The following is a 57,671-nucleotide window of genomic DNA, read 5'->3' as shown; positions in this document are numbered from 1 at the left end:
CGCGTAGGCGGTGTGGCCGGTCAGCGCATCGACGACTTTTGCATCAAGCGGCGCGCCATTGGGCGACACCAGCGTCGGCCGCTTGTCGCCGTGGAAGTAGTTCGGCACCACCACGCGATGCAGCTCGTCGGTGATGACGAGATCGTTGCCGGATTTGTGGAAGTTGCCGGAGAACAGAAGATGCGCGTCGGGGACAGTAAAACTGTCCGCGTGGCCAGCGCGGAACGCAAACGAATCAAGATCGATATGCGCGTTGGAAAGAGACCCCAGCCCACTCGACGCAACTTTGTCGGCGTACTTCAATGCCCCCACCAGAAATAGTTAATAAAAATGCAAATTTCGTCAGACAAACCTACATAGCATTAGCAGAAACCATGTGAAAGCACGCACCGGGTGCGAGGCCAATTGGCAGCATGGTCGGGAAATCTTCGTCCAGCCTGGCGCGAAGCAGATTTCATCTGACGCAAGTCGTTGCCCGAAGAGCGCATGCCGCCCCCTTTAATTCGTGGAAAGTTGAAGGGAATTCAATTACTTATTGATGTGGAAGGATATTTTGACTGCCGGCCAGCCGGTCGAAGCTACACCGCCGTTCGGGCGACCGATGTGATGTAGATTACGGATCGACTGAAGAGCTGCCCTCGTTAGCCATACGCGCAGAAAGGTCGTCTGCCTGTTAAGCAGACATCAAGGATAAGACATCGCCACCCCCAAGAAGGTTCGACTCTGGGGATTAGCGAGGTCGATAAAATTTTCGAAGGTTTGGCGAGACCGGCTTCAGCGTCTTCCGCATTTCTACGGGCCCAGTCGTCCCTCCTTAAACAGATCGCAAGCGCGCTCGCGCAATCCTCTCCCCACGAAACGATCCGGTCACGCGCTGGCGAACGCCGCCGATGCCCGGACAGGGGGTGTCAAATGGGAATATTCGGTTGTTCGGGCGCGCTACGCGCGCTCATGCTGGCCTTTGGCCTGCTTTGGCTTGCACCGGCGGCACAGGTCAGCGCGGGGACGCTGCTGTCGCCTGGGGGCGCGGTCCTGATCAAGAAATCGATCGAGCCGTTCGGGCGCGCGACCGCCATCCTCTCAGAAGGCGGATTGCGCGACAAATGGCTCGGCCTGCAGCGGCGGCTCGCCGATGATCTGGTGCAGCTTGCGCTATGCGAGGGCGACCGCGACGGCTGCGTCTCGCCCGCCGCGCTGAAATTTCTTGCCGTCGTCGACGACGCGAAGGTTCGCGACGGCCGCGGCCGGCTCGGCGAAGTCAACCGCGCTGTCAATCTCGCGATCAGGCCCGCGGACGACCTCGTGCAATATGGCGCAATCGACGTCTGGGCTTCGCCGCTGATGACCTTTGCGAACGGCGCCGGTGATTGCGAGGACTACGCCATCGCCAAATTCGTCGCGCTGCGTCTGGCCGGCATGGCGGCGGAGGACCTGCGGATCGTGATCATGCATGACACGTTGCGTGGCGAGGATCATGCGGTGACGGCTGCCCGGCTCGACGACCAGTGGCTGACGCTGGACAACCGCCGCATGATGATGGTCGCCGATAGCGACGTCAGGAACTACCGCTCGACCTTCGTGATCGATGAGGCCGGTGTGCGACGTTACACCGACATGCCGTTAGTGGCCGAGGCCGCGCTGCACTAACCACTGTCATTGCGAGGAGCGCAGCGACGAAGCAATCCATCTCTCCGCCCGTGGCGGCATGGATTGCTTCGCTTCGCTTACGCCCCCCTCAGAACGACAGGCTGTCCTTCGTCAGCACCCAGCGGCCGTTCTTGATCTGCTGCACCTGGGTAATGGTGTTGGCGAGGTGGTCGGTCTTGGAGAACTTGGTCGGCGGCGAACTGAAGATGTCGAGGAACTTTTCGCCTGACTCGAGCGAATCCAGCATCTTCTGGCCGGTCAACTCCTTGCCCGCCTGCTGCGCATAGAAGGCAAACGTCATCACCGCGTTGTAGCCGATGATCGCCTGCGTGTTGGCATCGGTCCCGAACATTTTCTTGTAGTTGACGAGCCAGTCCTTCACCTTGCCCTTGGCGGTGTCCTCATAAGGAATCTCGAATCCGGACGCCGCATAGAGGCCCTCCACCGCTTCCTTGCCGAGCGCCGGCACTTCGAGCACGTTGGTCGGTGTCGCGCCGAGGAAGGTCACGTCCCAGCCGAGCTTCTTGGCTTCGCTCATTGCGCCGATGGTCTCACGGATCACGGTGCCGAGCACGACGAGATCGCAGCCGTCCGATTTCATCTTGGCGACCTGGGCGCTGAAGTCGGAGGCGCCGCGCTTGTAGCTCGTGATCGAGGCCGGCTGCAGCTTCATCGCGGTAAGCTGCTGGGTGAAGCCGTCGAGCACGTTTTTGCCGTACTCGTCATCCTGATGCATGATGCAGGGCTTCTTCGGGTTCTTCAGCTCGACCATATATTTGAGCGCGGCGCGCGTGCTTTCCACATAAGGCAGCAGGTTGTTGAACTTCAGCCGCTCCTGCGGCTTGCTCGGATCGAACTTGAAGGTGAATTCGGCCGCCGTCAGCGGGAACAGCTGGAGCACGCCGGCGTCGAACAGCACGTCCTGCGCGGCCAGCACGGTCGGCGAGCCCATCGGGCCGATCATCGCGAAGATCTTGTCGCGCTCGACCATCTTCTGCGAGGCCAGCACCGCCTTCTTCGGATCGTAGCCATTATCCTCGAGGATCATCTTGATCTTGCGGCCGTTGATGCCGCCGGCGGCGTTGATCTCCTCCACCGCCATCTTCATGCCGTTGGAGACCGGCACGCCCCAGACCTTGATCGGACCGGACAGGTCCTGATGGGTGCCGATGACGATCTCGTTCGCCGAGATGCCTTCATTGGTGACTTTGGTTTGCGCTGACGCCGGCAGGTGGGTCAGTGCCAGCGCACCCACCGCAAGGCTCAATGCCCTGAATGCTTTCGACATAAATGATCCTCCTCTCCGTGGCCCATATCGAGCGAAGGACCGGGCCTTTGGGCTCCCTTCGCGTTCTTATGACTTCGCCTAGGCAACCGCGCGTTCGCCGTACATCGCTTCGATCTCGACGGCGTAACGCTTGTTCACGAAGCTGCGCTTCAGCTTCATGGTCGGCGTCAACTCCTCATCCTCGGGCGTGAGCTGGCGCTCGATCAGATAGAATTTCTTGATGGTCTCGACGCGCGCGAAATTGACATTTACGGCCTCGATCTCGCGGTGGATCAGATCCTGGATCTCCGCCGCTCGGCACAGGCTCGCGTAATTGGTGAAGGGGATGTCATGATCCTGGGCGTATTTCTCGACATTCTCCTGGTCGATCATCACGAGGCAGGTCAGGTAAGGCCGCTTGTCGCCGATCACCACCGCATCCGAAACATAGGGCGAGAATTTGAGCTGGTTCTCGATTTCCGAGGGCGTGATGTTCTTGCCGCCGGACGTGATGATGATGTCCTTCATCCGGTCGGTGATCTTGACGTAGCCCTCATTGTCGATCGTGCCGACATCGCCGGTATGCAACCAACCCCTGGCGTCGATGGTCTCGAGCGTCTTTTCAGGTTGGTTGAGATAGCCCATGAACAGGAAGTCGCCGCGGATCAGGATCTCGCCCTTGGGGCAGGTCATCACCTCGCCCCAGGGCGCGGCCTTGCCGACTGAGCCGAGCTTGATGCGCTCGGTCGGCATGATGGTGGCGACGCCGCAATTCTCGGTCTGGCCATAGACCTCGCACATGTCGATGCCGAGCGCGAGATACCAGCGGATCAAGTCAGGTGCGATCGGCGCGGCGCCAGTTAACGCGATCCGGCAACGGTCGAGCCCGAGCATGCGGCGGATGTTGCGGAACACCAGCCAATAGGCCAGTTGGTTGGCAAAGCGTAGTGGCAGCGGCGGTTGCTCGCCTTCCAGCCGGTAGTCCGTCATGCGATAGCCGATCGCCATCGCGCGGCGGTAGACCCAGTTCTGGAACGGGGTCGCATCCTTCAGCGCGATCGTGATACCGGAGTAGAATTTCTCCCACACCCTTGGCACGGCGAGGAAGGCGGTCGGCTGCACTTCGCGCAGATTGTCCGGCACGGTCTCGGGGCTTTCGGCAAAATTCATCACTGATCCGAGTGCGACCGAGGTGTAATAGCCGCCGACGCGCTCGGCGACGTGACAGAGCGGCAGGAACACCAGCCGCTCCTCGTGATCAGTCGATGGGTAGAGGTCGTTGGCGTGGCGCATCTGATGCGTCACGCTGCGGTTGGCATGCATCGCGCCTTTCGGCGGGCCCGTAGTGCCCGAGGTATAGACGAGGATCGCAAGATCGCCGCTGCTCCGGCTTCCGATCATCTCGTCCCACAGCGCCTCATTGTCCTGCGCATGATTGCGGCCCAGCGCGGTGAATTCGGCAAGCGACATCACCATGGGATCGGAGAAGCCGCTCAAGCCCTCCATGTCGAAGACGATGATCCGCTCCAGTGTCGGGCAGCGCGAGCGACAGGCGAGCAGCTTGTCGAGCTGCTCCTCGTCTTCCGCGAAGACGACGCGGGTGCGGGAATCATTGATGAGATATTCGACCTGGGCCGGTGAGTCCGTCGGGTAGATGCCGGACGAGACGCCCCCGGCGCAGAGGATGCCCATATCGGCATAGACCCATTCCGGCACTGCGTTGGCGATGATGGAGGCGACATCACCGGGGCGGAAACCGACGGCATGCAGGCCGTAGGCGATGTCCTTGGAAATCTGCAGCCACTCGCGCCAGCTCGTCGGCTGCCAGATGCCGAACTTCTTCTCGCGGATCGCAGGCTTGTCGCCACGCGTCTCCACCGCCAGCAGAAAACTCCTCGCGATCGTGTCGGCGACCGTCAGCACCGCCGGTCCGGCCATGCCCGTTCCCTCCTCTCCTCGCCCGTCGCGACCGCCGGCTTTGCGCCGATCTTTCCGCGACAGGCCTTCAATCTATCGCCAAGTCCCTCTCAACGCCATGTTTTCTTCTTTTTCCAACGTCGCTCCCCCCGCGCACCCGCCTCCTTGGCGCCGAGATAGAATTCCTGGATATCCTTGGAATGCATCAGCCGTTCGCAGGTGTCGTTCATCACGATGCGGCCGATCTCCAGCACATAGCCGTAGTGCGCCGTCTCCAGCGCGACCTTGGCGTTCTGCTCGACCAGCAGGATCGACATGCCCTGCTCTTCATTGACCCGGCGGATGATGGTGAAGATCTCCTTCACCAGGATCGGTGACAGCCCGAGCGATGGTTCGTCCAGGAGAAGCAGCGTCGGCCGGTTCATCAGCGCCCGCCCGATCGCGAGCATCTGCTGCTCGCCGCCGGAGAGCTGGCCGGCCGGCTGATCGATCCGCTCCTTCAGCCGCGGGAAATAGCCGTAGACGCGGTTCAAATCCTCGGCGACGCCGTCGCGGTCCTTTCGCGGATAAGCGCCCATCATCAGGTTCTCGCGCACCGACAGGAACGGAAACACCTCGCGCCCTTCCGGCACATGGCTCAAGCCCAGCCGCACGATCTTGTCCGCCTCCATGCGCTGGATCGGCTTGCCCAGAAATTCGATCGAGCCCTTCTGCGGATCGAGGATGCCGGAGATCGTCTTCAGCACCGTGGTCTTGCCGGCGCCGTTGGCGCCCAGCAGCGTGACGATCCTGCCGCGCGGCACTTCCAGGCTGATGCCGCGGATCGCCATGATCGGCCCGTAATAGCTCTCGATGTTGCTGAGCTTCAGGATGGTCTCGGGCACGACGGTGGCGATCATGGCATCACGCTCCGAGATAGGCCGCGACGACGTCGGGATGCTGCTGCACGTCCGCAGGCGAGCCCATCGCCAGCACCCGGCCATAGTTCAGCGCGATGACGCGATCGGAGACGCGGTTCACCAATGTCATATCGTGCTCGACCATCAGGACGGTAATGCCGAGCTCGGATTTCATGTCGCGGATCCAGAACGACATGTCGTCGGTCTCTTCCACATTCAGCCCCGACGACGGCTCGTCGAGCAGGATCAGCTTCGGCTCCGAGCACAGCGCACGGGCCAGTTCGATCACCTTGCGCACACCGTAAGGAAGCCCGGAGATCAGCTTGTCGCGGTAAGGCTCGAGATCGAGGAATTCGATCACCTGTTCGACGCGGCGGCGATGCACCTTCTCTGTCGCGCGCACGCTCGGCAGGAACAATAGTTCCTGCCAGAGCTGCGTGGTGGAATGGCGATGACGGCCGACCAGGAGATTGTTCAGCACCGTCGCATTCTCGAACAGTTCGATGTTCTGAAAGGTGCGGGCAATGCCGAGCTTGGCGATGTCGTAGGCCGGCTGCTCGGTGATGTCCTGGTCCTCGAAGAAGATCTTTCCCGAGGTCGGCGGATAGATGCGCGAGATCAGGTTGAAGATCGAGCTTTTTCCCGCGCCGTTCGGCCCGATGATCGAGAGAATCTCGCCCTTCTCGACCGCGAAGCTCACGGCATCGACTGCCTTGAGGCCGCCGAAATGAAGCGAGAGATTGTCGGCGCGGAAATAGCTCATCGGTTCCGCTCCGATTTCACGTAGATCTTCTGCCGCTTGAAGGTGGCGCGCTTGTAGAGCGGAAAGAGCTGGAAGAAGAGCTTTATCTTCAGCCAGCGGCCGTAAAGGCCGAGCGGCTCGAACAGCACGAACAGCACGATGATGATGCCGTAGATCGCCCCCTTGAGGCCGTTGGCGGAGGCAAAGGCCGCGACTGCATCCTGGATATGCGCGGCGCGCTCGGTGCCGGCGCCCAGGGTCGCGGCGAGGCCTGCGATCACGCCGGGCATGTCGTCCTTTAAGTAAGTCAGGAACGGATCGATCATCACCAGGAAGATCGCCCCTAGCACCGCACCATGCAGGCTGAAGGTGCCGCCGATCAGGATCACGATGATGAACTCGATCGAGAGCTGCAGCGTGAACATTTCCGGGCTGATGAAGGAAAGCTTGTGCGCGAACAAGACGCCGGCAAAGCCGGTGATGGCGGCGCTGATCGCAAACGACTTCACCTTGTAGAGCGAGACGTTGATGCCCATGCTGCGGGCCGCCGTCTCGCTGTCGCGGATCGCAACGAAGGCGCGGCCGGTCGGCGAGCGCAGCAGATTCAGCGAACCGACGATGGTCAGCACCAGCACCGCGAGGCAGAGATAGTAGAAGGTCGGCCCGTCGCGCGGCACCGCGGTGCCGAGGAAATAGAGCGTCTTGACCCGCATGCCCTCATTGCCATGGGTCACGCTCTCCCAGCGCGCCAGGATCTCCTCGACGATGAAGGCAAAGGAGATGGTGGCGATGACGAGATAGATGCCCTGCAGCCGCAGCGCCGGAAATCCGACGAGCGCGCCGACCACGCCGGTCAACAGCCCTGCGGCCAGGAAATAGACCGGAAATGGCACGTTGAACTGCTGCAGATAGGCAGCTGTGTAGGCGCCGATGGCGAGAAACGCCGCGTGCCCCAGCGACGCCTGCCCCGTGAAGCCGGTGAGGATCAAGAGGCCCACGCCGACTGTCGCATAGATGCAGACGAAGACGAGCTGGCTCATCAGATAGCTCGACAGCACGTGGGGCGCGATCAGGAGCAGCGCCAGCAACAGGCCGTAGGAGAAGACGTAACCCGAATGCGGGAACAGCTTGATGTCGTCTTCGTAGTCGGTCTTGAACAGGAACCGCATGCCGCTCAAACCTTCTTGCGCACATGAAGGCCGAACAGGCCTTCGGGCTTCAGCAAGAGCACCGCGAGCAGCACGATGTAGGGCGCGACGTCCTTCCACCCCTGCGGCAGGTAGAAGCCCGCCATGCTCTCGATCACCCCGATCAGCACGCCACCGACCACCGCGCCGGGGATCGATCCGAAGCCGCCGAGGACGGCGGCCGGAAACGCCTTCAATCCCAGCACCAGGCCGACATTGGAATGGATGAAGGTGATCGGCGCCAGCAGCACGCCGGCGCAGGTGGCGACAGCCGCCGAGATCGCCCACACGATCGAGACCACGCGCTTGACGGGAATGCCCATGTAATAGGCCGCCAGCATGTTCTCCGAGCTCGCCCGCATCGCGGTGCCGAGCGTGGTGCGGTTGAAGAACAGATAGAGCAGCGCGCACAGGATGATCGTCGCCGCGATCACCGACAGCTTGTCGTAGGCGAGCACGAGGCTGCCGATGCGCAGGACGCCCTGGCTGAACGGCGTCTCGATCTTGAAATCGTCGGTGCCCCAGATGATGCCGGCGACCGAGCGCAGGAAATAACCGAGCCCGATGGTCGCCATGATGATGGAGAACTGGGGATAGCCGAGGATCGGCCGCACCACCAGCCGCTCCGCCAGCATACCGAACAGCGCCATCGCAGCCACCGCGCCGGCGAAGCCGATCCAGTAATTGAGGCCGAGCATGCCGATGAAGGTGAAGGCGAAGAAGCCGCCCAGCATCATCAGATCGCCCTGGGCGAAATTGACGACCTCGGTTGCCTTGTAAACCAGCACGAAGCCAAGCGCGATCAGGCCGTAGACGCAGCCGAGCGCAATGCCGCTGACGAGCTGCTGAACGAAGTCCAGCATCGCTTTCCCTCCCCGATGCACGGCGATTCTTGGCGATCGCTCGTCGCATCCCGCGTCCGCCCTCCTCTTTTCGGGAGCGCTGGAAGCTGCCTGTGTCCGGCGGCGATTTGAGCGCAAAGCATGAACCAAAGTCAACCAAGCGCTGTGCCCGCCGCCTGGCATAATTGCGCAGAAATGCCGCAGCCCGCCGTTCTCCGGCATTGCCCGCGATTTGCGGCTTGCGATTCACCGCGCCGAAACGCTTTTCGGCCCATGGTCCGCAACCAGACATCAACCTGGACCGTCCCCGCATCATGACGCCCGTTTCGCCAGCACTCGGAGTGCGAGGGTTAACCAAGCGTTTCGACCGGCCGGCGGTCGACGCGCTCGATCTCACCGTGCGGGCCGGCGAGTTCTACGCGCTGCTCGGACCGAACGGCGCCGGCAAGACCACAACGCTGCGGATGGTCGCCGGCCTGCTCAGGCCCGACGCCGGCGCGGTGTCGATCTTCGGCATCGATGCCCTCGCCGATCCGATCGCCGCCAAGCAGATCATGGCCTGGGTATCGGATGAGCCGATGATCTACGACAAGCTCACCCCCCTCGAATATCTCGAATTCGTCGCCGGCCTCTGGGGCATCGATCCCCAGCATTCCGAACGGTCAGCCCAGGACCTCCTCGTCTCGCTCGGGCTCGAACCGCATCTGCACGAACGCTGCGAGGGATTTTCCAAGGGCATGCGCCAGAAGGTGGCGCTGGCCGGCGCGCTGGTCCACGACCCCAGCCTGATCATCCTCGACGAGCCCTTGACCGGCCTCGACGCACTCTCCGCCCGCCACGTCAAGGGGCTGTTGCAGGAACGCGTGCGCGCCGGCTCAACCGTGATCATGACCACGCACATCCTTGAAGTCGCCGAGCGGATGGCCGACCGCATCGGCGTCATCGCCAAGGGCAGGCTCGTGGCCGAAGGCACGCTTGCGGAACTGCGCCAGCGGAATGGCCGAGGCGACACCAGTCTCGAAGATGTCTTCATCGCCCTCGTCGACACAGAGGCAGCCGCTGCATGAGTTCGGCCGCCGATCTCACCTGGTTCGCCCGGCACGAGATCCGGCTCGCCTGGCGCGAATGGCTGGAGATGATGACGGGCGGACGGCGCCGGCACAAACGCGCGGTGATCGGCCTCGTCGTTTTCGCCGCCATCCTGCATCTGCCGGCCTATGCGGTGGTCGGCCGTTTTGCCAACCTGACGCTGCCGCTCGACAAGTCGGCGCTGATCGTGTTGTCGTCGACGATCTTCCTCGCATGGGCGCTGATGCTCTCGCAGGCGGTCGAATCGGTGACGCGGGTGTTTTACGCCCGCGCCGACCTCGATTTGATCATGTCGTCGCCGGTCCGGCTCACCAACATCTTCTCGGTCCGCATTGCCGCGATCGCGCTGCAGGTCACCGGCATGGCGCTGTTGTTCGCGACGCCCTTCATCGACGTGCTGGTGATCGGCGGCGGACCGCGCTGGCTTGCCGCCTTTGGCGTCGTCATCGCGATTGGCCTTTCGGCCGCGGCGGTTGCCACCGCCCTCACCGTGGCGCTGTTCCGCCTGATCGGCCCGCGCCGCACCCGGCTGGTGGCGCAGGTGTTGGCCGCGATCATCGGGGCCGGCTTCGTGATCGCGCTGCAGATCGCCGCGATCCTCTCTTACGGCACCCTGTCCCGCTTCGCCGTGCTGACCTCCGATACGGTGGCCAGTTTCGCGCCTGACACCAGCAGCCTGCTGTGGTGGCCGGCCCGCGCCACGCTCGGCGACGGCGCGCCGCTGCTGCTCCTGCTCGCCTTCAGCCTGGTGCTGCTCGGGATAGTGGTGACGATCTTCTCGCCGCGCTTTGCTGATACGATCATCAGCATCTCGGCGAACCCGGCGATGGCCAGCCGAAAGGCGAAGGTCCAGACATTCCAGCGCGGCTCGCGCCAGCAGGCGCTGCGCTGGAAAGAATTCGTGCTGCTGCGGCGCGATCCCTGGCTGCTGTCGCAAAGCCTGATGCAATTGCTCTACCTCGCACCGCCGGCGCTGATGCTGTGGCGGAGCTTTTCCGATGGCTCGGCCGGCCTGATGCTGATCACGCCTGTCATCGTGATGGCGGCGGGCCAGCTTGCCGGCGGCCTCGCCTGGCTGACGATATCGGGCGAAGACGCTGCCGATCTGGTCGCGACCGCGCCGCTGTCGCCATCCCAGGTGATCCGCGCCAAGATCGAAGTGGTGCTGCTTTCGATCGCACTCGTGGTCGCACCGTTCGTCATCGCGCTGGCCTTTGCCTCGATGCTGCAGGCAGTCGTCACCGCGCTCGGCGTGATTACCGCCACGATCTCGGCGGCCGCGATCCAGCTCTGGTTCCGCGTGCAGGCCAAGCGCAGCCAGTTCCGCCGCCGCCAGACCTCCTCGCGCGTCGCCACTTTCGCGGAAGCCTTCTGCTCGATCGGCTGGGCGGCGACATCGGCGCTCGCGCTCGCGATGCCGATTGCGGCCATCATCACCGGCGCGATGACACTGATGGTGCTCGCCACGACCTGGAAGATCAGCCCGCGGCGCGAGTGACGTACTGACCTCATTGCGAGCGAAGTGAAGCAATCCATCGCGTCGCGCGTGGAGGTATGGATTGCTTCGCTCCGCTCGCAATGACGGACATAGGCTGCGCCAGCAAGTCCGATGACGGCTGCGGGATTTGGCGATAGAGTGGTGCGACGTCACCGTCGACGGACCCTGCCCATGTTGCGATCGATCTTCGCCGCCTTTGCCCTGCTCGGCTTCCTCAGCATCGCGGCCCATGGGCAGGACGCCCAGCGCAGCGAATGCCTGGCGATGGCCAACGCGCCGCCGCGCGCCACGCCGGTCAGCCTGCGCCGCGTCGCCAAGGCCGACGAGGTCGCGATCACCTATGCCGGGCATTCCACCTACTACATCGATACCCCCGGCGGCATCCGGATCGCGACCGATTACAATGGCGCTTACCGCACCGGCCGCCTGCCCGATGTCGTCACCATGAACCGGGCCCACAGCACGCATTACACGCTGTTTCCCGACCCGAAGATCCCGCATGTGCTGCAAGGCTGGGGCGAGAACGGACAGCCCGCGCACTACGCGATGCGGATCGGCGACGTCTTCATCCGCAATGTCACTACCGACATCCGCCGCTACTATGGCGACGATTCCGGTGGCGACATGATCAAGGACGGCAACTCGATCTTCATCTTCGAGGTCGCCGGTCTCTGCATCGGCCATCTCGGCCATTTGCATCACAAGCTCGACGAGAGCCATTTCGCGGCGATCGGCCGGCTCGACATCGTGATGGTGCCGATCGACGGCACCTTCACCATGTCGCTTTCCGGCGTCTCCGAAATCACCAAGCGGTTGCGCGCCGCCGTGATCCTGCCGATGCACCGCTTCGCGACCCCGCTCGACGAATTCATGCGCCTGATCGGCCAGCAGTTCGAGATCGACCAGCGCAGCGGACGGACGCTCCGGATTTCGCGCGACACGCTGCCCTCGACGCCGACCGTGATCATCCTCGACGGCGTGTAGTCGGAGTTCACCTCGCCCCGCTTGCGGGGAGAGGTCGAAATTCAAGCTCCGCTTGAATTTCGGGTGAGGGGGAGCCTCCGCGAGGATCGCTGTCATTGTGTCTGCGGAGAGAGCCCCTCACCCCGACCCTCTCCCCGTAAGGACGGGGAGAGGGAGAGTGCTCGGCTAGGCCCACTCGCCCTTGCGGAAGACCGGCACGCGGCTGCCGTCGGTCCTGACGCCGTCGATATCGGTCTGGCCTGAGCCGATCATCCAGTCGATATGGATCAGGCTCTGGTTGCCGCCTTGCGCCGCGATCTGCTGCGGCGTCAGCTTGTCGCCGTCGATGAAGCATTTCGAGTAGCACTGGCCGAGCGCGATGTGCGAGGCGGCGTTCTCGTCGAACAGCGTGTTGAAGAACAGCAAGCCGCTCTTCGAGATCGGTGAGGAGTGCGGCACCAGCGCGACCTCGCCGAGGCGGCGCGCGCCCTCGTCGGTGTCGAGCACCTTCCTCAGCACCTCTTCGCCGCACGACGCCCTGGCTTCGACGATCCGCCCTTCCTCGAACCTGACCTGGATGTTGTCGATCAAGGTGCCCTGGTAGGACAGCGGCTTCGAGCTCACGACGTGACCGCTGACGCGGCGGCAATGCGGGGTGGTGAAAACCTCTTCCGTCGGGATGTTGGCGTTGCAGGTGACGCCGTTCTTGGCCGTCGAGGCGCCGCCTTCCCATTCATGACCGTCGGCGAGCCCGATCGTGAGATCGGTGCCGGGTCCGGTATAGTGCAGCGCATGGAAGCGCTGGCCGTTCAGCCATTGGGTCCGCTCGCGCAACACCGCGTTATGCTTCTCCCATGCGGCGACCGCGCCGTCCTGGTCGACGCGGGATGCGGCAAAGATCGCATCCGCGAGTTTCGCCACCGCGGTCTCGAGCGGATCGTCAGGAAAAACCTGCTTGGCCCAGGACGCGCTAGGATAGGCGATAATGTTCCAGTTGACGTCGAAATTGACGATCTTCTCCAGCGCCGGCTGGTAGGCGACCGAATTGGCCTTGCTGGCGCGCGCGACCTTGGTCGGATCCTCGCCCGACAACAGCATCGGGTTGTCGCCGACCACCGCTAGCCGCGCGGTGTTGGCGGAGAACGCCTTGGCCATGCCCTGATAGAGCCAGTTCGCCGCGCGATCGAAGCTTTCGCTGTGGCCATGGCGATAGCGCGCCAGCGTGACCTCTTCGTCGGAGAGGATCGGCGTAACCAGGCCGGCACCGGCCTTGTAGGCATGCACCGCGAGCCGCCGCACCAGCGGCAGCGCCGACGACGGCGCGGTCAGGAGCAGATCCTGTCCCGGCTGCAATCCGAGCCCGATCCTGATGGCGACTTCGGCGAGGCGGTCGAGCTTGTCGGGATCGATTGCGGCGGAAAGGTTGCGTTGCGATGCGGTCATTCGGGATCCTTGGAATTAGTGCCTGGAATAGAGATAGGCGACCGGCGCAGGCGCTTCAACGTTTCACCGAGGACAGCACCCGGTCCACCATGTCGGGTGCAAGCCCGAGATAATTTTTCGGTGATGTCAGCCGCTCGATCGTCCCCCGGTCGATGCGGGTCGAGACCCGCGGATCGGCCGAGAGCGCATCCGCCAGCGTCATGCTTTTATCGTTGGCGACGCGGCAGGCATCATAGACGACGTCGTGCGCTTCCTGGCGGCCGATTTCGGGCGCGAGCCCCATCATCACGGCCTCCGCGACGATCAGCCCGCGGCTGATGTCGAGATTGTCTGCCATTTTCTTCTCATCGACGATTAGTCCGCCGAGCGCGAATTTTGCCTGGTGCAGGCTGCCCGCGGTCAGCACGAAACTTTCGGGAATCGCCATCCATTCGGCATGCCAGGGGCCGGTGGCGCGCTCGAAATCCTGCACCATTGCGTCCAGCATCAGCCCTGCGTGCTGGCGTACCGCCTTCGCTACCGCCAGCATCAGTTCCGAGGAGATCGGGTTGCGCTTCTGCGGCATGGTCGAAGAGGCGCCGCGGCCCTTCACGAAGGGCTCGTAGACCTCGGCGAATTCGGTCGAGGCCATGATCATGATGTCGAGCGCGATCTTGCCGAGGGAACCAGTGACGAGCGCCAGGAAGTTCACGGCCTCCGCAAATCCGTCGCGCGCGACATGCCAGGTGGCAACGGGAACGCCGAGGCCGAGTTCCTTGCACAGCGCCTGCTGCACCTCGAATCCCTTGCCGCCGAGCGAGGCGAGCGTGCCGGCGGCGCCGGCGAACTGACCCACCAGCACCCGCGGCTTAAGCTGCGCCAGCCGTTCGGCGTGGCGGTCGAACGCCGCAAGCCAGATCGCGGCCTTGTAGCCGAAGGTGACGGGAAGCGCCTGCTGCAGATGAGTGCGGCCCGCCATCGGCGTATCGCGATAGCGGCGGGAGAGATCGGCGAGGATGCCGCGCAAGGCGGTGATGTCGTCTTCGATGATATCAAGGCCGTCGCGCAATTGCAGGACCACGGCGGTGTCCATGATGTCCTGCGTGGTTGCGCCCCAATGCACGTAACGGCCGGCTTCGCCGCATTGCTTCGCGAGCTGATGCACCAGCGGCAGGATCGGATAGCCGACGATGTCGGTCTCCTCTCGCAGCACGTCGAAATCGAGCGCCGCGACATCGGTACGCTTCGCGATCTCGTCCGCGGCCTGCTGCGGAATGACGCCGCAGCGCGCCTCGGCTTTTGCCAGTGCAACCTCGACCTCGGCATAGCGCGCGATCAGACGCAGGTCAGAAAAGACCTCGCGCATCGCCGACGTGCCGAAGGCGTCGCGGAACAGGACGGAATCGAGGACGGTGGTCGCAGCGGGAAAGACAGGCATGACGGGCGTTTCGCTTTTTTGTTGTGGTTGGCAAGGGTAGCGTAGCGCAATATCGGTGCCAGTGGTTAGGTAGATTGGCGCAAGGTGGCTCGGCGCAACCGCCATTGCGAGCGGAGCAATAACGCGCTTAGTCTCGCTGCTAGACCCTCATGGTGAGGAGCGCGCAGCGCGTCTCCGGACGATGCTTCACATCGCTCGGAGAGCCATGAGGCCCCGCCGGTGGCCTCGCCCTTCGAGACGGTCGCTACGCGACCTCTTCAGGGTGAGGGGATAGGTTGGAGTGTGCTACTCGATCCACGTCATTGCGACGGGGTCGATGCTGATTCAAATTTCAAACAGCACGTCCGTAGGATGGGTAGAGCGCAGCGAAACCCATCGCGATGGAGCGGGCGGCGCCAATGATGGGTTTCGCTTCGCTCTACCCATCCTACGTCTGATTCAAACAGCGGATATGAGTTTGCGTTCTCGCGACGCTTTGCGTCCGAGGTTTGCGTCTCGTTTCACCCTCGTCGATATCAGAGGGCGCAGGGAAAGCCGGGTGCTGGTTGCACCCGTGGGCCCCGTGCAACAAAAAGCACGGGGGTAGGACCACAGGTTCAACCGAAGCATTCCGGCTTTCCCTGCGCGATGGTTTACGGCTTATTTCGTGCTCTCCCCGGTGACCGGGCTCTTTTGCCACCGTCATCCATCCCTCAGGACTTAGCGCCAGCGTCGGGGCGCCAGGACCACACGACTTCGCCGTCCGCGTTACATGCGCTCGTCAGTCGCACGCATCGCGTCCACCGCATCTCACCGCAACGTCCGTGACGATCGCGAGCCGCCCCTCATCCGCCGTGAGACGCGCGGAGTCATAGCGATGATTTGCCCGACGGCGAAAGCGGAATATTTTTGCGAGACGGGCTGGACAGACTTATTGCTGATTTGCCCGTCGGGCAGCGAGCGGGAGAGAGAGCGCCGTGCGAAACGGCCGCAAATGCCGTGAGCTTCCAAAGCCAGGCTTGGTCACGGCATCACGCTGCTGTGGGCCAATTGCTTCGTGACGGGCAGTTCGCGGTGCGGCGATCCGAAGGCGGTCCAGATCGCGGCGGCAAGCACCAGAGCGGTCACGATGTAGGGGGCAGCGTTGGGACTTCTGCTTTTCATTGGTCTCATCCGGCGACTGCGGGGCGCGTGCGCCGGCGCCATTGTTTTCGTCGGTCGTGGGTAATTGAAATGATGTCACGGCCATTCGCCGAGAACCGGTGACACCCAATCCTACTTCAAGAAATCCCGAGCCTGCTTCAAAAAATACCGACCGCCTCTTCAATCGACTGTTAGCAATGTTCGCTGCATGAATACTTTGTCGGCATTGGGACGGTGTCTGCACTTAGTCACTAAAAAGTATTTGATTTTGGATGACGCAATCGTCCATGCCATCACCTCCATGACGGATTGATGACACGGGGACCTTGTGTGACTACTCAAACGCCACGACTTCATGAAAACAGCAGGCGCCGTAAATCGGCGCAGGAAGAGGTAGCGCGTTCGCTCGAGCGTGAACTGGGTCTTCTGGCCGAAGAGCGGAAAGAGCGCGCCCGGCTGCTCGGACTGGATGCAACATTGGATCTCAACAAGCCCACTGAGTAATGGGCTACCGCACGCCGGGCAAGCCGATCGGCCCGCCCGGCCTGCCAGCCCCTAGAGAATCAACAAAACGCGGACGGACACCGTTCGACAATGAGGCGGAACCCAAGATCGCGGGTGGCACACCGGCGGCACAACCACTGGTTCCGGGGTGGAGAACGACATCGGTCACGCAGGTGCGGCGCGATCGACGTCCGTCAGGACCTTGCGGAGGGAATGCGGCCTTCGGCCAGCGCGAACAATTTGTGAGGGTCACGCAGCACGATGCGCTGGCGGCCGCCTTCGACGAGGCCCTGCTGCTCCCATGCGCTCAGGATACGGCTCACCGTGTGCAGCGTGGTGCCGGTCATCTCGGCGACGTCCTGACGGCTGATCGGAAAATCAATCTCGACGCCGGTCTCGATCCTGCGGCCGGCCTGCTTCGCCAGGCGAAGCAGCGCGTGCGCGACGCGCTGCTTGACCTGCTCGCTCGACAGCTCCATGACCCGGGCCTGCGTATCCTGCAGCCGGCTGCCGACCGTCTGCAGCGCCTTCGCCGCGAGGCTCGGGAATTTCGCGGTCAGGCGCGGCCACGCCGCCGATGGCCAGCACAGCGCGATACTCTCGACCGCAGCCACGGCCGTCGCCGGATAATGCTTCAGCGCCAACGCCTGCGCCACGCCAAAAATCTCGCCCGGCGAGACGTAGCGGACGACGATCTGCTGTCCCTGCGGCGTGGTCTTCTCGACGCGGAGATGGCCGTGCAATAGCACGAAGAACGCATCGGCCTCCGCGCCCTGATGAAAAACCGCGCTGTCCTTCGGATACCGGATGGAGCGCGCTTCCCGCAGCACTTCGTCGAGCTCGGCCGGGCCAAGCCCGGCGAACAGCGCGACGTCGGCCACAACCGATCGGTCCACGGGCGGCATGGTGCTCTCTTCGTACGAAACCGGTGGCGTGGAACCTAGAACCCGAGGCCCCACGAGGCAACTAGGGGCGGAACCGGAGGCCCGTTGCCTACAATCCTCCGGAACGTTGTCCTGACGCAAACCGCGCAGGGCCTCGGAACGCTACCGTTCAATACACACACGCCAACAGGGTTTCGAGGAGGTTAACATGCGCGAGACGATGCTTCTGGCAACAGCCACCATGCTGGCCATGGCCGGGCTCGCCGCCACCCGGATCGAGCACTGGGCCCTCGCCAAGCTGTTCGCTCGGCGCAAGGCCGGCAGGACCGCCGAGGCGGGAAAGTAACAATAACCAGAGCGGGATGATTTTTCTTCGAATAATCATCCCGCTCTATCTTTTTGTTTGCGCATGATCTTTTCGGAAAACCGGTATCCACTTTTCCGGATCATGCTCTAAACGAGCGGATGGCAGCCATGTCGATCCCAAGATTGCGCCAGTACCAGGGGCCGGCCGTGCTCTCTTACGGCTTCCGGCCGTTCTTCCTGCTCGGCTCGGCCTATGCCGGCGCGATGATCCTGATCTGGCTCCCGGTGTATGAAGGCCATCTGGCGCTGACCACGGCATTCTCGCCGCGCGACTGGCATGTGCACGAGATGCTGTTCGGCTATGTCAGCGCGGTGATCGCCGGCTTCCTGTTGACCGCGGTGCCGAACTGGACCGGGCGATTGCCGCTGCAAGGCAATTCGCTGGCGACGCTGGTCTCGACCTGGATCGCCGGCCGGATCGCGATCTTCCTCTCGGCATCGATCGGATGGGCGCTGGCGGCTGTGATCGACGTCGCGTTCCTCACGCTGCTCGCTTTGGCGGCGGCGCGCGAGATTGTGGCGGGACGCAAGTGGAGTAACCTCCCGGTCGTGGCGCTGGTCTCGCTGCTCTCGCTCGCCAATGTCGCCTTCCATATCGAGGCGCATTTCAACGGCCTTGCCGATTATTCGACGCGGTTTGCGATCGGGCTTGTGATCATGCTGGTTACGCTGATCGGCGGCCGCATCGTTCCGAGCTTCACGCGCAACTGGCTCGCGCGCCAATCCGCCGGCCAGATGCCGGCGCCGTTCAGCCGCTTCGACAGCATCACGGTCGCGCTCGGCGGCGTCGCGCTGCTGGCCTGGGTCGCGATGCCGTCGGGCTGGCTCACCGCGGCGCTGCTGCTGCCCGCCGGCGTCTTCCATTCGATCCGGCTTGCCCGCTGGGCCGGATACCGGACCGTGTCCGACCGCCTGGTGCTGATCCTGCACCTGGCCTACGCCTTCATACCGGTGGGCTTCCTCCTGACCGGACTGGCTGCGATCGACCTCGTTCCGGTGGGCGCCGGCATCCATGCCTGGACCGGCGGCGCCATCGGCGCGATGACGCTCGCGGTGATGACGCGCGCCACCCTCGGCCATACCGGCCAGGCGCTGCAGGCCTCCGCAGGAACGCAGGTGATCTATGCCGCGATCGTCATCGCCGCGCTCGCACGCATCTGCGCCTCGCTCGAACCGGCGCACATGATCCCGCTGCTGACGGCGGCCGGCGCCGCCTGGGCGATCGCCTTCATCGGCTTCGTTGCGCTTTACGGTCCCGCGCTGTGCTCGCCGCGAAAGGCGTGAGGCTTGGATTTACAGTATCCGAGGAGGTGACCGGCCGCATCGGGAAGGTACTGCAGCTGTATCCCGTTAGGGGCAATTTCACCAATTCGCATTAATCCGTTCGGAACCATCGGCGGCCGAAGCCGCCGAAAGCTCCAGAATAGGTGTGCGATGCTCGGCAATCTCAGAATTTCCTCCAAACTGATGATCATGGTCGGAGTTTCGGTGCTCGGCATCGTCACTGTGGCCTTTGTCAGCCTGCAGGCGCTGAAGAATAATCTGCTCGAAGATCGGAAAGCCAAGCTGCAGGATGTGGTCCTGCTCGCGAGGCAGACGGTGGAGCAGGACTACGAGGCCGCCAAGAAGGCCGGCCTCTCCGACGCGCAAGTCCTCGAGCGAAGCAAGGCGCTGCTGCGCACGCTGCGCTTCGGCAAGGACGACTATTTCTATGCCCTGGGCAAGCAAGGCGTCGTCGAGTCGCATCCGAATCCGAAGGTCGAGGGCAAGAACCTGATGGATACGCCTGACACGGACGGCGTGTACTTCACCCGCCGGCAGGTCGAGATGGCGCCGCAGGGCGGCGGCTTCGTGCTGTACCGCTTTTCCCGCGCGGCCGGCGGCGAGCCGGTGCCGAAAATCTCCTATGCGACCGAATTCAAACCCTATGGCTGGGCTATCGGCGGCGGCGTCTATCTCGACGACATCGATGCGATCTTCTGGTCGGAGGCGCGCTGGATCGGATCGATCCTCGCCGTCGCATTGCTGCTCGTCGCCGGCATGTGCTTCCTCGTCGGACGCAGCATTGTCCGCCCGATCACCGGCATGACCGCCGCCATGCGCAAGATCGCCGACGGCGCGACCGACACCGAGATCCCCGCGCAGGAGCGCCGCGACGAAGTTGGCGCGATGGCGCAGTCGGTCCAGGTGTTCAAGAACAACATGATCGATGCGGCGCGGCTGCGCGGCGAACAGGACGATATGAAGAATCAGGCGGAAGCCGAGCGGATCAGCCTGCTCGGCAAGATGGCCGACGAATTCGAGAACAGCGTCCGCAGCTCGCTCGATGCGCTCGCGGGCGCAGCCGTCGACCTGCGCACGACCTCGAACAGCATGTCCGGCGCGGCCTCGGAAGCGAGCCGGCAGGCGACGACGGTGTCCTCCGTCGCCGAACAGGCGTCCGCCAACGTGCAGACTGTTGCTGCTGCGACGGAAGAATTGTCGTCTTCCGTCTCCGAGATCGGACGCCAGGTCGCGGAGTCGACCCGCGTGGCCCAGCAGGCGGTGGACGAGGCCAACCGCACCAATGTGACGGTGCAAGGCCTCTCGGCGGCGGCGCAGAAGATCGGCGACGTGATCAAGCTCATCAGCGATATCGCGAGCCAGACCAACCTCCTGGCGCTGAACGCCACGATCGAGGCGGCGCGCGCCGGCGAGGCCGGACGCGGCTTTGCGGTGGTGGCCAGCGAAGTCAAATCGCTGGCGAGCCAGACCGCGAAGGCGACCGAGGAGATTTCCGCGCAGGTCGCGGCGATGCAGGGCGCGACGACGGACGCCGTGCAGGCGATCGAGGGCATCGGCGGCACGATCGGCGGGATCAACGAGATCACCACCGTGATTGCGGCGGCGGTCGAGCAGCAGGGCTCGGCCACCAGGGAGATCGCCCGCAACGTGCAGGAAGCCGCGCACGGAACCAGCGCGGTCTCCAGCAATATCGGCGGCGTCACCCGCGCCGCGGGCGACACCGGCACGGCCGCGGGCAAGGTGCTGGATTCGGCGGAAGAGCTCAACAGGCAGGCCGCGATGCTGCGAGGCAAGGTCGACGGCTTCCTCGCCAACATCCGCGCCGCGTGAGCAACAGAGCGTTTTCGAGCGAAGTGGGACACCGGTTCGCGTGAAGAAAACGCGTCAGAACAAGAATCTAGAGCTTCGGTTCTGACTCTGTCAGAACCAAAGCTCTAGCCCGGCTCGAGTACCTGAGGAACGACTGTCAATCGGGGTCGCAGCCCGAGATCGTCGAGCTGCGACTGATCCTCGATCGCGCCGGAACGCAGCGCGGAGAAGCGCGAGGGCGCGCGCCGCACCAGCCGATAGACGGAGGCCGGCGGCAGGTTGCTCATGGTGCGCCCGACCAGCGTGGCTTTGAGCCCGAGCCGATCGAGGATCGGCCGCGGGATCGGCGCCCTCGGTCCATAGGTGAACTGATAGAACGCGCCGTTCGGACGCACATAGCGAAACGCGCCGCTCAGGATCGACAGCACCTTGCGCGGCGACATCGTGAGCAACGGCAAGCCGCTCACGATCGCACCGACCGAACCGTCATCGGCGAGCTTCACCGTGCCGAGCCGCGCCGCATCCATCCACAGCACGCGCGCGCCGGGAAAGCGCAATTGCAGGACCTGGACGAATTCGGATCCGTATTCGACGATGGTGAGATCCTGCTGCCTGATTCCCTTCTGCAGCAGCTTGTAGGTGAAGACGCCGGTGCCTGCGCCGAGCTCGATGACGGGGCCGGATGACGACGTAATCTCGCGGGTGATCAGTTCGGCGAGCGCATTGCCGGATGGGGCGACCGCGCCGACACGGCGCGGGTTGAACAGCCAGGAGAGAAAAAACGATGTGGCATCGTGAGACATGAGTCCATGACCTTGCAATAATCAGCGCATTGTCCCGGCGCCGTGCCGCAAGCCCCAGATGCGATTCGGATCAAGACGCGCTCACCATCCACGCGCGGCATTGCAACAGCATTGCGTGTTGCGAGGAGATGATGTGGCCACATGAAAAATGCCGTAGCCCGGGTGGAGCGTCAGCGTAACCCGGGGACGGTCGTCGATGTTGATGCAGATGTCCCGGGTTGCGCTTCGCTTCACCCGGGCTACAGATCCCTCAGCCCAAAGCGGGGAGCACCATCGGCGGCAGCGAGATGCGGAAGCAGGCGCCGTGGCCGCTTCGTTCGGTGACGCTGACCTCGCCGCGATGCAGATGGATGATCTCGCGCACGAGGTTGAGGCCGAGGCCCGCGCCGCGATGCCGCGGCTGCAGGCGGTGGAACGGCTCGAAGATGCGCTCGCGCTCGGCAGCCGGAATGCCGGGGCCCTGGTCGCGGACTTCGACCGTCGCCGGCGCGCTGACGGCAACGACGATGGCGCCGCGATGGCCGCCATGCTGGATCGCATTCTGCACCAGATTGACGACGGCGCGTTCGAGCGCGCCCCGATCGCCCCACACCTCGATGCGCGCGCCCTCATGCTGCAACGAGATCTCATAGCCGGCCGCGATCGCCAGCGGCGCGAGATCGGCGATCACCTGCGCGCAGAGAGCTGCAAGATCGATGGCGGACGATTGCACCAGCCGCTGCTCGAGCCGCTGCAGATCGAGCAACTGCTCGGTCAGCGTCGAAAGCCGCGAGACGTCCTCGATCAGGCGCGCTTTCTCCGTGCTCTGCGGCAGGCCTTCGAGGCGCGTGGTGAGGATCGCGATCGGCGTCCGCAATTCGTGCGCGGCGTCAGCCAGAAAGCGCCGGTGCCGCTCATAGCCTTCGTCGAGCCGTCCGAGCGCATCGTTGACGGCGGTCACCAGCGGCGCGATCTCGGTCGGGACCGCGCCGACCGGGAGCCTGGCGCCGCGCTTGTCGATGTCGATTTCGCCGGCCTGATGCGCCGCTTCGTCGAGGCCCGCGAGCGCGTTTCGCACCACGAGCGGGGTCGCCACCAGCGTCGTCAGCGCCATCAGGGCAAAGCCGGGCAACATCAGCCCGAAGAAAGCTAGCGTGATCTGCAGCAGCGACTGCGCATCCGAGATCCTGATCTCGCTGGTGACGATGATCTGCACCGGGCCTGCTGCGGTCTCAACCACTTTCATCTGCCCGCTGATACGACGCGAATCGTCACGGGCGCGATCCCAGCTACGAGTTTCGCCATCGACATCGCCGAGCGCGCCGCCGAGACGGGAAAACTCCGGCGGCACGTTGCCCTCGGAGAGCGAATGGCCGGACTTGTCGTGGATCACGAACCACAAATTACGCGTATCGCCGCGCAGCTCCTTCAGCGCCGGCGTCTCGTGCAGGACAAGCGTTCCGTCGGCGCTGCGCGCCACCGCGTCGCGCAGCACGTCGATGCCGCGTCCCTCGTCGCGTCGATATACGCAACCGGACGCCCACAGAGTTGCAATGACCAAAACAACAAGAGCGACGAGCAGCACCGCATGCAGCGGGATCAATCGGCGGATCAGGCGCGACCGCAACGACGCCGTGTTCATCGCCGTCATGATGCCGCCCTCAGGAGATAGCCGACGCCGCGGATGCCGTGGATCTCGACGCCGGCGCCGGCCTCGGTGAGCTTGCGGCGCAGGCGCGAGACATGCGTGTCCAGCGCATTCGACTGCACCTCTTCATCGAGCGAATAGACCGCGGCCTCGAGTGAAGAGCGCACCACCGTGCGCCCCATCCGCCGCATCAGGGTTTGCAGCACCAGCAACTCGCGGCGCGGTAATTCCAGGAGGCGGCCGTCGACCTCGGCCTCGCAATGGTTCAGATTGAAGCTCAGCCGCCCGAGCCTGACGATATCGGGCTGCAGGTCGGCGGGCCGCCGCCACACCGCGCGCAGCCGCGCCAGCAATTCCTCGACCGCGAACGGTTTGGCCAGATAGTCGTCGGCGCCGGTGTCGAGGCCGGTGACGCGGTCCGACAATTCGCCCCGCGCCGTCAGCACGATCACCGGGGTCGGGATCGCCTTGGCGCGGAGCTTAGGGATCAAGCTGATACCGTCGCCGTCGGGCAGGTTACGGTCGAGCAGGATCGCGTCATAGGCGCCCGCCACCATGATCTCCGCGGCCTCCAGCAGCGAGGTCGCCCGGTCGGCCAGCATGTCGTAGCGTTTCAGGACCGCAGACAAGGCCGACGCCATCTCGTCTTCGTCCTCAACCAGAAGTATCCGCACCACCCTGACCCAGGCAATTCAAGTTCACCGGGTTCCATAGAGCCGTTGGATTGCGGCTACATTGCGTGTTTGGCGGCTATCGGGGCGCCAAGCTGGGGCTGGAAGGGCCGCCGATTCCCCGTATCGCAACCTTGCTCAGTTCACACAGCCACAACACCGAGCTTGCGACCGCCGCACAGAACAGCCAGTCACCGGCGCTCAGGCTGACGGTCGAAAATGCCTCCTGGAGGAAGGGCGTATAGATCACGAATGCGTGCAGCAGGAGCGAAAGCACCACCGCTGCCCAGAGCCAGGCATTGGTGAAGAGCCCGTGGAATGCGCTGAGTTCGTCGGAGCGCGCGTTGAACACATTGAAAAGCTGAAACAGCACCAGCGTCGTGAAGGCCATGGTTCGCCCATAGGCGATCGTGCCCGAGCCTTCGATCAGGCCGCCCGGAAGCGAGGCGTCCAGCACCAGCAACGTGCCTGATGCCATGATGATCCCGACCAGGAAAATCCCGCCCCACATGTGCCGCGTCATGACGCCCTCATCGCGCGGGCGCGGCGGGCGCTGCATGATGGCCGGGTCCGCCGGGTCGACCGCGACAGCGAGCGCGGGCGCGCCGTCGGTCACCAGGTTGATCCAGAGGATCTGCGTCGCCAGCAGCGGGAGCACGACGACACCGCCGGCGGCGGAAAGTCCGATGCTGTCCGCGAGCACGACGCCGAAGAACATCGTCAAGACCTCACCGATATTCGACGACAGCAGATAGCGCAGGAATTTGCGGATATTGGCGAAGATCGCGCGTCCCTCCTCGACCGCGGCGACGATGGTGACAAAATTGTCGTCGGCGAGGACCATATCGGCCGCCTCCTTGGAGACGTCGGTGCCGGCAATTCCCATCGCGACGCCAATGTCGGCCGCCTTCAGCGCCGGGGCGTCGTTGACGCCGTCCCCGGTCATCGCCACGGTTTCCCCTGCCCGCTGCAGCGCCCGCACGATGCGCAGCTTGTGACTGGGATTGACGCGCGCATAGACCGAGACCTCCTGCACGGTGCGGTCGAGTTCTTCCTCCGTCATGGCCTCGAACTCGGCGCCGGAAACCGCGCGTTGACCTGATGTGATGATGCCGAGCTCGGCGGCGATGATCGCCGCAGTCTTGGGATGATCGCCCGTAATCATGATAGGGCGGATGCCCGCTACCCGGCAGCGTGCGACCGCATCGCGCGCTTCCTGGCGCGGCGGATCGATCATGCCGATCAGGCCGAGAAAGACGAGGTCCTGCTCCACATTCTCGTCGAATGCATCACGCTGCGACCTTTCCGCGGGCAGCGAGCGGAAGGCGACGCCAAGCGTCCGCAACGCTTCCTCGGCAAGCGCATCATTGCTCGCCATGATCTCAGACTTGCGCGCGGCGGTGAGCGCGACTGCGTCCGGTCCGACGAGTTCGTGGGTGCAGCGCGCGAGCAGGACATCGGGCGCACCCTTGGTCACCGCAATCAGGCGGTCGCGCCGCTCGGTGTCCGTATGCACCGTGCTCATCAGTTTACGCTCGGACGAGAACGGAATCTCGCCGATCCGGGCGAAGCGCTGGTCAAGCGCGGCAGGAAGCAGGCCGGCCTTGCAGGCAGCCACGATCAATGCGCCTTCGGTCGGATCGCCCTGCACGATCCAGGCGCCGTCGCGCTCCTGCAGTATCGCGTTGTTGGCGCGCTCGGCCGCCGTCAGCGTGCGTTCGAGCTCGAATTGCAACGCGTTCCTGTCCGACGCATCGCCGACGAGATGCACGTCTCCTTCCGGCGCATAGCCGGTGCCGGAGAGATTGGTGCAGCCGCTCGCCGTCACGACCCGGCGCACGGTCATCTCGTTCCTGGTCAAGGTGCCGGTCTTGTCGGATGCGATGACGGTCGCCGAGCCGAGCGCTTCCACCGCGGCGAGACGGCGGATGATAGCGTTCTTCTTCGCCATCCGCTGCATGCCGATGGACAGCACGGCGGTGACCACCGCCGGCAATCCTTCCGGAACCGCTGCGACGGCCAGCGCCACGCCGAGCAGCAGCACCGCGAAAATCTGGGAGAAGCCGTGGATGTCGCTGACGAGAAAGATCGTGCCGATCATGGCCACTGCAATCAACACGACCGTGATCGCAAGCATCTTGCCGACGCGCGCAAGCTCCCGCTGCAGCGGCGTGGTCTCCTGCGGCGCCTCACGCAGCATGCCGGCGATCCGGCCCATCTGGGTCTGCATCCCCGTGGCGGTGACCACAGCGCGGCCATGCCCATAGACCGCGATGGTCCCGCTGAAGATCATGTTGTGCCAGTCGCCCAGCTCGGCCTTTTCAGCCACGGGCGCGACGTGCTTGCTCACCGGCAGGCTTTCGCCGGTGAGCGCGGCTTCCGCCGTCTGCAGCGCGGCAGTTTCGATCAGCCGGGCGTCGGCCGGAATGGTATCGCCTTCCGCAATGACGATGATGTCGCCCGGCACCAGCTCGGCCGCCGGGATGTTGCGCCGCTCGCCATCGCGGACTACGTTCGAGTGCGCGGCGGACATCTCACGCAACGCGGCTGCGGCGCGCTCCGCCCGGGCCTCCTGGATGTAGCCCATGAGCGCGTTGAGCAGGACGATGGCAAGGATCGCGATGGCCTCGTAAGGCAGCGCGGTTTCGTGCTCATTCAGCCAGATCGCGATCGAGATAACCGCCGCCGCGATCAAGAGAAGCACCAGCACGTCGGTGAACTGATCGAGGAACTTCAGCCATTCCGGACGCGGTGGCACCGTATCCAGTTCGTTCCGCCCATCGCGCGCAAGGCGCCGGGCGGCCTCCGCACTGCTCAGGCCGCGCGCGGCATCCGTATGCAGGGCGGCCACCGTCTCCGCCGCCGTTTGCCGGTGTGCCTCGTGCATCGTCGGATCGGAGGATTTCCTATGCATGCCGCTGCAATGATACGTTGCGATGAAGTTTCCTGGTACCGGGAACCGCGCTTGTCGGGATGATCCATGTCAACCCACACGACGCGATCGACGCTACAGCAGTCATGGGAACGCGATTGCGACGGAAGCAGGTGAACGAAATGTCGCAGCCAAGACCGTTGCGGTCACGTGCTGGAACCCGGACGATCGCATCGCGGCGACGAACAGGACACCGGTGCTTTCGGCGAATTGAATGGAGCCTGCCGCACGGCTGAAAGGTAGCGTCACATGAGCGAAGCAAGCCCGACGAAAGAACCGCCGAAATCGATCCTGCTTGCCACGGATCTCAGCCCTCGCTGCGACCGCGCGCTCGATCGCGCCGTGCTGCTGTCGCAGTCGTGGCAGGCAAAGCTCGTGATCCTGCACGTTCTCGAAAACCTCCAGGATGCGGATTTCGATCCGACCGTTCCATCCTGGCGACGCCCACCCGATCCCGTCAGCGTGGCGGCAAAGCAGTTGCTGGCGGATATCGGCCCGCTGGCGAAGACAGCCGATGTCGTGATCGACGAAGGCGACCCGGCCGAGGCGATCGTGCGCACCGCCGAAAAGAAAGGATGCGATCTCATCATAACCGGCGTTGCGAGGGATGAGCCATTCGGCCGACTTTTCCTTGGTACGACGGTCGACCGCCTGCTTCGCAGTTCGCGCACACCCACCCTGATCGTGAAGAAAAGGGGACAGCGGGCTTACGGCCGCATTGCCGCAGCGATCGACTTTTCCGATGCATCACGCCATGCGCTCGACGCCGCGGTCCAGTGCTTCCCCGAGCAGGCGCTCATGATATTCCACGCATACGAAATGCCGATGAGCGGGTTGGCCCACGATTCCGCTGCCTATCGACGGCAAACCCAGCAGGCTGTGGAGCAGGAATACAAAGCCTTCCTGACGACAGTGACATGCGGCGAGACGATCAGGCAGCGCGCACGTTCTTTCATCGAATTCGGGACGCCGGATGAAGTGCTGCGGCGGGGCGTGCGCGACATGGACATCGACCTTGTCGTGCTCGGCACCGAGGGCCGTGGCGCGCTCTCCGAAATGCTGGTCGGAAGCGTCGGCAAACATCTCATGGCCGAACTGCCATGCGACGTCCTGATGATCAGGGAACCCGCCGCACCACCAGCCGCCTAGCAGTCACGTCGGCTCCTGCACGAGATGGACAATGCCGGCCACCTTCTCCACCGGCACGACGAAGGCAAGCCCGTGGCCCGGCCGGGTCAATTCCGCGGCGAGGACGATCTCCTGAAGGACGGTGTCCTTCAGCTCCTCCGGAATGACCGTCAGGACGATTTCCTTTTCCGGCTCGATCTGGATACCGAAAACACGCTGCTGCTCGTTGCGCCCGATTCCACGCCCGAACAACACCGTGCCGCCGTGTGCGCCGGCTCTCATCGTTGCCTCCAGCACCGTATCGCCCCACCCTTTGCGGACGATGCTCACAATCAAGCATGGGCCCTGCATCGTTATTTCTCCTGTTCGCGCGTTTTCAGGCGGACGAGAAGTCCCAGAATCATGACCGAGATGATCGGAGCCACGGCAATCAGCGCCACAAAACCAAAGCCGTGGATGATGGGATCCTGATCTCCCATCGCCGCAGAGGTCCCCAAAGCGAGCGCCAACAGAAACGTGTTGGCGAGCGGGCCTGTGGCGACGCCTCCGGCATCCACCGCGATCGCAACGAAATCTCGGTCACTCAGTCGCATCAAAAAGATCACGAGAAGATAGCCTGGCACAATCAGATAAAGCAGCGGAATGCCGTACGCGATCCTGAGCATGCCGAGGCCGACCCATAAGGCGACGCCGATGCAGACCGAATACAGGACCAACGTTCCGTGAATGGAGCCGTTCGAGGCTTCCTCGACCTGGTTTGCCAGGATGCGCACGGCAGGCTCGCCCCATGTGGTGAGGAAGCCCAGCAGCGATCCGGCCAGGATGATGAACCAGGTTTGCTCCAGCGCGCCAAAGGCTTCGCCGATGGCCCGGCCGAACGGCAGGAATCCGATCCCGACCCCAAGCAGGAAAAGGAAAAGCCCGACCGCGGCAATCGCCGTTCCTCTCAGAATGTCGGCCACCTGGCGCTTCGGCAGCCTGAGCAAGAAGAACTGGAAAAGCAGAAACAGCACCACCAGCGGCGCGATCGCGAAGATCACGCTCCAGGCGGTTGCCGCTATCTCTGCCGTCCAGGTTTCGGTCATGACAGCAGCAACCCCGCCAACAGAACCGCCACGATCGGGCCGATCGAAGCAAATCCCAGAAGCCCGAATCCATCCGATACCGCCGAGCGTCCGGCCAGAACGGAGCTCAAGCCGATCGCAACCGCAATCACGACCGGAGCCGACAGCACGCCGGTCGTGACGCTTCCGGCATCAAAGGCGAGAGGCGTGAAGTGCGCGGGCGCAACGAAGGCCAGCGCAATCACCAGCGCATAGGCGACCGTAAGCAGCGACCGCATCGACCAGCCCAGAATGATCCGTCCCATTGCGAAGGCGGCGAATGCCGCAACCCCGAACGCGACGACATACAGGATCGCATGCCCGGAAATCGTGCCACGGGATACCGCGTCGACTTGTTGCGACAGAACCAGCACATCAGGCTCCGCGACGGTCGTCGCAAAGCCAAGGCAGAAGCCGACCGCGACGATCAGTGCGATGGATCCCTTTTTCGGCAATTCGGCCCCGATGAATCGTCCCATCGGCAGGATGCCGAGATCGATGCCGGTAAAGAGCAGGAGCATGCCAACGATGGTGAGGATCGAGCCCGCGAGAAACTGCAGGAACAGCCCGACCGGAGCCTGAACGACCGTCGCCTGAAGGATGCAGACGATGCCGATGAGCGGTGCGACGGCCTTGAGGACGTCAAGCAGCTTTTCTTTGAGCAAAGGCCGCATCCAATGGATCCTACTTGGATGATTCGTTTTCGTGGGCCGCCGTCCATACGATCAGGTCGCGCGCGAGCGCATCGAACGCAGCGTTGAAGGCCTTTGCCGCTGGCGCGGGCGCCAGCGTCTCGATCGGCGCTTCCTGCTGGAAGACGCGCGCGGCGCGCAGATGTCCTGATGAATCGAGGAGCTTGGCGGACAGCGCGATTGCGGCGCGCGGCTGCGGCGCTGTCACGATCTCGAACCGGCGCAGGTCGAGCAGCAGGCGGGACGAGCCTTCCGGCGCGGCGTCGGGCCGGAACGGCGGATGGGCGATGTCGTAGTTCTCAAAACTCTGCAGCAGTTTCGCCTGCACCAACTGCGGCAACGCGTCGCTCCATTGCGCGTCGGCGAAATCCTTGTCGTCGTCGCCCGCGAACAGGAAGCGCTGGGTCTGCAGGGCGGTGATCGCCGTCGGTTCGGCAATGGAAAGCGTTCCCTTGAGGGGATGGATCGGCGCATCGAACCGGCTGGCAGGGCTGAGGTCGTAGACTGCCTTGCGCGTGGTGGCACCACCGCCGCCCATCGTCCGATCGAGCCCGGCGATGATATTGTCCAGGCGTGGGGTGTTGCGCGCGAGCCCTTCGGCAAAGGTGCCGATGTTGCCGATCGCATCATGCAGCGTTGCGGAATTGTCGCTGAGCACGGTATCGACCTTGCGCAGCGCGTCGCGTGCGGCCTGCGTCATGCTCTGCCCTGCGCCTTTTTCGGCGATCAGCGGGCCCTGCACGCGTGGCGCGTCGATCCGCTCACCGCCTTCCAGCGCCACCACGGGCACGCCGGTCAGGCCCTGGAAATCGAGGCCGACCCTGGTATCGGCGCGAACCGGCGTGTGCTCGAGCACGGCGATGGTGGCATGAATGTCGCGCGGCCGGTCCGGCACGAATTCGAGCGCGGTGACCTCGCCGACGCGGATGCCGTTGAACAGCACCGCAGCGCCCACCAGCAGGCCGGGAACGGGACCGTTGAAGACGACCTGGTAGGTCTCGCGCTTGCCGATGCCGCCGGTGTTGTTGAGCCAGTAGACGAAGCCGAACACGGCGACGATCGCCGCCAGGACGAAGGCGCCGACAACGATAAAGGGAGCGCGCGTTTCCATTGATGTCGTTCCGTTAAGCGTTGAGATGAAGCATTTGCGCTCGCGCGCCGTGGAAATAGGCCCGCACCCAGGGATGATCGGATTCCAGCACGGATTTCAGCGGACCGAGCGCGGCGATCTTGCCGTCGGCCAGCGCCGCGACGCGGTCGCACACCGCGTAGAGCGTGTTGAGGTCGTGGGTGACCATGAAGACGGTGAAGCCAAGCGTCTGCTGCAGCGTCTTGATGAGGGAATCGAATTCGCCCGCGGCGATCGGGTCAAGCCCCGAGGTCGGCTCATCCAGGAACAGCAGCGCGGGATCGAGCGCGAGCGCGCGGGCCAGCGCCACGCGCTTGACCATGCCGCCTGAAAGTTCGGAGGGAAACTTGTCGCCATCGTCGACGGTGAGGCCGACCATCTCGAGCTTCGCATTGGCGATCTCGTCCAGCAAAGACGGCGACAGATGCGCGGCCTCGCGCAGCGGGAATTGCACGTTCTGCCGCGCGTTCAGCGCCGAGAACAGCGCGCCCTGCTGGAACAGCACGCCGCTCCTGGCGTCGTTTTCGGCAAGCTCGATGATGCCGCCGCGCTTCGGCAGCAATCCGATGATCGTGCGCATCAGCACGGATTTGCCGCCGCCGGAGGCGCCGACCAGGCCGAGGATCTCGCCCTGACGGACATCGAGACTGAGATGGTCGAGCACGATCTTGCGGCCGAAGCCGACGACGAGATCCTGCACATGGATGGCGATACGTTCTTCGGTCACGGCTACATTCCGATCGAGGCGAAGAACACGGCGAACAGGCCGTCGAGCACGATGACCAGGAAGATCGACTTGACGACGGAGGACGTCGTCTGTTGCCCGAGCGATTCCGCGCTGCCCTTGACGCGGAGGCCTTCGCTCGCCGCGATCAGGCCGATGACCAGCGCCATGAACGGCGCCTTGATCATGCCGACCTCGAAGCTGTTGATCGAGACCGCCTCGTGCAGCCGCGCGATGAAGATCGCCGGGCCCATGCCGCCGTAGAGCCAGGTGACGAGCCCGCCTCCATACAGCGCTGCCATCGACCCCAGGAAGGTGAGGATCGGCAGCGCGATCACCAGCGCCAGCACGCGCGGCAGGATCAGGACCTCGACGGGATCGAGGCCCATGGTCGTGAGCGCGTCGATCTCCTCGCGCATCTTCATCGAGCCGATCTCGGCGGTGTAGGCGCTGCCGGAACGTCCGGCCACCATGATCGCGACGATCAGGACGCCGAGTTCGCGCAGCACCAGGATGCCGACCATGTCGACGACATAGGAATCGGCGCCGAACTTGCGAAAATGGAAAATGCCCTGCTGGGCAATGATGGCGCCGATCAGGAACGTGATCAGCGCCATGATCGGGATCGCGCGCCAGCCGACCTGGCCGAGTTGATAGACGGTGGAGGTGAAGCGGAACGATCGCGGATGGCGCAGCGTCCGGAACAGCGCGATGCCGACACTGCCGAGCATGTCGAGAAAGACCATGCTCTCGGCGGTGACGCCGCGCCCGACCCGCTCGAGCAGGTCGGCGAGCGCGTTGGTGTGCCGCGCAGGGGTCGGCGCCGTGCGGTTTAGCTTCCGCACTTCGCCGATCAATCCGGAATAGCTGGCGGAAAGGCCGGTTATCTCGGCCTCAGTCGTCTGCGCAGGCCCGCTGCGCGCCATTTTCTCGATCAGCCACGCGCCCACAGTGTCGAGCGCGGTGATCCCGCTCAGGTCGATCTTGCGGATGCCTTGCGCGACGCGCGGCTGGATGCCCGCACACAGCCGCTCCAAAATCTCGACATTGGCAACCGTCCACGCGCCACGCGGATGCAGCGAGCCGACCGCGCCGTCATCCATGGTCAGGTCAGGGGCACTGTTCAAGATGATACCTCCGGAAGTCCGGAGGCGACCCTAGCCAGGCCGGCGGGCAATCGTTTGACACAGCGCAATAAATCCCGAGGGCAGCTTCGTAGCGCGGGTGGAGCGGAACGCGTACCCCCGGGGACATCTGCATCAACGGGTGCGAGCGGCCCCGGGTTACGCTGGCGCTCCACCCGGGCTACGGGCCCTCTTTCGTGCGAGCGCTCCCGACCAAGCCGCCGAGCGTGGAGTACGGGGCCGACAGAACTCGGCGAATCCCTGCTTGAGCCGCTGGCCCAATTCGTCAGCCGGGCGTCTCACGACGGATCGAAGCCGAGCGGGACTTCCACTGTCATGGAATCGGGAAGAGCCGGTGGTATCTGCGGCAGCGGCTGGGCGCGCCAAATGGTATCGATTGCGGCCTGATCGAGCACGGCTTGACCGGAGCTGGTCTTGACCCAGGCGCCGAGCAGCTTGCCGTCGCGGCCGACCGAGAACACCGCAAGCACTGTCCCCTGCAGATGCTGCCGCTTGGCGGCCCGCGGATAGCGCTGGAATTTGTCGATATGACGCATCAGGGTGTCCCTGAACTGCAGCTTCGCGGGGCTTGGCACGGCGTCCGCGGAACGCTGCGGGATCCTGCTCGAAACGGCCGCTTCGGAAGACGACGTCTCTTCCGCCGGCAGTGACGCCAGCGCATTGCGCGACGTGTCGGCCGGCGTCTCAGTCGGACCTTGCCCGGATTTGCCGCGTTCACGGCCGTTGACTGCGACGCCTGGTTCACAGGAATCGGCAGCGGATCCGGACGCGGCAACAGCCGGACCTCGACGAACGCCTTCGGCTCGGCCTGTCCGGCGGACCTGTACAGTTGAAGGTGAAGCCAATACACGCCGCCGGCGAAAAGCAGCCCGACGATCGCCGGAAACAGCATCAGCCGCAAGCCTTGCCCCAACAGCGAGGCATCGGGATCCTCATGGGCTGCGAAAAATTTCATCGCGACGTGCTTACTGTGGGGACCGCGCACACCGGATAGAGGCGGGCGACGACAAATAGCGCAAGCACCGGCAGAACAGGTCGAACCGCCGTCTCAGTGGTAACCGGTGAGGCACCGACATGGGCCCCCAATCGCGCCCCCCGCGCTAGCATCCGGTCATCTCGTTCGTACCTGCCTTCCGTGAAATCATCCGGCCCGCAAATCGGCTCGCCAGCGAGGCGCGCAGCTAAGGCTTGGGCCGGAAGCTACCTGATATAGCCTTTCTGTGACAAGAATCTATTCCCGCCACGCTGCCGGCGAGGCCTGTTCGAGCGCGATGAGCACGCTCGACGGTCATCACTTTTACCACCGGCTGTCACGCATTTTACGGCGGCGGTATTCGATGCCGTCATCAGAATCGACGCGTTTCTACGCAGATCAGTCTAGGCAATCTGCGTAAACTTGATCGCCATGCGAACCGGTGTCCACCTTCGGATCAAGTCCGAGGACATGCTTCGCTCGAAAACGCTCTAGAACAACAACACGCCGTCGTCATGTACTTCCGGTTCCGTCCGGCGCGGCGCGGATTTTGACTTCAAGCCAAGGCGTTGCAGGAAATCCCGATGGACCTGCCGCTCCCGTTCCATCGTGTACTGCGCGACCAGATCGTCCAGCACCACCTCATCGCTTGACGTCAGCGACAGCTTTCCAGCGATCACGCTCGAAGCCTCGAGGCGCGCGGCAGCGGCCGGAAGAGACGCCGACGCTTCGCCGAGTGCGGTCATCAGATCGCGGGCACCACCCATCAACGCCTCGAATTCGGCGCCCTCGCGGACAAGCCGGTCCATCAGCCGACCGAGCCGTTCGTTGCCGGCCTCGATCTCCTGCAGCGTTTGCATGATCGAAGGTTCGAGCCTGGTCAATTGCGCGGGATTTCCACGATCGCGCAGCTCCTTCAGATCGCCGGCAGCGCGCTCGATCCGGTCGAGGATCGGTTTCAACCTGGAGGCGCCGGCGGAGACCTGATCCGCAGTCACCTTGAGTTCGTTGGCGATCACGACAAACGCATTGCCCTTGACGCCCAGATGGCCGGCCTTGAGGCTGGCATTCATGCCGATCAGGATGATGTCGACCACGGCCTCGCCAAGGCCCGCGATCGCCAGACGAAACTTGCCGAGCGTATCCTCGACGACGGAGAGCGCGGCATCGACCGATTTGCCGGAACTCTCGCAAGTCGCGATCAGTTCCGAGGCCTGCGCCAGCGTTTGCTTGATGACGGCAAGGAACGACGGGGCCTCGCCGTCGTGGCCGCCATAGACCGAACGACCTTGCGCGACGACGCCGGTCGCATCGGCAAGAACGGCATTCAGCGAACGGACGATCGCGCCGATATCATCGCCGAATTCGCGCTCTGCGTCCTTGAGCTGCGCGGCCTGGAGCTGGCAGACGATTTGGGCTCTTTGCGCGCCGGCATCCGCCTCAAGCGCCGGCACGATACGCGCCGGCGTCCCGGCGGCACGGCGCAAGCCGCCGCAGACATGCTCCAGACGTTGCCGCGTGCTGTCACCCGACTGCAGCGAGACGATCGCGCTGCCGACGGCATCGGCGATCTTCTTGGTGCTGCTGCCCGCCAACGCAACAAGATGGACGCTTTTGTCCTGCTGCTCGCGCATCCCTGCGTAGGCCGAGATCAGGCCGGCGCTCGCCGAGAGCAGCTGCTCGCGATAGAGCTTCTCGAATTCCTTCTGCCGATTGAGTGCGGTTTCGACCGCCAGCGACAACAGTTTTTGATCGCGCGCGCAGCCTTCGATCGAATGCTGGACTGATTGCCCGAGCTCGAACGCCTCCTTGGTGAAATCAAGGAAGCTGTCGCGGTCGCCGTCGAGCGAGGCCGCCTCGATGCGCGCGCTCCGTGCGATGATGGAGATCATCTGGATGTGCTTGAAGAGCGGCGCGATCTGCGAGGATGCCGCCTCGGCATCCTCGCCGATCCGGCCGAGAAGCGCGCTTTCTGCCGGCAGCGCTTCGGCAAGCGCGTTCAACCGGCCGGCGATATCCTGAAGCGCCGTCGAAGCGCCTTCGATCTCGGCGCCCGACATTTCGCGCGAGAGCCCGGTGAGCGCGCCCTCCAGCTCCTTGAACAGGGCGTGACCGCGACCGAGCTGATTGCCGGTTTTCGCAAAACTGGCCTCGATGCGGGATGACACGTCCTCGATGGAGGCAAGTGCCGCGCTAATCGTGTCGGTCTGGACGTCGGTAGAGATCATTGCATCATTCCGTCAAAGCAGGTTGTCCGGCCTGGTGCCAGAGCATGATTTCCCGGGAGATCTGGCCGAGCGAGACCACCTTCTCGACGGCACCGTGTGCGATCGCCTCTTTCGGCATGCCGAACACCACGCAGCTCTCCTCATCCTGCGCGCGCGTCGCAGCGCCAAGCTTGCGCATCTCCAAAAGGCCCCTTGCGCCGTCGTCGCCCATCCCCGTCATGATGATCCCGAGGGCATTGCGGCCGGCATATTGAGCCGCCGAACGAAACAGGACGTCGGCCGAGGGCCGATGCCGCGACACCGGCGGACCGTCCTTGATCGCGATGCTGTAACGCAAGCCGGTGCGCTGTAGCAGCATGTGGCGGGCGCCGGGCGCGATATAGGCGCAGCCTGGCTGCACCGGCTCGCCATCCTCGGCCTCCTTCACCGTGATCTGGCAGGCAGCGTTGAGACGCCGCGCGAACGCCGCGGTGAAGCCCTGCGGCATGTGCTGGACGATCAGGATCCCCGGACAATTCGGCGGCAGCGCCTCCAGCACGTCGAGCAGCGCCTCGGTGCCGCCGGTCGAGACGCCGATGCAGACGATGCGCTCGGTGGTCGGCCGCGAACGCCCCTGGATCGGCGGCGGCATGATCGCATCCGCGGTCAGCTTCTTCTCGACGATGCGCCGTTGCAGACGCGGGCGCACACGCGCGCGCGCGGCCGACTTCACGGCTTCGCGCAGCCGGCTCGAGCATTCCAGGAGCGCCTGCCGCGTATCGATCCGCGGCTTGGGAACGATATCGACCGCACCGGCCTCGAACGCTTCGAACATCTGATCGGAGCCCTCTTCGGTGAGCGAGGAGCAGATGATCACCGGGATCGGGCGCTGCGCCATGATCTTGCGCAGGAAGGTGATTCCATCCATGCGCGGCATCTCGATGTCGAGGATAATCACGTCGGGCAACTCGTTCTGCAGTCGCCGCGCCGCGGCGAACGGATCGGACGCCGTCGCCATCACCTCGATATCCGGATCCTCGCTCAGGATGCTCGTGAGGATTTGGCGGACCGACGCCGAATCGTCCACGATCAGCACGCGAAGTTTTTGCCTGGGCATTGCCGTGTTGACCATGCGCTAGACCCTGAAGATCGTTGGTTGAACCTGCTTCAATGTCGGCACCGTGTTGTGGATCATCGATTCGGAATGCCCCACCAGCAGATAGCCCCCCGGCCGCAGATGCGAGCAAAGCTGATCGACGACCTTGCGCTGCGTCTGCCTGTCGAAATAGATCAGGACGTTCCGGCAAAAGATGATGTCGACGTCGCGATCCACGGGATAGCTGGAATCCATCAAGTTCATCCGCATGAAATTCGTCAGTCGGCGCAATTCCGGCACCACGCGCACCTCGTTGCTCGACCGGTCCTTTGACGACAGGAAGTAGCGCTTCACGAACTCGGCAGGGACCGGCGCGATGACGTCGCGCGTATAGATGGCGGCCTTGGCGAGCCGCAGGACCGCGGTCGAGATATCCGTTCCGAGGATGCGAAACTGGAACCTGGTGCCGGACCTCGTCATGTCGTCGAGAACCATCGCGGTCGTATAGGCTTCCATGCCGGTCGAGCAGGCCGCGCTCCATATCTTCAGCCCATGCGATCCGCGGCCGCGTGGCTTCAGCAGCGCCGGCACCGCAACCTCCTTCAAGAAGGTGAAATGCGCCGGCTCGCGGAAGAAATCCGTCTTGTTGGTCGTGACCACATCGATCAGATGGGTGAGTTCGTTGTCGGGCAGGCCATTGTCGAACAGATGCTCGACATATTCGTTGAGCCCGGAATAATTGAGCGCGCGGACGCGCTTGTGCAGCCGCCCCTCCAGCATCAGGCGCTTGCCGGCAGGCAGCTTGATGCCCACCTGCCCCTCAATCAATTGAGCGATCGTGCGGAATTGACGATCGGATAGGTGTACCCCTGCCCCCAGCATCGCCGATTTCGTAAATCTAGGCTGCGGCTGATGCGTCGACCCGGGCTTCGTCCGCGGGCACTTCCGCGTCGGCCATCAATCGCGCGAGATCGAAGATGATGACGAACTTTTCTCCCTTGCGTCCGATGCCGGCGATGTAGTCGGATTGCCAGCGTCCACCGACCGAGGGCACGGGACCGATCGAGCCCTCGTCGATGTCGGTGACCTCGAACACGCAGTCCGCCACGAAGCCGACGCCAACCAGGCGGTCGTTCATCGGCACGTCCAGGATGATGATGCGCGTCGCCTCCGTCGCCGGCACGCTCGGCAGATCGAGCTTCAGACGGAGGTCGACGATCGGATAGCCGCTCCCTCGCACATCGATCATGCCGAGCATGAAATGCGGCGCGTGCGGCAGTCGCGAAATCGGGCGCATGTCGAGGATTTCGCGAACGTTGCAGATGCTGATGCCGAAGGTTTCCCCGGCAAGACCGAGCGTCAGATATTGAGCCGTGCCGGCCATGTTGCGTCCTTCCGGTCCCGCGTGTTGCTAGCGCTGAAAATCGGCGTCGCGAGCGTCCTCGCCATCTTCCATCGCGAAGGCGAAGCCACCGCCGCCGGCGGCCGCCTTGAGCGCACGCGCCGGCTTGGCCGCGGGTTTTTTGGCGTTGCGGTCGGCGGCGGCCATGCTCGCGGCTTTCGCGCGGAGCTGGCCGACGGCGTGCTCGATCGGCATCGCAGCCGCCGGCCTGTCCTTGGCCTGGTCGATACGGAAGTAGGCGATGGTCGATTGCAACTGTTCGGCCTGGGAGGCGAGTTCTTCCGACGTCGAGGAGACCTGCTCGGATGCGCTGGCGTTCTGCTGGCCGACCTTGTCGAGCTGCTGGATCGCCTGGTTGATCTGCGCCGAGCCGACATCCTGCTCGCGGCAGGCCGCCGTGATCTCTTCCACCAGCTCCGCCGTCTTCTTGATATCAGGCACCAGCTTGGCCAGCATGCTGCCCGCTTCCTGCGCCACCTTCACGGTTTCCCCGGAGAGCGTGCCGATCTCGGCGGCCGCCGCCTGGCTGCGCTCGGCGAGCTTGCGGACCTCCGAAGCGACCACCGCAAAGCCCTTGCCGTGCTCGCCGGCGCGCGCCGCCTCGACCGCGGCGTTCAGGGCCAAGAGGTCGGTCTGGCGCGCGATCTCCTGCACGATGGTGATCTTCTCGGCGATCGTCTGCATCGCCTCGACGGCCCGGCCGACCGCGGCGCCGCTGGCTTCGGCATCCTTGGCCGACTGCCCCGCGATCTTCTCGGTCTGGTTGGCGTTCTCGGCGTTCTGCTTCACATTAGCCGCCATTTCCTCCATCGAGGAGGAGGCCTCTTCAGCCGACGATGCCTGCTCGGTCGCGCCTTGCGAGAGCTGCTCGGCGCTGGCGGAAAGCTCCTGGCTGCCGGCCGAGACGTTCTGCGCCGCCGTCAGCGCTTCCGCGACGATGGTGCGGAGCTTCTCGACCATGCGCTCCAGCGCCATGCCGAGCGTATCCTTGTCCGACAGGCGCTTGGCCTCGACGATGAGATTGCCCTGCGCGATCTCGTTGGCGACGGCCGCCGTTCGGTTCAGGTTCACGGTCATCGCATTCAGCGACTTGACGAGATCGCCGATCTCGTCGTTGCTGACGACGTCGATCTTCTGGCTGAGATCACCGATCGCAACTGCATCAGCGAGATTGACGGCACGGCTGAGCCCGCGGCTGATGTTGAGCGCGATCCAGGTCGCTGCCGCCACCGCGATCAAGAAGGAGCTGATCACCAGGATGATCAACAACATCTCCGCGCGCGTCCCGTCCTGCCTTGCCTGCTCGGTCTGCTCGGCCATCGCTTGCTTGACAAGCGTGATGTAGGCGTTTGCGGCCTCCAGCGCGTCAGCGACCGCCTTGCGACCGTCATTCATCGAGCGATCAGTCGCGGCCAGCTTGTCGACCTTGGCGAGGCGAACCGTCTCGTCCTGATAGGCATTCAGCTTGACGTAGGCGGCCGAGAAGGCATCGATCAGCTTCTTGCCCCTGTCGGTCGCCCCGGCGTAGATCTCGTCCCTGGTCTTCAAGAGCTGTTCGCGAATCTTCGCCAGTTCCGCCACGAACTGATCATAGTTCTTTTCCGAAGCGATGATGGAGTTCTTCTCCGCCCGCACCTGAAGCAGGATGCCCTTTTCAAGTTCGGCAGCCTTTTCCATGCGCCCGGCCCGCGAAACGAGAGTCTCGGCCGTGTTGACCATGTCGCCGAGCTTCACGTAGCCCACCGCGCCCGCGACCATGGACAACAGGATGACAAGGCCAAAGGCGCCGGCCAGCTTTGCTTTGACGGTAAGTCTCATTTCAGCCCCCAAAAGAAATGCTCGAATGGTTGGTCGGACGGCAAGCGATCCGACCTGCTAACCCACCAACTAACGCTTCGCCCCTCAGCGCTGAAAGTCAGCGTCGCGGTCGTCCTCATCTCCGTCCAGCGCGAAAGCGAAGCCGCCGCCATTGGCGACCTTGAGCGGGCGACGGCCCTGCGGCCTGGTCTCGGCCGCCGGCGGCTTCCGGGCGCCGCGATCGGCGGCGGCCATTGTCGCGGCCGTCGCGCGCAGTTGGCTGACCGCTTTGTCGATCGGCGCGGCAGCGGCCTTGCGGCCATGGTCGATGCGGAAGAAGGCGATCGTCGACTGCAACTGCTCGGCCTGGGAGGCGAGCTCTTCCGAGGTCGAGGAGACCTGCTCGGATGCGCTGGCGTTCTGCTGTCCGACCTTGTCGAGCTGCTGGATCGCCTGGTTGATCTGCGCCGAGCCGACATCCTGCTCGCGGCAGGCCGCCGTGATCTCCTGCACCAGGTCCGCGGTTTTCTTGATATCGGGCACGAGCTTGGCGAGCATGCTGCCCGCCTCTTGCGCGACCTTCACGCTTTCGGTTGACAGCGTGCCGATCTCGGCGGCGGCCGCCTGGCTGCGTTCGGCGAGCTTGCGCACTTCGGAGGCGACCACCGCAAAGCCCTTGCCGTGCTCGCCGGCGCGCGCCGCTTCCACCGCCGCATTCAGGGCCAACAGGTCGGTCTGCCGCGCGATCTCCTGCACGATCGTGATCTTTTCCGCGATCGTCTGCATGGCTTCGACAGCCCGGCCGACAGCGCCGCCGCTGGCTTCGGCATCCCTGGCCGATTGCGTCGCGATCTTCTCGGTCCGGTTGGCGTTGTCGGCGTTCTGCTTCACATTGGCGGCCATCTCCTCCATCGAGGAGGAGGCTTCTTCAGCCGAAGACGCCTGCTCGGTCGCACCCTGCGAGAGCTGCTCGGCGCTGGCCGAAAGCTCCTGGCTTCCGGCCGAGACGTTCTGCGCCGCCGTCAGGGCTTCCGCGACGATCGTGCGGAGCTTCTCGACCATTACGTTCAGCGACTTGACGAGATCGCCGATCTCGTCGTTGCTGGCGACGGAAATGGTCTGGCTGAGATCGCCGTCGGCGACTGCGCCGGCCAGACCGACCGCCCGACCCAGGGCGCGGCCGATGCTGAACGAGATCCAGATCGCCGCGCCGAGCCCGACGACGAGTGACGCAATAACCAGGCCTGCCAGCATGACGGTCGCGCTGCGGCCTTCTTCCTTGGCCTGCTCAGCCTGCTCCGCCATGACCTTCTTCGCGTAGCCGATATAGGCGTCGGCCGCCTCCATGGACTCGGCAACGGCCTGGCGGACAACGGTCATCGATCGCTCGGCGGCCTTCGTCCTGTCGGTTCTTGCCAGCTTGAGCGTCTCGTCCTGTACCGAATTCATTTTGGCATAGGCGGTGGTGAAGTTCTCGATCAACCGCTTGCCTTGTTCGCTTGCGGCCGAATGAATCTCGTCCTTCAGCTTCAACGTGGAGCCACGAATCTTGTCGATGTCGGCCAAAAACCGGTCCATGTCGCCTTCGGGCACCAGGATCGCGTTCTTCTCGGCCCGGACCTGAAACAGGACGTCCTTCTCGAGTTCGGCTGCCTTTTCCATGCGGCCGGCGCGGGCGACGAGGCTATCCGTCGTCGCCACCATGTCGTTGAGTTTCATGTAGGCCACAGCGCCGCTCACCGCGGACAGCACGATGATCGCGCCGAAGGCACAGGCCAACTTCGCCTTGACAGTAAATCTCATTTTCAGCCCCTCAAGTCTCGCCCCCGAGACTTCCTCAATTCAGGATACGTTCCATGTTCGGTACGATGACGAACTCTTCACGCCACTTGGTGATGAAGCGGATGAACTCCGGCTTCCAATGCATGCCGACGCGCGGCGTCTGCTGCACGTCGGTCCGCGAGATCTCGGTGACCTCGTAGACCTTGTCGGCGGTGAGGCCGACCAGAACCGGCTCGTTGTCGATGCCGACCTCGATCACGACGATCCGGGTGTCGGCGGAATCTTCGGTCTGCGGCATCCCGAAACGGATGCGCAGGTCGGCCAGCGGAATGACGTTGCCGCGCACATTGATGACGCTGGGCACGAAGGACCGCGCGCCGGCCACTTTGGTTGCGGGAACGGGATCGATGATCTCCCGCACCAAACCGGCATCGAGCGCGAATTTCTCGTCGCCGAGCCCGATCATGACCACCTGCATCGAACCGTCCTGGACGGTTCCGGCGTCTTGCTGCCGATCTGTCGCCATCTAAGCCGCCTCGCTCATCTGCTGCTTCTCCGCGCGCGACTGCGCCAGCGCGACGAGTTGCGCCACGTCGAGAATAAGCGCCGCGGTGCCGTCACCGAGGATGGTCGCGCCGGAAAAGATCGTGACGTCGGAATGCAGCTTCGAAAGCGACTTGATGACGGTCTGATGATTGCCAATGATCTGGTCAGCAACCAGCCCGACGCGGGTCTCTCCGGTCGAGATGATGATCGTCTTCTGATGCTGTCCCGGCGTGCCCCGCACGTCGAGAATGTCGCGGAGCCGCAGGAACGGCACGAGATTGCCGCGCACGTTGAGGAAATTGCGCCCGCGCGAGCGCTCCTCCTCCGCCGTGAGCTCGACGCACTCCTCGACCGCCGGGAGCGGAATGATGTAGCGTCCCTCGCCGACCCGGATCAACAATCCCTCGATGATCGCGAGCGTTAGCGGCAGGCGCAGCGTGATGCACGTTCCCGCGCCGGCCTTGGTCGACAGATCGATCGAGCCGCGCATGTTCTCGATGGTGCGCTTGACCACGTCCATGCCGACGCCGCGGCCTGATAGCGCCGAGATGGTCTGGGCGGTCGAGAACCCCGGATGGAACAGGAACTGGTGGATCTCGTGATCGGACATCGCCGTACCCGGCGCGATCAGCCCCTGCTCTTCCGCCTTGGCGCGAATGCGTGCGGTGTTGAGACCGCCGCCATTGTCCCTGACGGTGACAAGGACCTGCGCGCCGGAATGGATTGCCTGCAGCTCGATCCGCCCCTGCTCGGTCTTGCCGGCCGACGCGCGAGTCTCGGAGTCCTCGATGCCGTGATCGATCGCGTTGCGGATCAGGTGCACGAGCGGATCGGCGAGACATTCGATCATGGTCTTGTCGAGCTCGGTATCCTCGCCCGAGGTGACGAATTCGACCGGCTTGCCGAGGTCGCGGGACAGATCGTGGACCAATCTTCGGAAGCGGCCGAACAGCGAGCCGATCGGAACCATCCGCGCGCCCATCGTGGTGTCGCGCAGACTAGCCGCCAGCCGCTCGATCTCCTCGGCGATCATCTTGATCGAGAGATCGGAGCCGGCCGCGGCCAACTGGCTGAGCCGCGCCTGGGCGATGACGAGCTCACCGACGCGGTCCATCAACTCGTCGAGCCGCTCGGCCTGCACGCGGACAGTGGCGATGCCGCGCTCTTCGGCGCGCTTCGGCTCCTCGCGCTTCCGCTCCGGCGGCAAGGCCGACTCCGCCGCAACGGGGACCGGGGCAGCGGCCGGCGCCGGAGCGGGAGGAGCCGCCGGCTCAGCTTCCACCACCGGCAAAGCGAGCGCCGGCGCCGCGCGCTCGATCTGCGCCAGCGGCACCAGCGTCAGCTTCATCTCGTCCTGCACGAACATGAAGACGTCGTCGATGGCGGCCTTGTCGCAGCCGCTATGCAGCGTGACGTCCCATTTCAGATAGCAGTCCTCAGGCTCCAGCTCGTCCAATAGCGGCACGCCATCCGTGACCGGCACGACGAAACAGGGACCGAGCTTGCAGAGGTCGTCGAGGAGGTCGAGCGGATTGGAGCCGTTGCGGAGAATGTGCGACTCGAATTCGAGGCGCAGTTGCCAGCCTGCCGGACGGCTCTCGCTTACCGGCGGGCCGTCGACGTCAGGCTCGACCAGCAGGTCCTGCCCCACAGGCGAAACGAAGCGCTTCAGATCATCCAGGATGGCGTCGCCGATGATCTGATCAGCGTCATCGGGCGCTTCGATCAGGGCACGGATATAGTCCTTCGCCGCCAGCGCGACAGCGATCAGCTCGTGCGTAGGCTTGATCTCGCCTTTGCGGACCAGTTCGAAGGCGGTCTCAAATTCGTGGGTGAACGCGGCCACCCTGTCGAAGCCAAACATCGCGCCTGAGCCCTTGATGGTATGCAGGGCGCGAAACGCCGAATCGACCAGTTCGCGGTCATCGGGACGCAGGCCGAGATCCAGCAAAGCCCCTTCGAGAGTCTCGAACAGTTCGCTCGCCTCCTGACGGAATATCTCCGTCGGGTCCATGCTGCTCATGACCGCACCAGCTTGTTGACCACCGCGAGCAACTGCTCAGGCTTGAAAGGCTTGGTGATCCATCCGGTGGCGCCGGCGCTCTTGGCTTCCTGCTTCACCGCGTCGTTGGACTCGGTGGTGAGGAAGACGATGGGCAGACCGACCTGCGACGGCAGCTTGCGCAGGGCCCGTATCAGTTCGAGGCCGTTCATGACCGGCATGTTGAGGTCGGTGATCACGAGATCGAGCTTGCCCGCCTGTGCCTTCGCCAGGCCCTGCGCCCCGTCCCCGGCCTCGATCACGTTATGACCGGCCGGCTCGAGCACGACCTTGATCATCTGGCGGATGCTGGGGGAATCATCGACCGTCAGGACTGTAGCCATCACGCACCATCCTTCTTGTGAAAATGCTGGTCGATCATCGCCTCGCTGGAGAAACCCGCGCGGCGAAGGGTGTTGCGGAGGCTTTGCGAGAACGCAGTCAGGACGACCGGACGGCCCTGCGCCTTGCCGGTCTCTGCGGTGGAAAGCAAAAGCTGGATCGACGTGACGTCGGCCTTGTCGACAGCGGAGCAGTCGATCTCGAGCCGATCATTCCGCTTGAAGGCCTCGCGGATCGTTTCATAGACCTGGCGGATCGACGCGATGCTGCAGTCCGGTGGCAACTGCAGCCACCGTTTGGGCTCCGTCACTTCAGCCATTCGCCGTCCCCCGCATTCCCAGTGATTCGCTTTAGTCGGAATGCGAATCTCTTTCGGCTGAAGTATCGGCAGAGATGGTGATTAAGATGTTAATCAACCGCGATCTCGAATCCATGCAAGATGACCGTACGATTACGGTGCGCAGGATTCGATGGGTAGCCCGGTACGATTCACGCCTGCATTCACGCGCATCGAACTTGCCGTGCAATCGGCGATTGTCAGGCTTAGGTCGACGTTAAGAGCCCACACAGTAGCTCTTGGTCGCTGTACAACCAACCGCTGCGTACCCGGACACCCGATGCTCACACAAGCGCTTCTCGTTGACGACAGTCGCTCTGTCCTCGACTTCCTCACGCGGCTCCTGGAAGCCGACGGAGCCGTGCAGGTCAGCGCGTACACGGACCCGCTGCAGGCGGTGACGTCGGCCATGCAACGCCAGTATGACATCGTGCTCGTGGACTATGAGATGCCGAGAATGGACGGCGTCACCTTCATCCGCGAGCTCCGTGCGCTCGAGAACTTCGCCGATATTCCGATCGTGATGATCACCTCGGTACAGACCGACGAAGTGCGGATCAAGGCGCTCGAGGCCGGCGCGACCGATTTCCTGCCGAAGCATCCGCAAACGCTCGAGACCAGGGTTCGGCTGAGAAATCTTGTCCGGCTCGGCATTGCCGTTCGGCAACTGAATGACCGTGCCGACGATCTCGTCCGGGAAGTCGCCGGCGCCACGCAGAAGCTGCAGGAGCGCGAGGAGGAAATCATTCTGCGTCTGGCGCTCGCCGTCGAATATCGCGACAACGACACCGGCGAGCACACGCTTCGGGTCGCAAAATACAGTCGCCTCATTGCCGAACAGCTCGGCCTGCCACCCCGGCTGTGCCGCGACATCTATCTTGCGGCACCGCTGCACGACGTCGGCAAGGTCGCGATACCGGACAGCATCCTGCTCAAGCCGGGCCGGCTGAACGCGGAGGAGATCGCGATCATCCGCACCCACGCCGTGATCGGCGGACGCATCCTTGCCGACAGCCATTGCGAACTGATCCAGCTTGGGGCCGAGATCGCTGCCGCTCATCACGAGCGCTGGGACGGCGGCGGCTATCCCAACGGGCTCAAGGGAGCCGACATTCCGGTCGCGGCCCGCGTCGTCGCAGTCGCCGACGTCTTCGATGCGCTGACAATGAAGCGTCCCTACAAGGATCCGATGCCGCTTGCGGACGCGCGTCGTTACCTTGAGGACAACAAGGCGCACCAGTTCGACCCTGCCTGCGTCGACGCCTTCCTTTCACGCTGGAGCGAAGTTGTGACGATCGCCACCGCGCAGCATGCAATGGCGCCGTGGCAGGCCGAAATGCGCACGCTTTCGACGGCGGTTCGTTGCGGCTGAAATCAAGCTGCTTGCCGCTGTAACATCATCGCGAGCGAGCGCCTGCGGCCCACAACCTCCTCACGAACACGCTCACGCGCCATTGAGAGAACGTGAGGTGATTCCCTCTTTAAACGGCCCGTCGCGATCCGCACTTCCGAAGGGGAGCCACGCTCCATTGGCTCCGCTTCCTGATGGAGAACACCTATGTCTGCAATGAAGTTCTTGTCGATCGCGCTGGTCGCTGCGGCGACGCTTGCGACTCCCGCGATGGCTCGCGAACACACGCGGCACGTCGCGCGTGCCAATGCCGCTGCCTTTGCGGCGCCGGAACAAGTGTATGTCGGCGGACCGGGCTGCATCCCTGCCCCGCGCGTCGGCGCGTTTGCGTCGCAGCCCTGGACCAACGGTAACGTTCCCTGTGAACCTGGCACCGGTTACGGCTACTACGGTTACGGCTACGGTTACTATTGATCCGGTCGCTTCGGACCACCGCCGAACGTTGGGCCGTCACTGGCCGGAAAATCGAGTGTACTGTCGGTCAACCTGACAGTCGAGACTGAAGAGGCCGGACCGCTTATGCGGTCCCGGCCGCTTTCCTTACTCATAATTCATAGTTTCGAAGATCGAAGCGCGCGAAGGTCGCGCGTATTCCCACGTGCGTCTCATCGCTTTCTTGTTTGAGCAAGATCCTTATCTTTCCGGAAGCGGCTTTTCACGTTTCCGGATCATGCCCCGGCGCCGCCTCATCGGTCCGCTCAGCGCGCTGACTGCGCACAAAATCTCACGAAATATCCCGCGGCATTCCTAAAGACGAATTTAGTGGATGCGCTGTCGAACGCGCCTACGTTGAACCCGTCGGAGAACTCGGCCGGCTCGCTGAGCTGGCACCTTCGACACGGGGCGCTTCATTCACGAGAGGAAGTGTCATGATGAGACGATTGACAGTGATCCTGGCGACGACCCTGCTTGCCTTGAGCTTATTTACCGCCGCAGCGGAAGCGCGCGGCGGCGGCGGACATATCGGAGGATTTGGCGGCGGAGCACATTTTGGCGGGCTCGGTGCCGGCGCCCATGCCGGGGGAATTGGCAGCGGCATAACAGGACATGTCGGCGTCGATGGCCGTCGCGGCGCGCTTGGCCATCGACTCGAGGAAGGCGAAAGTCTCGGCTGTTCTGAATCGAACCTGCTGCATCCAGGCCAGCCGCTGTCTCCGGGTTGCGGCTAGGCAGGCTAATCCCGCGAACTGTCCATGCTACGGAGACTGCAGATGAGATTCCCGCTGGCCGCTGCGGCCCTTCTTCCTGTGTTATTCGCAGCTAATGCCGCCGTCGCGCAAGTGACTGCTATGGCAACCCCAACTCCAACGCTTGATGCAACCTCTCCGCTCGGCAGCGCGGGTTCGCCGATTTCGCCAACCGGAATTCCGTTGGGCGCGACCGAGCTCTCGTCGCCGGGTGTCAGTCCGCTCGCCGCTCCCGCGACGGGCACGATTGCCATTCCAAGCAGCGGCACGGTCTGCTCGACCGTTGGAACGGCGCCTTCCCAAATGTTCGGATCGACCGCCACCTTCGACGGCGCCGGAATGGCGGTCGGATCGAACGCGCCTGCGACCGCAGCAATGGCAGGCGATACGGCCGCGACGCCGGGCATGTCGCCCGCGATATCAGCGACATCGGGTGTGTCGACGACGTCGGGCACGCTGGAGAGCTCGGGCATGGCGACAGCATCCGGCATCATCGACACGTCGGGAACGTCTGGAATGTGCGGTTCGGGCTCGTCGAGCGTCACTGCATCATCGACGCCGTCATCGACCTCGCCCATGACGGTAGGCGGCGTCAATCGAACCGGCATTCCGCTCGACTCGTCCGAGATCAGCAATCTCGGCGTCAGCTCGGCAGCGCCGGTGCCGACACCCGGCGTATCGCCCCTGCCAGGCGTCGTCGGACCGATCGCAGCCCTGCCGACCGTTCCGACGATTCTCACCCCCGTTCCTACCGCCTCCACCTCCACGATGGCGGGCAGCAGCGCCTGCTCAACCCTCGTGACAGGCAGCGTCACGTCAAGTGCAGCTATTCCGGGTTGCTAACAAACCTCTCAGCGAAACCAGACCATGAAAAAGAAGATCGTTGTTGGTGCCGTCATGCTGACCGCCGCAGTGGCGGTCGGCGGCCTGCTCTATGCCATGCATGACTTCCCGTTCGAGAGGGCCGTGGCCGCGCCGATCCGGCCATCCCCGGTGCCAATCGTCGCCGGAACGGTCACCCAGCATGACGTGCCGATCTATCTGACCGGCGTCGGCACCGTGATCGCCTACAACACCGACGTCGTGCGCGCCCAGATCCAGGGCCAGATCTTCACTATCAACTTCACCGAAGGCCAGCATGTACGTGCCGGTGAGCTGCTGGCGCAGATCGATCCGCGTCCCTATCAGGCGCTGATCGATCAGTACACCGGCGCACTGGAGCGCGATCAGGCGCAGCTCGGCAACGCCAATGCCAACCTCGTCCGTTACACCCAGTTAGGCAGCAAAGGCTGGGCGACGCCTCAACTGATCGAAACCCAGAAAGCGCAGGTCGGGCAGTTGCAGGGCGCGATCACAACCGACAAGGCGCTCATCGAGGCCGCGAAGGTGCAGCTCAGCTTTACGCGACTGACTTCACCGATCGACGGCGTGGTGGGGATTCGCCAGATCGACGTCGGCAACATCATCAGCCCGTCGAGCACGAACGGTCTGTGCGTCGTGACCCAGCTCGATCCGATTTCTCTGATCTTCACGCTTCCGGAGACGGTTCTGCCGCAAATCCAGAAGCAGCAGCAGATCACCAAGGCGCCGCTCACTGTGCTCGCCTACAACCAGGACGACACGATCCAGCTCGGTCAGGGCCAGCTCGGCCTCGTCAACAACGAGATCCTTCAGACCACGGGCTCGATCCAGCTCAAGGCGAATTTTTCCAACAAGGAGAACAAGCTGTGGCCGGGTGAACTCGTCAACGCGCGGCTGCTGCTCGACATGCGGCACAACGGCCTCACCGTGCCCGCGGCGGTGATCCAGCAAGGCCCGAACGGAGCCTATGCGTGGGTCGTCAATCCCGACAACACGGTCGCCATCCGCCAGGTCAAGGTGGCGCAGATCAGCGACGGACAGGCGCTGATCGATTCCGGGCTCTCGGCAAATGAGCGGGTGGTCGTCGACGGCCAATACAAGCTACAGCCGGGGACACATGTCATCGCTCTCCATGGCAAGGCGGCCGAGGAAGCCGCCGCGCAGGACGCAATGCAAACGCCAATTCCATGAATATTTCCGCACCCTTCATCCGACGGCCGATCGCGACTGCCCTGCTGATGGTGGGGTTGTTCGTGGCTGGCCTGGTCGCCTATCCGCTGATGCCGGTGGCGGCGCTGCCGAACGTCAACTATCCGACGCTGACGGTGACCGCACAATTGCCCGGTGCCGATCCGCAGACCATGGCGTCCTCAGTGGCTTCGCCGCTCGAATTGCAGTTCGGCGAGATTCCGGGCCTCACCCAGATGACGTCGGCGAGTGCGCTGGGCTACACCCAGATCACGCTGCAGTTCGATCTCAGCCGCCAGATCGACGGTGCCGTGAGCGATACGCTGTCGGCCATCAACGCCGCTTCACCCTATCTGCCGGCGGGTCTGCCGTATCCGCCGACGATCCGCAAGGTCAACCCGGCCGACACGCCGATCCTCGTGCTTGGCCTCACCTCGGACAGCCTGCCGCTGACCACGGTGGACGCCTATTCCGAGAACATCCTGCTACAGAAGATTTCGCAGATCTCCGGCGTCGGCCTCGTCGGCGTCGGGGGCCAGCAGAAGGCCTCCGTCCGCATACAGGTCGATCCGGAGGCATTGGCCGCCCGCGGCATCAATCTCGAGGATCTGCGGACCGTGCTGGGCCAGGCCAATGTCGATCTGGCAAAAGGCACGCTCAACAGCCCGCGCCAGACCTACACGCTCAACACCAATGATCAATTGTTCAAGCCCGACCAATATGCCGATCTCGTCGTCGCCTATCGCAATGGCTCGCCGGTCCGCATCCGCGACATCGGTCGCGCGATCAGCGCGCCGGAGAACGATCTGATCGCCGGCTGGTACAACAATCAGCGGGCGATCCTGCTGGCGATCCAGCGCCAGCCGGGCGCCAATGTCGTCGAAACGGTCGCGCGCATCAAGGCGATGATGCCGGTGCTGCAGGCCTCGATTCCCGCCGGCATCAAGATCAACGTCATTTCCGACCGCACCGACACCATCCGCGCATCGATCGCCGACGTGCAGTTCACGCTGCTGCTGACGATCGCGCTCGTCGTCGCGGTGATCTTCATCTTCCTGCGCAGCTTCTGGGCGACCATCATTCCAGCCGTCACCGTGCCGCTGTCCCTGGTCGGCACGTTCGCGGTCCTGTACGAGATGGGCTACAGCCTCGACAATCTGTCGCTGATGGCCCTCTCGATCGCGGTCGGCTTCGTGGTGGACGACGCCGTGGTCGAGATCGAGAATATCACGCGGCACATCGAGGAAGGGCTCTCGCCCTATGACGCGGCGATGAAGGGATCCGGCGAGATCGGCTTCACCGTCATGGCGATCACGTTCTCGCTCATCGCCGTGTTCATTCCCCTGTTCCTGATGAGCGGCTATGTCGGGCTGTTGTTCCGCGAGTTCGCGATGACGGTGAGCGTGGCGCTCGTTCTCTCGCTGGTGATCTCGCGCACGCTCACGCCGATGATGTGCGCCTACCTGCTCAAACCCGAAAGAGAATCGCATGGCCGGCTCTACCGGTTGTCCGAACGCGGATTCGATGCGCTGCTCAATCTCTATGAGGCCGGTCTCAAGATCGTGCTGCGTCACCGCTTCGTCACGCTGATGGTGATGCTCGGCACCATCGCGCTCACCGGCTATCTCTACGTCATCATTCCCAAAGGCTTCTTTCCGGAGCAGGACACCGGGCTGATCCTCGGTCAGTCGGAAGCGTCGCAGGATATCTCCTTCCAGGCGATGGCCCAGCGTCAGCAAGCTTTGCTCGACGTCATCATGCGCGATCCGGCTGTCGCCTCTTTCGGGGCCGCGGTAGGCGCCGGCGGCGGCACCTACACCGTCAACGACGGTCGCGTTTACATCCAGCTCAAGCCCGCCGACCAGCGTGATCCGATCGACAAGGTGATCGCGCGGCTGCGGACCAACCTCGCCAAGGTCCAGGGCATTGCGCTTTACATGCAGCCTGCCCAGGACATCACGATCGGAGCCCGACTGAACAAGACTCAATTCCAGTACACAATGAACGATGCCGATCCCGGTGAGCTGACCCGCTGGGCGTCGCTGTTCCTCGACAAGATCAGGACAATCCCCTCGGTTACCGATGTCACCACCGACCAGCTCAATGCCGGGCCGCTGCTCGACATCACCATCAAGCGCGAAGTCGCCTCGAGCTACGGCATCCTGCCCTTCACCATCGACAACACGCTCGACGATGCGTTCGGTCAGCGCATCGTCTCGACGATCTACACGACGCTGCAGCAATACCATGTCGTCATGGAGGTCAATCCGAAGTTCCAGTACTCGCCCGATGCGCTTAACGGCATCTATGTGAAATCTTCGAGCGGGCAGCAGGTGCCGTTGTCGACGCTGGTCGATTCGGTCGTGAAGGTCTCGCCGCTCGTCGTCAATCACCAGGGGCAGTTCCCGTCGGTGACGATCTCGTTCAACCTGGCGCCGGGCGCCGCCATCGGCCAGGCCGTGAGCGCCATCGACGCGGTAAAGAAAGAGCTGAATCCGCCGCTCTCGCTGCAGACCAGCTTCCAGGGCAACGCCCAGGCCTTCGGCGCCTCGCTGTCGAGCACGCCGATCCTGATCCTCGCCTCGCTGTTCGTGATCTACCTGATCCTCGGCATCCTCTATGAAAGCACGATCCATCCGATCACCATCATCTCGACCCTGCCATCGGCCGGCGTCGGCGCGCTGCTGTTGCTGATGGCGGCCCATTTCGATCTGACCGTGATCGCGATCGTCGGCCTCATCCTGCTGATCGGCATCGTCAAGAAGAACGGCATCATGCTGGTCGACTTCGCGATCCATGCAGAACAGAACGAAGGGCTCAGCACGGAAGAAGCGATCTACCAGGCCTGCATCAAGCGGTTCAGGCCGATCCTGATGACCACGATGGCGGCAATGCTCGGCGCCGTGCCGATGATGGTGGGCACCGGCGCAGGCTCGGAGATCAGGCAGCCGCTCGGCTATGCCATTGTCGGCGGCCTCGCGGTGTCGCAGATCCTCACGCTGTACACCACGCCGGTGGTCTATCTCTATCTCGACCGGCTACAGATCTGGCTGTTCGGCGAGAAGGAGACAGCAACCTCCTCCGCCCATCCCCAGGCAACGCCCGCGGAATGAAGAGACGCGGCCACCGCTGCGCAGGTCTGCCGGGAGGCGATCAAACAAAAGGCGGCGGACTACGGATGGTCCGCCGCCAATTCGTACCCATCAGATGCAGGGAGAATCGGGGTACGGGAGCGCGAGTGCTGCCAAACTAGATCGGAACGCTACACGCGTATTTCCCATCGGCACGGCGATTGCCGAAACGAACGACTGAGCAGAGCGGCGCATATCAAACGGACTGCGCAGGCTGCTTCATTTCAATGCAGATCGCTCACTCCCGACTTTGTGAATTCGTCATCGTGCATCGCGCACCTACGTAAGTGAATGAAACCGTGAGTTGCGGAGTGGAGTATGGTGAGCAAGGAATATTCGAGCACAGCGCAGACCCTGCGCCGGGTTGCGCAAAGCATGAGCGATCCGGCGATCGCCGATCGTCTCAAGGTTCTCGCCGAGAGCTATGAGCGGCGGGCTGAAATGGCGTCACACGCCGATGCCGATCCGGCCAAGAATTAGCAGGCTTGGGCCGCCGAGTGCAGGGACAGGCACGCGGTGATGTCCGCGTCCATATAAATTGTTTCGCCGATTGCGGATCTGTGTGGAAATAAAGCGTCGATCTGCGCAGCTGAGATAAGCTTCGGTGTGGTCGCTCAACGTCTATCGTCGCAACCATCATCGCTCGATTCTACGCGACGGCAAATGGATCAACTTATCAATGTAACGTAGTCTCGCGCCGCTTCAACGACGCGCGAGGTTCGCGCGTCGTTACATCGCGGTCGCAGGACGGCTTTCAATTGAAGCCCCATGAGATGCGGTTTTCACTTAGTTGTAACCACTGGTGCCGGCCGACGAGCCACCGAATTGGGAATCGCCGGTGCCGCTGAGCGTGGTCGGACCATCCGGATTTCCGTTCGGATTGCCGTTGTTCGGATGCAACATGAACGGCGGAGCCGCATCCCTGTACATCGGATAGCTCCTGACCATCGGTTCACGACGCGGCGTGCTGGCAAATGCGGATGTACTTGAGAGCACGGAAACTGCGACCAACGCTATCATTGCGACTTTCATGACTTGTCCTTTCGAGTGGTTGCACAAAGAACGTTGCACAAAGAGGAAGTGGGGTTCTTTCGCGTCGCCCCCACTAAATTCGTGTTTAAGGACGCTGCATAAACAGCATCAGAGAATCGCGGGCCGCTGACATGGCGTGAAAGGACATGGCGTGAAAGCGCTTCGCTCGCGTCTCGCTGCTTCGTGATGATGTCGCGCCGCGTATCCTGTTGGCGATCGCTCGCGCCACCGCCGTCAACTCGAGTTGAGGAATCGTAAAGCAGAATTTAATGGGATGCGCTCGCAGGCCACTTAGATCTTGAATCGTAAGATCCGATCATTCGGATAGCCCAATACGAAAAACTCGCGTTTGACCGCGCACCGCCTGACGGTGCGTCACGCGGAGTCGCGCGCCGATCGGGTTTTCGTATCGATCGATGGAGAATTTCGATGACAACACTCAAGATCCTCGCGGCCGCCGCGCTGCTATCAGTAACAGCCGCAACACCAGTATTCGCTCAGGCCGCCATCCAGGAGCCCGGACTGTACGCGTTCTATCATCCAAATGCCGACATTCTGAACGGCGGCGCGCCGACGCCCGCGGCCAGGCTGGAATCAGAGCCACCCTCTGTTCTGCAATATTATAACGAACGGGACAGCGGCATCGGCGCCTGCGCGCAGCGCCACCACTCGTACAATCTCGCGACCGGTCATCGCTATCGGTGCGAGTGATGACTTCTTCTTCCGCGGGCCTGAAAGTAAGAGCCGCGGTGCGATTGTCATGCCCGTCAATTGGCGGTAGACAGGTGTGCTCCTTGCCCTAAGAGGCTGTCCCCGTGTGATGTAAAGGTCTGGCCTGCGCCGTTCCTTCGCCCAAGCGGATACCTGACGGAAATTCGAGACTGGCCTGGGTTGGAGCGTTGGAGGAAACCTTAGGAGAGGGACATGGCGCGCAACATTCTGATCCTTGGAGCCTCGTATGGCTCTTTGCTTGCGACGAAGCTGCTGATGGCCGGTCACAACGTGACCCTGGTGTGTCGGAAGAAGACGGCAGAACTCATCAATCGCGACGGCACCGAGGTTCGCATCAAGCTGCGTGACGAGCCGACGCACCGCTCGATCTTTTCGCGCGATCTGCCCGGGACCTTGGACGCGACACCGCCCGCGGACGTCGATCTCTCCCGCTACGACCTGGTTGGTCTTGCCATGCAGGAGCCGCAATACACCAACCATACGATCCGGGTTCTGATGATCAAGATCGCCGAGGCGAAGCTGCCTTGCCTCTCGATCATGAACATGCCGCCGTTGCCTTATCTCAAACGGATTCCGGCGCTGGCGGACATGGACCTCGAAGAGGCCTATACCAATGCGCAGGTATGGGAACGGTTCAAGCCGGGACTAGTGTCGCTCTGCTCGCCCGATCCGCAGGCGTTCCGCCCGCCGGACGAGGCGGCGAACGTCCTTCATGTCGGCCTGCCGACTAACTTCAAGGCAGCGGCATTTGCGGATCAAGCGCACAACCAGTTGCTTCGCGAGTTGGAAGCGGACATCGACGCAGTGAAGCTGGATGGCCAGGACGTTCCGGTGAAGCTCAAGGTGTTCGACTCGCTGTTCGTTCCGCTGGCCAAATGGTCGATGCTGTTGACCGGCAATTACCGCTGCATCACGCTGCAGGAGCCGCAGTCGATCCGCGATGCCGTGCACGCCGATCTGAAGCGCTCGCAGTCAATCTACGAGCATGTCGATGCGATCGCGCGGCGTCTGGGAGCCGACCCCGAAGATCAGGTGCCTTTCGCGAAGTACGCCAAAGCCGCCGAAAGCCTTCTCAAGCCATCATCCGCGGCGCGCGCGGTGGCGGGCGGAGCGCCCTTCATCGAGCGGGTCGACCTGCTGGTGAAATTGATTTCGCATCAGCTTGGCGCGCCCAATGCCGAAATCGACCGAACAGTCCAGATCGTAGATCAGAAACTCAACGAGAAGATCGTAGAGGGCGGATCCGGCGCGATGTGACGCGGCGCCATCGCACATTCCGAATGGCCCGCGCCATTCGGAATGACACGGCAGATACCTACACCTTTTTGAATCCCGAGATGGTTCGTCAGGGCGATCGAGCGCCCTGACGTCGACGCTTGCACTGTCCGTCCGGCGTGCGCCACGAAAATCACGTTGATTTCGCGCCAGCGCCCCTGTTCAGGATCGAATCAATGGCGCACGCTTGATAGACTACGGCGCAATTGCGCTGATGCGCGAGCAATGATCCATCACGGAGCAGAACATGGCCAGCAAGTACGTGCTCCAGGGGCTGGTAAAATGGTCCACACGCGACCAATGGGGTGATCGGTTCGAACAGACCTTTGAAGACCATCTGCTACCTGCTTGCGACGAAACGGGACTCGAGATCGATGAGATCGTCTCAACGGTCGGCGAAGACCTGTTCATGAGCACAGTGTGGGCTTGTGCCTTCGAGGACTTCCTGACCCGTGAGTTCGACGACGGCGAAAACGCCATCGACGACTATCTCAAGCGCCGCGGCTGGAAGGAGACTGCGTCGGCGCGCGCCTACATGGCCGCGCTGCGAAACTCGATAATGAGCCTCTATGAGGTGAGCGATGTCGTCCCCGGCACCTCGTTTCGGCTGCGAGACCTTATCCGCGGTGGCGAGGCGATCCTGATCAGCGAGCGAAGTGCAAGCCGCACGCTCAAACCGTGGGACCGCATTGCCGCGCGGGTCGTTCAGGTGGGATCGCAAGCACAGATTGGCGGAGGCTTGCTGCATTACGAACACGCCACATCCGAAGCGTTCCTCGAGGCCTGGCGCGAGTTCGGAAAGCTCAGCAAGGACGAAAAGCGGAAGCTTGCGGAAGACGTAATGGGAGAGGACTCTGGCAATAAAGCAATCCCCGACCTCTCTCCGACGGAGATGCTGCGCGCCAGCAGCCCGATGTTCACGACCTTTTGGCTTGTCGAAGTAATTGATCGAGCCGAAGGAGCGGACATTCCCGATTTGCGGAACAGCGAGGGAGACGAACTGCTCCTGTGCGAGGCGCACTATCCGCTCACGGCCGGCACAACGCGTGACGACATCCGAGCGATCCTGGAGGCACGCTCGGAGTTTCGGCCGCGAAGTGCAACGTCGTGGAGTTGGGTCAAGCTGGGAATGCCGGCTGCCGCATCGGTCGCCCGCGAGCAATCCCAGGGATCGCTGGCGTTCGAAACGAAGCTCGAGGATGGCACACTTTCGCTTGGCGGAGTGACGTTGGAAGACAAGACCTTGGTGCTTAGCGTCAATTCCCGGAGGCGATCCGACCTTGGATGCGCGCTGCTGTCCGACATGCTTGGAGGACGCGTCGGGCAACCTTTGATCAAGACAGAAACCGTCGAGGAAATGCTCGCATCACCGGACGCTGGCGCAACGCAACAGATCGACATCCTCGCAGAAGAGCGTTGCATGATCACCCATGATGACATGGACCGGTACTATCGCGAGGTATTGGATGAGCCAATTCCCATGCTCGCAGGCGAGTC

At 63.4% G+C, this 57,671-nt stretch carries 51 protein-coding genes (2 of these 51 only partly in view); 17 read left to right on the top strand and 34 right to left on the bottom strand.

From position 1 onward, the window contains the following. Positions 1-303, bottom strand: the 5' end (the start) of a protein-coding gene (locus K288_RS0113770) for a nidogen-like domain-containing protein (protein WP_027580083.1). Its footprint begins 5,226 nt before the window's first position; the window shows 303 of its 5,529 coding nt (coding positions 1-303); it begins with the start codon at positions 301-303; its stop codon lies off the left edge, out of view. Between the two features lie 609 nt (positions 304-912). Between K288_RS0113770 and K288_RS0113765 the strand changes: the two genes are divergently transcribed. After that, positions 913-1,647 carry a transglutaminase-like cysteine peptidase gene (locus tag K288_RS0113765; RefSeq protein ID WP_027580082.1) on the top strand — a complete coding sequence of 245 codons (735 nt, stop codon included), beginning with the start codon at positions 913-915 and terminating at the stop codon, positions 1,645-1,647. 88 nt (positions 1,648-1,735) lie between these two features. Here the strand turns inward: K288_RS0113765 and K288_RS0113760 are convergent, their stop codons facing one another. From K288_RS0113760 to K288_RS0113735, 6 genes are all read right to left on the bottom strand, one after another. Continuing rightward, on the bottom strand, positions 1,736-2,935 hold the full coding sequence (locus tag K288_RS0113760; protein ID WP_027580081.1) for an ABC transporter substrate-binding protein: 1,200 nt from the start codon (positions 2,933-2,935) through the stop codon (positions 1,736-1,738). A gap of 78 nt (positions 2,936-3,013) precedes the next feature. Then, on the bottom strand, positions 3,014-4,852 hold the full coding sequence (locus K288_RS0113755; RefSeq protein ID WP_027580080.1) for an AMP-dependent synthetase/ligase: 1,839 nt from the start codon (positions 4,850-4,852) through the stop codon (positions 3,014-3,016). Positions 4,853-4,941: 89 nt separating this feature from the next. Continuing rightward, complete coding sequence (locus K288_RS0113750) at positions 4,942-5,730, bottom strand: ABC transporter ATP-binding protein (protein WP_027580079.1); 789 nt, start codon at positions 5,728-5,730, stop codon at positions 4,942-4,944. A gap of 4 nt (positions 5,731-5,734) precedes the next feature. Beyond that, positions 5,735-6,493 (bottom strand): ABC transporter ATP-binding protein, encoded by a 759-nt coding sequence (locus tag K288_RS0113745; protein WP_027580078.1) that lies wholly within the window; start codon positions 6,491-6,493, stop codon positions 5,735-5,737. Next, positions 6,490-7,641 carry a branched-chain amino acid ABC transporter permease gene (locus K288_RS0113740; protein WP_027580077.1) on the bottom strand — a complete coding sequence of 384 codons (1,152 nt, stop codon included), beginning with the start codon at positions 7,639-7,641 and terminating at the stop codon, positions 6,490-6,492. The genes K288_RS0113745 and K288_RS0113740 overlap by 4 nt, the downstream gene beginning before the upstream one ends. 5 nt (positions 7,642-7,646) lie before the next feature. Further along, positions 7,647-8,522, bottom strand: coding sequence for a branched-chain amino acid ABC transporter permease (locus K288_RS0113735; RefSeq protein ID WP_027580076.1), 876 nt, complete (start codon positions 8,520-8,522; stop codon positions 7,647-7,649). Positions 8,523-8,815: 293 nt separating this feature from the next. On the opposite strand from K288_RS0113735, the gene K288_RS0113730 reads away from it, so the two are divergent. The 3 genes from K288_RS0113730 to K288_RS0113720 all read left to right on the top strand — a co-directional run bounded on the left by K288_RS0113730 (position 8,816) and on the right by K288_RS0113720 (position 12,072). Further along, positions 8,816-9,568: an ABC transporter ATP-binding protein gene (locus tag K288_RS0113730; protein ID WP_027580075.1), complete on the top strand. Its 753-nt coding sequence runs from the start codon at positions 8,816-8,818 to the stop codon at positions 9,566-9,568. Then, positions 9,565-11,088 (top strand): hypothetical protein, encoded by a 1,524-nt coding sequence (locus K288_RS0113725; protein ID WP_027580074.1) that lies wholly within the window; start codon positions 9,565-9,567, stop codon positions 11,086-11,088. Before K288_RS0113730 ends, K288_RS0113725 begins: the two co-directional genes overlap by 4 nt. Positions 11,089-11,259: 171 nt before the next feature. Beyond that, a complete protein-coding gene (locus K288_RS0113720) occupies positions 11,260-12,072 on the top strand; it encodes an MBL fold metallo-hydrolase (RefSeq protein WP_027580073.1) in 813 nt (270 codons plus the stop codon). A gap of 165 nt (positions 12,073-12,237) precedes the next feature. Here the strand turns inward: K288_RS0113720 and K288_RS0113715 are convergent, their stop codons facing one another. From K288_RS0113715 to K288_RS0113700, 4 genes are all read right to left on the bottom strand, one after another. Continuing rightward, positions 12,238-13,494, bottom strand: a complete 1,257-nt coding sequence (locus K288_RS0113715; protein WP_027580072.1) for an aminopeptidase — start codon at positions 13,492-13,494, stop codon at positions 12,238-12,240. Between the two features lie 55 nt (positions 13,495-13,549). Next, positions 13,550-14,911: a 3-carboxy-cis,cis-muconate cycloisomerase gene (gene pcaB, locus K288_RS0113710; protein WP_027580071.1), complete on the bottom strand. Its 1,362-nt coding sequence runs from the start codon at positions 14,909-14,911 to the stop codon at positions 13,550-13,552. 1,002 nt (positions 14,912-15,913) lie between these two features. Then, positions 15,914-16,054, bottom strand: coding sequence for a hypothetical protein (locus tag K288_RS53620; protein ID WP_160168970.1), 141 nt, complete (start codon positions 16,052-16,054; stop codon positions 15,914-15,916). A 677-nt stretch (positions 16,055-16,731) separates the two neighbouring features. After that, positions 16,732-17,442 (bottom strand): Crp/Fnr family transcriptional regulator, encoded by a 711-nt coding sequence (locus K288_RS0113700; RefSeq protein WP_027580069.1) that lies wholly within the window; start codon positions 17,440-17,442, stop codon positions 16,732-16,734. 187 nt (positions 17,443-17,629) lie between these two features. Here K288_RS0113700 and K288_RS53615 point away from each other — a divergent pair, with 187 nt between their 5' ends. The 3 genes from K288_RS53615 (at position 17,630) to K288_RS0113685 (ending at position 20,901) form a co-directional block, all read left to right on the top strand. Continuing rightward, on the top strand, positions 17,630-17,767 hold the full coding sequence (locus K288_RS53615) for a hypothetical protein (RefSeq protein WP_160168969.1): 138 nt from the start codon (positions 17,630-17,632) through the stop codon (positions 17,765-17,767). Between the two features lie 119 nt (positions 17,768-17,886). Next, positions 17,887-19,071 carry an NnrS family protein gene (locus tag K288_RS0113690; RefSeq protein WP_027580068.1) on the top strand — a complete coding sequence of 395 codons (1,185 nt, stop codon included), beginning with the start codon at positions 17,887-17,889 and terminating at the stop codon, positions 19,069-19,071. A 150-nt stretch (positions 19,072-19,221) separates the two neighbouring features. After that, positions 19,222-20,901, top strand: coding sequence for a cache domain-containing protein (locus tag K288_RS0113685; RefSeq protein ID WP_027580067.1), 1,680 nt, complete (start codon positions 19,222-19,224; stop codon positions 20,899-20,901). A gap of 104 nt (positions 20,902-21,005) precedes the next feature. On the opposite strand, the gene K288_RS0113680 is transcribed toward K288_RS0113685, so the two are convergent. The 4 genes from K288_RS0113680 to K288_RS45450 form a co-directional block, all read right to left on the bottom strand. Continuing rightward, positions 21,006-21,683: a methyltransferase domain-containing protein gene (locus K288_RS0113680; protein WP_027580066.1), complete on the bottom strand. Its 678-nt coding sequence runs from the start codon at positions 21,681-21,683 to the stop codon at positions 21,006-21,008. 250 nt (positions 21,684-21,933) lie between these two features. Beyond that, positions 21,934-23,313 carry a HAMP domain-containing sensor histidine kinase gene (locus K288_RS0113675; protein ID WP_027580065.1) on the bottom strand — a complete coding sequence of 460 codons (1,380 nt, stop codon included), beginning with the start codon at positions 23,311-23,313 and terminating at the stop codon, positions 21,934-21,936. Further along, complete coding sequence (locus K288_RS0113670; protein WP_027580064.1) at positions 23,310-23,984, bottom strand: response regulator transcription factor; 675 nt, start codon at positions 23,982-23,984, stop codon at positions 23,310-23,312. Before K288_RS0113670 ends, K288_RS0113675 begins: the two co-directional genes overlap by 4 nt. Before the next feature lie 76 nt (positions 23,985-24,060). Continuing rightward, entirely contained in the window at positions 24,061-26,868 is a 2,808-nt protein-coding gene (locus K288_RS45450) for a cation-translocating P-type ATPase (protein ID WP_244443142.1), read from the bottom strand. A 294-nt stretch (positions 26,869-27,162) separates the two neighbouring features. Between K288_RS45450 and K288_RS0113660 the strand changes: the two genes are divergently transcribed. Further along, on the top strand, positions 27,163-28,062 hold the full coding sequence (locus K288_RS0113660) for a universal stress protein (RefSeq protein ID WP_043159805.1): 900 nt from the start codon (positions 27,163-27,165) through the stop codon (positions 28,060-28,062). Positions 28,063-28,065: 3 nt separating this feature from the next. Here the strand turns inward: K288_RS0113660 and K288_RS0113655 are convergent, their stop codons facing one another. From K288_RS0113655 to K288_RS0113575, 17 genes are all read right to left on the bottom strand, one after another. After that, entirely contained in the window at positions 28,066-28,392 is a 327-nt protein-coding gene (locus tag K288_RS0113655; RefSeq protein WP_043159803.1) for a P-II family nitrogen regulator, read from the bottom strand. Positions 28,393-28,394: 2 nt separating this feature from the next. Continuing rightward, complete coding sequence (locus K288_RS0113650) at positions 28,395-29,081, bottom strand: DUF1538 domain-containing protein (RefSeq protein ID WP_244443140.1); 687 nt, start codon at positions 29,079-29,081, stop codon at positions 28,395-28,397. A 41-nt stretch (positions 29,082-29,122) separates the two neighbouring features. After that, entirely contained in the window at positions 29,123-29,818 is a 696-nt protein-coding gene (locus tag K288_RS0113645; RefSeq protein WP_027580060.1) for a DUF1538 domain-containing protein, read from the bottom strand. 10 nt (positions 29,819-29,828) lie between these two features. Further along, positions 29,829-30,947, bottom strand: coding sequence for an MlaD family protein (locus K288_RS0113640; protein WP_027580059.1), 1,119 nt, complete (start codon positions 30,945-30,947; stop codon positions 29,829-29,831). 13 nt (positions 30,948-30,960) lie between these two features. Next, positions 30,961-31,692, bottom strand: a complete 732-nt coding sequence (locus K288_RS0113635) for an ATP-binding cassette domain-containing protein (protein WP_027580058.1) — start codon at positions 31,690-31,692, stop codon at positions 30,961-30,963. A gap of 2 nt (positions 31,693-31,694) precedes the next feature. Further along, positions 31,695-32,792: an ABC transporter permease gene (locus K288_RS0113630; RefSeq protein WP_051334523.1), complete on the bottom strand. Its 1,098-nt coding sequence runs from the start codon at positions 32,790-32,792 to the stop codon at positions 31,695-31,697. 320 nt (positions 32,793-33,112) lie between these two features. Further along, positions 33,113-33,409, bottom strand: coding sequence for an energy transducer TonB (locus K288_RS45445; RefSeq protein ID WP_051334522.1), 297 nt, complete (start codon positions 33,407-33,409; stop codon positions 33,113-33,115). A gap of 889 nt (positions 33,410-34,298) precedes the next feature. After that, on the bottom strand, positions 34,299-36,035 hold the full coding sequence (locus tag K288_RS0113620; protein ID WP_027580056.1) for a hypothetical protein: 1,737 nt from the start codon (positions 36,033-36,035) through the stop codon (positions 34,299-34,301). Between the two features lie 4 nt (positions 36,036-36,039). Continuing rightward, positions 36,040-37,131 carry a chemotaxis response regulator protein-glutamate methylesterase gene (locus K288_RS0113615; RefSeq protein WP_027580055.1) on the bottom strand — a complete coding sequence of 364 codons (1,092 nt, stop codon included), beginning with the start codon at positions 37,129-37,131 and terminating at the stop codon, positions 36,040-36,042. 18 nt (positions 37,132-37,149) lie between these two features. Then, positions 37,150-37,992 carry a protein-glutamate O-methyltransferase gene (locus K288_RS0113610; RefSeq protein WP_027580054.1) on the bottom strand — a complete coding sequence of 281 codons (843 nt, stop codon included), beginning with the start codon at positions 37,990-37,992 and terminating at the stop codon, positions 37,150-37,152. Positions 37,993-38,008: 16 nt separating this feature from the next. Next, a complete protein-coding gene (locus K288_RS0113605; protein WP_027580053.1) occupies positions 38,009-38,494 on the bottom strand; it encodes a chemotaxis protein CheW in 486 nt (161 codons plus the stop codon). 27 nt (positions 38,495-38,521) lie between these two features. After that, positions 38,522-40,330 carry a methyl-accepting chemotaxis protein gene (locus K288_RS0113600; RefSeq protein ID WP_027580052.1) on the bottom strand — a complete coding sequence of 603 codons (1,809 nt, stop codon included), beginning with the start codon at positions 40,328-40,330 and terminating at the stop codon, positions 38,522-38,524. An 84-nt stretch (positions 40,331-40,414) separates the two neighbouring features. Next, positions 40,415-42,112, bottom strand: a complete 1,698-nt coding sequence (locus K288_RS0113595; RefSeq protein WP_027580051.1) for a methyl-accepting chemotaxis protein — start codon at positions 42,110-42,112, stop codon at positions 40,415-40,417. Positions 42,113-42,146: 34 nt separating this feature from the next. Beyond that, complete coding sequence (locus K288_RS0113590) at positions 42,147-42,617, bottom strand: chemotaxis protein CheW (RefSeq protein WP_027580050.1); 471 nt, start codon at positions 42,615-42,617, stop codon at positions 42,147-42,149. Beyond that, the gene (locus K288_RS0113585) at positions 42,618-44,660 is read right to left on the bottom strand and encodes a chemotaxis protein CheA (RefSeq protein WP_027580049.1); all 2,043 of its coding nucleotides are present in this window, start codon (positions 44,658-44,660) and stop codon (positions 42,618-42,620) included. Next, entirely contained in the window at positions 44,657-45,022 is a 366-nt protein-coding gene (locus K288_RS0113580; RefSeq protein ID WP_027580048.1) for a response regulator, read from the bottom strand. Before K288_RS0113580 ends, K288_RS0113585 begins: the two co-directional genes overlap by 4 nt. Beyond that, the gene (locus tag K288_RS0113575) at positions 45,022-45,339 is read right to left on the bottom strand and encodes an STAS domain-containing protein (RefSeq protein ID WP_027580047.1); all 318 of its coding nucleotides are present in this window, start codon (positions 45,337-45,339) and stop codon (positions 45,022-45,024) included. The genes K288_RS0113580 and K288_RS0113575 overlap by 1 nt, the downstream gene beginning before the upstream one ends. Positions 45,340-45,637: 298 nt before the next feature. On the opposite strand from K288_RS0113575, the gene K288_RS0113570 reads away from it, so the two are divergent. The 3 genes from K288_RS0113570 to K288_RS50530 all read left to right on the top strand — a co-directional run bounded on the left by K288_RS0113570 (position 45,638) and on the right by K288_RS50530 (position 47,937). Continuing rightward, positions 45,638-46,729: an HD domain-containing phosphohydrolase gene (locus K288_RS0113570; RefSeq protein ID WP_027580046.1), complete on the top strand. Its 1,092-nt coding sequence runs from the start codon at positions 45,638-45,640 to the stop codon at positions 46,727-46,729. 186 nt (positions 46,730-46,915) lie between these two features. Next, positions 46,916-47,182: a hypothetical protein gene (locus K288_RS0113565; protein ID WP_027580045.1), complete on the top strand. Its 267-nt coding sequence runs from the start codon at positions 46,916-46,918 to the stop codon at positions 47,180-47,182. Between the two features lie 458 nt (positions 47,183-47,640). Next, positions 47,641-47,937, top strand: coding sequence for a hypothetical protein (locus tag K288_RS50530; protein ID WP_152535507.1), 297 nt, complete (start codon positions 47,641-47,643; stop codon positions 47,935-47,937). Between the two features lie 5 nt (positions 47,938-47,942). Here the strand turns inward: K288_RS50530 and K288_RS0113555 are convergent, their stop codons facing one another. Beyond that, positions 47,943-48,770, bottom strand: coding sequence for a hypothetical protein (locus tag K288_RS0113555; protein ID WP_027580043.1), 828 nt, complete (start codon positions 48,768-48,770; stop codon positions 47,943-47,945). Between the two features lie 52 nt (positions 48,771-48,822). Here K288_RS0113555 and K288_RS0113550 point away from each other — a divergent pair, with 52 nt between their 5' ends. The 3 genes from K288_RS0113550 (at position 48,823) to K288_RS54100 (ending at position 53,615) form a co-directional block, all read left to right on the top strand. Beyond that, positions 48,823-50,007 (top strand): efflux RND transporter periplasmic adaptor subunit, encoded by a 1,185-nt coding sequence (locus K288_RS0113550; protein WP_027580042.1) that lies wholly within the window; start codon positions 48,823-48,825, stop codon positions 50,005-50,007. After that, a complete protein-coding gene (locus K288_RS0113545) occupies positions 50,004-53,117 on the top strand; it encodes an efflux RND transporter permease subunit (RefSeq protein WP_027580041.1) in 3,114 nt (1,037 codons plus the stop codon). The genes K288_RS0113550 and K288_RS0113545 overlap by 4 nt, the downstream gene beginning before the upstream one ends. Before the next feature lie 336 nt (positions 53,118-53,453). Next, positions 53,454-53,615, top strand: coding sequence for a hypothetical protein (locus K288_RS54100; RefSeq protein WP_201449680.1), 162 nt, complete (start codon positions 53,454-53,456; stop codon positions 53,613-53,615). 306 nt (positions 53,616-53,921) lie between these two features. Here K288_RS54100 and K288_RS53610 read toward each other — a convergent pair whose 3' ends face one another. Continuing rightward, on the bottom strand, positions 53,922-54,065 hold the full coding sequence (locus K288_RS53610) for a hypothetical protein (RefSeq protein WP_160168968.1): 144 nt from the start codon (positions 54,063-54,065) through the stop codon (positions 53,922-53,924). Positions 54,066-54,596: 531 nt separating this feature from the next. Between K288_RS53610 and K288_RS45440 the strand changes: the two genes are divergently transcribed. The 3 genes from K288_RS45440 to K288_RS0113520 form a co-directional block, all read left to right on the top strand. Continuing rightward, positions 54,597-54,878 carry a hypothetical protein gene (locus tag K288_RS45440; protein ID WP_043159799.1) on the top strand — a complete coding sequence of 94 codons (282 nt, stop codon included), beginning with the start codon at positions 54,597-54,599 and terminating at the stop codon, positions 54,876-54,878. Between the two features lie 213 nt (positions 54,879-55,091). Then, positions 55,092-56,156 carry a 2-dehydropantoate 2-reductase N-terminal domain-containing protein gene (locus K288_RS0113525; RefSeq protein WP_027580040.1) on the top strand — a complete coding sequence of 355 codons (1,065 nt, stop codon included), beginning with the start codon at positions 55,092-55,094 and terminating at the stop codon, positions 56,154-56,156. A gap of 265 nt (positions 56,157-56,421) precedes the next feature. Continuing rightward, positions 56,422-57,671 carry the 5' portion of a hypothetical protein gene (locus K288_RS0113520; protein WP_027580039.1) on the top strand. Its footprint extends 157 nt past the window's final position, so 1,250 of the gene's 1,407 nt are visible here — the first part of the coding sequence; the start codon lies at positions 56,422-56,424; its stop codon lies off the right edge, out of view.

The sequence above is a fragment of the Bradyrhizobium sp. Ai1a-2 genome, from assembly GCF_000426245.1.
GTDB lineage: Bacteria > Pseudomonadota > Alphaproteobacteria > Rhizobiales > Xanthobacteraceae > Bradyrhizobium.
Note: the sequence above shows the minus strand (reverse complement) of the source record. Positions and strands in the feature narration are given on the sequence as shown.

Bases quoted from the DNA above. Each gene is read 5' to 3' on its own strand.
- K288_RS0113760 (WP_027580081.1), bottom strand. From the start codon at position 2,935: ATGTCGAAAGCATTCAGGGCATTGAGCCTTGCGGTGGGTGCGCTGGCA.
- K288_RS0113715 (WP_027580072.1), bottom strand. From the start codon at position 13,494: ATGACCGCATCGCAACGCAACCTTTCCGCCGCAATCGATCCCGACAAG.
- K288_RS0113565 (WP_027580045.1), top strand. From the start codon at position 46,916: ATGTCTGCAATGAAGTTCTTGTCGATCGCGCTGGTCGCTGCGGCGACG.
- K288_RS0113735 (WP_027580076.1), bottom strand. From the start codon at position 8,522: ATGCTGGACTTCGTTCAGCAGCTCGTCAGCGGCATTGCGCTCGGCTGC.
- K288_RS0113690 (WP_027580068.1), top strand. From the start codon at position 17,887: ATGGCAGCCATGTCGATCCCAAGATTGCGCCAGTACCAGGGGCCGGCC.
- K288_RS0113740 (WP_027580077.1), bottom strand. From the start codon at position 7,641: ATGCGGTTCCTGTTCAAGACCGACTACGAAGACGACATCAAGCTGTTC.
- K288_RS0113570 (WP_027580046.1), top strand. From the start codon at position 45,638: ATGCTCACACAAGCGCTTCTCGTTGACGACAGTCGCTCTGTCCTCGAC.
- K288_RS0113660 (WP_043159805.1), top strand. From the start codon at position 27,163: ATGAGCGAAGCAAGCCCGACGAAAGAACCGCCGAAATCGATCCTGCTT.
- K288_RS0113620 (WP_027580056.1), bottom strand. From the start codon at position 36,035: ATGATCTCTACCGACGTCCAGACCGACACGATTAGCGCGGCACTTGCC.
- K288_RS0113615 (WP_027580055.1), bottom strand. From the start codon at position 37,131: ATGCCCAGGCAAAAACTTCGCGTGCTGATCGTGGACGATTCGGCGTCG.
- K288_RS0113680 (WP_027580066.1), bottom strand. From the start codon at position 21,683: ATGTCTCACGATGCCACATCGTTTTTTCTCTCCTGGCTGTTCAACCCG.
- K288_RS0113730 (WP_027580075.1), top strand. From the start codon at position 8,816: ATGACGCCCGTTTCGCCAGCACTCGGAGTGCGAGGGTTAACCAAGCGT.
- K288_RS0113750 (WP_027580079.1), bottom strand. From the start codon at position 5,730: ATGATCGCCACCGTCGTGCCCGAGACCATCCTGAAGCTCAGCAACATC.
- K288_RS0113590 (WP_027580050.1), bottom strand. From the start codon at position 42,617: ATGGCGACAGATCGGCAGCAAGACGCCGGAACCGTCCAGGACGGTTCG.
- K288_RS0113645 (WP_027580060.1), bottom strand. From the start codon at position 29,818: ATGCGGCCTTTGCTCAAAGAAAAGCTGCTTGACGTCCTCAAGGCCGTC.
- K288_RS0113640 (WP_027580059.1), bottom strand. From the start codon at position 30,947: ATGGAAACGCGCGCTCCCTTTATCGTTGTCGGCGCCTTCGTCCTGGCG.
- K288_RS0113580 (WP_027580048.1), bottom strand. From the start codon at position 45,022: ATGGCTACAGTCCTGACGGTCGATGATTCCCCCAGCATCCGCCAGATG.
- K288_RS0113685 (WP_027580067.1), top strand. From the start codon at position 19,222: ATGCTCGGCAATCTCAGAATTTCCTCCAAACTGATGATCATGGTCGGA.
- K288_RS0113745 (WP_027580078.1), bottom strand. From the start codon at position 6,493: ATGAGCTATTTCCGCGCCGACAATCTCTCGCTTCATTTCGGCGGCCTC.
- K288_RS54100 (WP_201449680.1), top strand. From the start codon at position 53,454: ATGGTGAGCAAGGAATATTCGAGCACAGCGCAGACCCTGCGCCGGGTT.
- K288_RS0113700 (WP_027580069.1), bottom strand. From the start codon at position 17,442: ATGCCGCCCGTGGACCGATCGGTTGTGGCCGACGTCGCGCTGTTCGCC.
- K288_RS53610 (WP_160168968.1), bottom strand. From the start codon at position 54,065: ATGTACAGGGATGCGGCTCCGCCGTTCATGTTGCATCCGAACAACGGC.
- K288_RS0113675 (WP_027580065.1), bottom strand. From the start codon at position 23,313: ATGACGGCGATGAACACGGCGTCGTTGCGGTCGCGCCTGATCCGCCGA.
- K288_RS0113585 (WP_027580049.1), bottom strand. From the start codon at position 44,660: ATGAGCAGCATGGACCCGACGGAGATATTCCGTCAGGAGGCGAGCGAA.
- K288_RS0113575 (WP_027580047.1), bottom strand. From the start codon at position 45,339: ATGGCTGAAGTGACGGAGCCCAAACGGTGGCTGCAGTTGCCACCGGAC.
- K288_RS0113550 (WP_027580042.1), top strand. From the start codon at position 48,823: ATGAAAAAGAAGATCGTTGTTGGTGCCGTCATGCTGACCGCCGCAGTG.
- K288_RS53620 (WP_160168970.1), bottom strand. From the start codon at position 16,054: ATGAAAAGCAGAAGTCCCAACGCTGCCCCCTACATCGTGACCGCTCTG.
- K288_RS45440 (WP_043159799.1), top strand. From the start codon at position 54,597: ATGACAACACTCAAGATCCTCGCGGCCGCCGCGCTGCTATCAGTAACA.
- K288_RS50530 (WP_152535507.1), top strand. From the start codon at position 47,641: ATGAGACGATTGACAGTGATCCTGGCGACGACCCTGCTTGCCTTGAGC.
- pcaB (WP_027580071.1), bottom strand. From the start codon at position 14,911: ATGCCTGTCTTTCCCGCTGCGACCACCGTCCTCGATTCCGTCCTGTTC.
- K288_RS0113610 (WP_027580054.1), bottom strand. From the start codon at position 37,992: ATGCTGGGGGCAGGGGTACACCTATCCGATCGTCAATTCCGCACGATC.
- K288_RS0113595 (WP_027580051.1), bottom strand. From the start codon at position 42,112: ATGAGATTTACTGTCAAGGCGAAGTTGGCCTGTGCCTTCGGCGCGATC.
- K288_RS0113525 (WP_027580040.1), top strand. From the start codon at position 55,092: ATGGCGCGCAACATTCTGATCCTTGGAGCCTCGTATGGCTCTTTGCTT.
- K288_RS45450 (WP_244443142.1), bottom strand. From the start codon at position 26,868: ATGCACGAGGCACACCGGCAAACGGCGGCGGAGACGGTGGCCGCCCTG.
- K288_RS0113630 (WP_051334523.1), bottom strand. From the start codon at position 32,792: ATGGATGACGGCGCGGTCGGCTCGCTGCATCCGCGTGGCGCGTGGACG.
- K288_RS0113600 (WP_027580052.1), bottom strand. From the start codon at position 40,330: ATGAGACTTACCGTCAAAGCAAAGCTGGCCGGCGCCTTTGGCCTTGTC.
- K288_RS0113765 (WP_027580082.1), top strand. From the start codon at position 913: ATGGGAATATTCGGTTGTTCGGGCGCGCTACGCGCGCTCATGCTGGCC.
- K288_RS0113545 (WP_027580041.1), top strand. From the start codon at position 50,004: ATGAATATTTCCGCACCCTTCATCCGACGGCCGATCGCGACTGCCCTG.
- K288_RS0113605 (WP_027580053.1), bottom strand. From the start codon at position 38,494: ATGGCCGGCACGGCTCAATATCTGACGCTCGGTCTTGCCGGGGAAACC.
- K288_RS0113720 (WP_027580073.1), top strand. From the start codon at position 11,260: ATGTTGCGATCGATCTTCGCCGCCTTTGCCCTGCTCGGCTTCCTCAGC.
- K288_RS0113655 (WP_043159803.1), bottom strand. From the start codon at position 28,392: ATGCAGGGCCCATGCTTGATTGTGAGCATCGTCCGCAAAGGGTGGGGC.
- K288_RS0113755 (WP_027580080.1), bottom strand. From the start codon at position 4,852: ATGGCCGGACCGGCGGTGCTGACGGTCGCCGACACGATCGCGAGGAGT.
- K288_RS53615 (WP_160168969.1), top strand. From the start codon at position 17,630: ATGCGCGAGACGATGCTTCTGGCAACAGCCACCATGCTGGCCATGGCC.
- K288_RS0113725 (WP_027580074.1), top strand. From the start codon at position 9,565: ATGAGTTCGGCCGCCGATCTCACCTGGTTCGCCCGGCACGAGATCCGG.